Below are 57,671 nucleotides of genomic sequence, written 5' to 3' on the forward strand. Positions count from 1 at the left end.
GATCGCCGCGCTCCCCGAGGTAGCCGACCCCGGCCGGTCCGAGGTCGAGGCGGCGGACGAGACCCCCGAGGTCGCCGAACAGGCGGCCGCCCGGCCACGACGTCGTGGCCGACACGGCCAACCACGCCCGGCCGTCGGTCCACGTGCGGGTGGACACGGTGGGCCCCTCGAGGGTCTCCGTCCGCCCCGTGCGGTACGGGGTGAGGCCGTCGGGGAGCGACGACGGCTCGGGCACCTCGCGCTCGGCCACCGGGCGGTCGCGGAACCCGCCGTCCGAGACGCTCGGCGGCCACGTGGACGCCGCGCCCGGGGCGGTGACCGCCGGTTCGCTCCCGGTGTTCACCGACAGGTCGTGGACGGTGACATCGAGGACGGGTCGGCCGGCGACGTCGGTGTACCCGCGATCGGCGGCCCACGCGGCGCGCTCGGGATCGTCCCCGGCGCGCACCGTCACGCGCAGGGGGACCAGCGTGTCGCGGTCGAGTCGCAGGCGCACCGGGTCGGTCGGATGGGCCTCGCGGAGGTTCCCGGTGGGGCGGAGCGCGTCGAGGAGAGGGCCGACCTGCGCCGCGGTGGTCTCGATGCCGATGGTCGGGCGTCCGTCGACCTCGGCCGGCGGCAGGGTCTCGAGCGCGCCGGTGAGCGCAAAGCTCTGGACCGGCATGACCAGCTCGAGGGGCGCGGGCGCCGCCGCGGAGAACGGCTCCCGACCGACGAGGGTGCGGTGCTCGCCGGCGGTGGGCGTGCAGTCGGGCTGCGCCGGGCTGGGGCAGTCGACGAGGCCGGTGACCGTCCAGGTGTCCTCGTCGACGGTGAGGTTCAGGTCGTTGGGGCGCCAGGCGCCGGCGGGGTACTCCGTGTGGTCACGCAGCTCGAGGCGCAGGGTCTCGGGGGCGGCGTAGCCGAGGCGCCCGTCGAACCGGCGCTCGGGGACCGCCGGGTGCCAGCCGTGCTCGACCACGGTCAGCCGTGCGTCGAGGTCGTGGACGGCGTGCTGCGCGGCGTCGACCCGGTCGGCGAGGTCGGCCTCGGCCACCCCGGGTCCCTCGGGGGACGTGGACGTGTGCACCAGGAGCGCGGCCCCCAGGGCGGCGGCGACGAACACCGCCGCCGCCGGGAGGTGACGCCGCCGCGGGGCGGCGGGCCGCCGGCGCGCCCGGCGGCCAGCGACGGTCCCGACCTCGGCGCCCTCGCCCTCCTGGCCGTCAGCGGCGTCCTCGCGGCGGACCCGGGCCAGCACCGCCGCGGCGAGGGGGGACGGGGCGTCCGGATGACCGGAGGTGCCGAGCTCGCGGGGTGCGGGGCGCAGGAGTGCCCTGGCCGCCCCGGCGTGGCGGGCGAAGCGGGCGCACTCGGGGCACGTGTCGGCGTGGCGGCGGGCCTCGGCGACCTCGGTCCCGTCGCCGGGCGCGTCGCCCGGAGCCTCGTCGAAGGCGGCCGACAGCACCTCCTGGACGTGGTCACACGTCACGGGCGGCCTCCTCGGTGGCCATCCAGCGGTCGAGCTGGCGCCGAGCCTGGTGCACCCGGCTCTTGACGGTGCCTTCGGCCGTGCCCAGCACCTCGCCGGCCTCCCGGTAGGTCAGGCCGTAGACCTCGACCAGCAGCAGGGCCTCCCGCAGCTTGTCGCTCAGACTGGCGATGGCCGCGGCCAGCTCCGCCGAGGCCGACGGCACCGGGTCGCGGGACGTGCCCTCCTCGATACGGGCGGGCGTGACCGCGGTGACGACGCGGTCGCGGCGCTGGCGGCTGCGGAGCGCGTCGACGGCGCAGTTGCGGGCGATCTGGAAGACCCACGACGACAGCCCCGACCGGAACGCGAACGAGGGCAGCCCCCGGTAGACGCGCACGAAGGTGTCCTGGGCCACGTCCTCGGCGAGGGTGGCGTCGCCGAGGAAGTGCACGAGGAAGCGCCGCACGTGGTCCTCGTAGTGGTGCACGAGGGAGGCGAACGCGTCGTCGTCGCCCGCTGCCGCCGCCCGTACCAGCCCCTCGGAGGGCTCCTCCACGCGCCGTCCCCTCACCGGCGCACCCCACGGGAGCGCCTGGGGTCATCGTGTCGTCCCGGCCCGGGCCTGTCCACCGGCACCTGTGCGTCGCGCGTCCACGCGAGAGGAGACGCTCCGGGCGCCGCGATGGTTCGACGCGGACCTTCCGGATCCCGAAGCGAACTCCGGGGCCCCGGCCGGCGTCTCCTCCTGGGAAGGGCGGATGACGTGGACCGAGCGTCCCGACGACGAGGAGGTGGCCGTGCAGCGATCGACGGTGGTGGTGCGAACGGGGATGGTGGGCCTGGTCGCCCTCTTGGTGGCCGGCGTGATCGTCGGCCTCGGGACGGTGGCGGCGAGCGAACGTGCGAGCGTCCGACCCCGGGCCGCGGTGGTGCCGTCGCCGCTCGCCTTCGCTCGATCGGGCGACCGGGTCGTCAGTGTGGACGTGGACCGCGCCGAGGTGGCGGTCTCGGCCCGGCGGGCGGTCGGCAGCATCGACGGTCGCCTCCTCTTCCAGGCCGTCCCGGGCCCCGGTGGCGGCGCCTCGCTCGTGACCCTCGACGCCCGCACGGGTGACGAGCAGTGGCGCCAGCCCGTCGCCGCCGGACTGTCACCGATCGTGGCGTCCCAGGACGGCGGGGCCGTGGTGCTGGCCGGGACGGTGGCGGGGTCGTCTACCACCTCCGGCTACCCGGCGCCCCGCACCGAGACGACCCTCTCGATCGCCCGACGGGGCGCCGAGGTGGAGGCGCACACCTTGCGGGGCAACTACGAGCCCGAGGCCTTCTCCCGTGACGGGGACCGGCTGTACCTGATCAAGTACGTCCCCGCCGAGGCGCCCACGGGGTACCAGGTGCGCCAGCTCGACCTCGCCACAGGCGACGTGAGCGGGGTGGAGAGCGTCGACATCCGACCGGGCGCGGTCATGGGCGGCTCGGCCCGGGGTCGGGTGATGGCCCCCGACGGCAGCCGCCTCTACACGCTCTACAGCGTTCCTGCCGGGGTGCCCGACGGGCTGCACGGCACCGACACCGAGCGGGGACGGGCCTTCGTCCACATCCTCGACCTGGAGGAGGGCTGGGCCCACTGCTTGCTGCTGCCCGACCCGATCGGCGTCGAGGCCATGGCGACCGGCCCGATGGCCATCAGCCCCGACGGGGGGACGCTCGCCGTCGTGGATCCCGGCTTCGACGGCCTCAGCTCAGGCGGTCGCTCGACGGTGGTCACCGTCGCGACCGACACCTTGATGGTGGGGCCGGTCCACGAGGAGCTCGGCCCACGCTGGCCGACCGCCGCGGCCGTGGGTGCCGACGGCGCCGTGTACGTGGCCGGCTCCGGCGGGCAGGGCCGCCCACGGGTGGACGTGGTCGACGCCGACGCGGGGACGGTCCTGCGGGGTTGGACGACCCGCACCGCGGTGCAGGCCATGAGCGCCCAACCGCGCGGCAGCCTGCTGCTGGCCGAGCCCGAGCGGGCCCGGGTGGTGGTGATGCACCCGGGCCGGGAAGGTGGACGGTCCATCACCCTCCCGGGGGAGGGCCTGGTGGCCGTGGGTCCCGCCGGCATCACCCTGCCCGACCCGCGCGACGTCCTGGAGTGCGCCTGCTGATCCCGAGGGCGGCGCTTCGGGGTCCCGTCCGACGATCGCGTCGGGCGGGCCTCAGCGGCTGCGGCGGTCCCAGTTGGCCCGGCGGTAGGTGCCCTGCATCGCCGGCGACCAGTTGGTGCCGTCGATCGAGGACTCGGCCCGCAGGGTGAGTGCGTCGCCGTCGGCGAGGGGAGCGCCGAAGGCGAGGCGCACCCTGCCCCGCGTGGTGACGCGCTCGAACACGAGGTCGTCACCGTGCCAGTCGCCGAGGGCCGGGCTGCCCGGGTCCTCGCCGTGGTCGTCGAACCAGTGGAGCGTGCAGCGGTCGCTGGCGGCGTCGAAGCCGAGCACCGCGTGCACGAGGCGCGTGATGGAGCCGAACTGCTCCTGCTGGTAGTCCATGACGAGGAAGTGCCCGCCCAGGCCCATGTTGGTACGGAAGCGTCCCGTCGCCTCGCCCACGGCCCCGCCGGCCTCGTTGTACACCGTTTCCGGGCCGGCGTAGGCGCCGGCGAGGCGGGCGAGACGGGCGTGCGTCGGTCGCAGGGTCGCTGTCTCCATCCAAACCCCGTCGGCAGTACGGTCACCGCCATGAGCGAGCAGACCGCGCCCGACCTCTTCGGCCTCGCCGCCAGCGACTTCGGCGACGACTTCACGTGGGGCGTCGCCACCGCGTCGTACCAGATCGAAGGCGCGTGGGACGAGGACGGCAAGGGCGCCTCCATCTGGGACACCTTCACCCACCGCACCCGGCGGCCCATCCCCACCGTGCTGACGGGGGAGAACGGCGACGAGGCCTGCGACTTCTACCACCGCTACGAGTCCGACCTCGAGGTGATGGGCGGCCTCGGCGTGGACGCCAACCGCTTCTCGGTGTCGTGGCCCCGCATCCTGCCCGACGGCACCGGCCGGGTGAACGAGGCCGGCCTGGACTTCTACTCACGGGTGGTCGACGCCACCCTCGCCAACGGCATGGCGCCGTGGCTCACCTGCTACCACTGGGACCTGCCCCAGGCCCTGCAGGACAAGGGGGGATGGGCCAACCGGGACGTCGTCGGCTGGTTCGAGGAGTACGTCGGCGTGCTCGCCGACCGCCTCGGCGACCGGGTGAAGCACTGGATGATCTTCAACGAGCCGCTGTCCTTCGTGTACGGCGGCTACCTGATGGGCGCCCACGCCCCCGGCATCCTCAGCTTCAAGGGTGCGGCGGCGGCGGTGCACCACGTGAACCTCTGCCAGGCGGCCGGTGCGTCGGCCATCCGCGCCCGTGTGCCCGACGCGACGGTGGGCACCACCCACGTCATCAGCCCGATGCACACGTCGAGCCCGATGGGCCTGTTCCAGGAGGCGAGGCGCAAGGCCGACGCCATGGCCCACGGCGTGTTCCTCGAGCCCAACTTCGGGATGGGCTACCCGCAGGACGCCGGCCCGTTCGTCGCCCAGATCGAGCGCAACGTGCGCCCGGGCGACGAGGAGGCGATGACGGTCGACTTCGACTTCATCGGCGCCCAGTACTACTCCGCGATGCGGGCCCTCCCCGTCCCGGTCCTCGGCGGCCTGCCGCTGCGCCTGCCCCTCCCCAAGGGCACCGACCGTGACCAGATGGGCCACTGGAACAACCCCCAGGGGCTCTACGACGCCATCGAGGTGGTCGCCCGCTACGACCGATGCCCGCGGATCGTGGTCACCGAGAACGGGGCCTCGTTCCCCGACGAGGTCGAGGGCGAGGGCGAGGGCGCCCGCGTCCACGACCTGCGCCGCATCGACTACCTGCGTAAGCACCTCGGCGCGGTGGCGCGGGCCAAGGCCGACGGCATGCCCGTCGACGGCTACTTCTACTGGTCCTTCATGGACAACTTCGAGTGGGCCCTCGGCTACCGCCCCCGCTTCGGCCTCGTCCACGTCGACTTCGCCACCAAGGCCCGCGTGGTGAAGGACTCCGGCCACTGGTTCCGCGCCTTCCTCGACGCCTGACAGGCGGCGGCCTGATGGGGCGCGGTCGCCAGTGACTGGCCATCGATCGACGCGTGTGCGGTGGCGACCCTGACGTGGTCCTCCCCGCGGCCGGGCTGGTGGCCGATGCCGCGGGGCCGCTAGGTCCTCCGGTCGCGGCGGGCACCTCGGCGATGTCGACGACTTGCGGGTGTTGAGGGCAAGGCAACCTCGCTGGCCCGGCCGGCGGCAGCGTCGCCGCTGCTCGTCGCTGTACGCGGCTGTCTATTGACTTCCGCGGCGGGGGGGGGGTTCCCTCTCATGATGGGCGCGGCGGCGGGCGGGTGGGTCATCTGGTGAAGGAATCGGACGCGGCAGCAGAGGCTCGGCTGCGTTGGGGATGGCTCCTTGCGGTGATGCTGGTCGTCGGGTGCGCCGCGTGCAATAGCGACGGGGGCGGCGATCGAGGGTCGTCACCGACCTTCGGGGAGCCAGAGCCGGATGCGGTGACGGATGCAGCGTTGGTGGACTCGGCGGTCGAGGTGGTGGTCGAGACGGAGGACATGTCGGGCCCCGAGCGCCGGTGTGTGCGCCTGCGGCTGGAGCAGCAGCCCGAGTTGGCCGCGGTGCTGACCGGTTCGGGAGCTGGGGTGGCGGGTCGAGCGGCATCGTTGGTGGCGGACTGCGGGCGCGCGCTCGAGTTGGCGGACGTCTTTGCCGGCCAGCTCGGGGGCGGCGGGGGAGCGGCGGAGCAGGCGTGCTTGACGGACGTGTTCCTCGGTCTCTCGGCGACGGAACGGGTGGGGGTGACCGCGGCGGTGACAGGGACGGGAGACGACTCCGACATGGATGCGGCGGCCGAGATGGCTGACGGGGTGGCGGAATGCCGCGACGCAGAGCGGTGATGAGGATGTACTGCGGCGGCGAGCACCTCGGTCGCGGGCCTGGAGGGTGTCGGAGCAACGGGGGAGGCTTGTGATGGCGGGACGACTGCGACTGGGTGCGTTGTGCGCGCTGATGGGTCTGGGGGCGACGATGTTGTCTTGGGTTCCGACGCCTGTGTCCGCGGTCGGTCCTGTTGGTGCGGAGCCGCCGGACGTGCCGGTGGACCCGATCGCTGCGTGGAGTTGGGGCTACAACGGGAGGGGTTACCTGGGTGTGGGTACGGCGTCGTTGATCAACCCGGGTGAGCTGAACTCGACCTCGTTGGCTCTACCTGTCCACCTACCTGGTGACGTCACCGACGTCTCGGCTGGACACGATCACGTCCTGGCCGTTCGGGAGGATGGTGACGTGTGGGCGTGGGGGAAGAACGCCTATCGCGAGGTCGCTGCTGCGGGACCGGGGGTTCGCAGCACTCCTGGTCTTGCCTACGACGGCGGGGATGCGGTGAGGGTGACGGCCGGCCGTGAGTACTCGTTGGCGCTCCTCGACGACGGGACCGTCGTCGGGTGGGGCCGCAACGATTGCGGACAGCTGGGTCGTGGGAGTCAGACGACGAGCGGCCAGGATCCGGGACCGGTGCCTGATCTGGACGGTGTCGTCTCGATCGCGGCGGGCGAGGAGTCGTTGGCCGTGCTCGACGACGGGACCGTGTGGCATTGGGGCCACCCGACGGGTGACGATCCGGACACGTCGTACCCGTGCCTCGACGAGCCGGTGCAAGTAGCGGGCTTGAGTGACATCGTCGAGGTCAGCACTGGCACGAACGGTGGCAACAACCCGATGTACCAGACGCTCGCCTTGGATGCCGATGGGGCTCTGTGGGCGTGGGGGTACATGAACGGTCTCGAGGGAGTCTCGGGTTTCACAGCAACACCCACCGAGATCACGGGGTTGGCCGGTGAGGTGGTCGACTTCTCGGTCGGTGTGGATCACAGCCTGGCGCTGCTCGACGATGGGACCGTTTGGGGGTGGGGCGGGAACTTCATGGGGCAACTGGGTGGCGGCACGACCTCCGAGTTCGAGGAGGATCCGGTGCAGGCGGGGATCTCTGGCGTGGTCGATGTGAGCGCGGGTGCGGGGATCTCACTTGCGATCGACAGCGGCGGCCGGTTGTGGTCGTGGGGGCACGACTACCTCGGTGGGCTGGCGAACGGGAATCGGGATGACAACCCGGAGGAGTTCGCGCGGCCCGTCCCGACGCGGACAGTCGGCATGAACCACATGACGATGGTGAGTGCCGGGGGAGCGAGCTTCTCGGTGGCGTTGGGGACGATCAGCACCCGCTTGGCGAACATGCTGGGGGTGTCGCCCACTGGAGGCTCGGCGGCGGACCCCGTGAACACCGGGACCGGCAGCTTCTACGACCGTACCGTCGACCTTGCCGCACCCGGCGGGTCCTACGGTTTGGAGTGGTCCCGGACCTACAACGCCATGGATGAGTTGTCGGTGCCGGACCCGGTCTCGCAGCGGGTCGGGGTACTGGGGGTCGGTTGGACGACGCCGCTGGACGTTTCGCTCCGGGAGATGCCGTGGGGGCTCGAGTTGCGCACCGAGGACGGCCGGCGGGTCACGTTCACCCCTGATCCAGAGCACGCTCTCACTTGGCTCGGCCCGGTTGAGTTGTACGCGACCGTGACCGAGGACACCGGTGCATCCACCCGGACGGTGTTGTTCGACAGTGGTGAGTTGTGGACCTTCGATCTCGACGGTCGCCTGCTCGGCAAGGACGACGGGCAGGGCCATTCGGTGGACGTCACCTACCAGATGACCGCGCCCTACACCGCTGGCGGCCTGGTCGCCTACAATGGGTCGAGCGAGGCCTATTCGATCGGGTTCGCGGACTCGAACGCGGACGGGCTGATCGACACGGCCACTGGGCCTGACGGCGCCGAGGTCGACTACCTGTACGAGGACGGGCGGCTGGTGTGGGCGTCGCAGCCGCACCTGGCGACCGAGGATCCGGGCGGCGAGACCTTCACCTACTACCCGACGACGCACCAGCTCGAGACGATCACGACCGCCGTTGCCGAGAGCGTCGATGTGCAACGCATCCACAACGACTACGACGACCAGGGTCGGGTGGTCGAGCAGGTGCTGTCCAGCGGGGATGTCGCGACGTTCGACTACGAGGAGTTCAACTCGTCGACTCAGACCGCGCTGACCACGGTCACCCACGACGACGGCGACGGATCGGTCGAGACGGTGAAGTACTTCCATGACGTCGACGGGCGTCTCTTGGCGGTGGAGGACCCGTTCAACCAGTCGGCGTCGTGGACGTGGTTGCGCGATCAGCTCGACCAGACCGATGACCGCTCGGGGGCGCGCACGGACCCGACGTTCGACACAGCGGGGCGGCTGACGCGGGTCGATCTTCCCGACCCCGACATCGCTCACACGACCGAGGGGTGGATCGGCGCCACGTACTGCAACGAGTCCACCTCGAGCGACCCCCGGGTGCTCTCGGTCACCGCGGCGGACGGCACGGTCACCGAGTACACCTACGGCGCCGACACCGACGCCGGGTATCCGTGCGTGCCCGGGGAGTTCTCGCCGTCCTCGGTGACCACGGCGGCCGGTACCGACGCCGAGGCCACCACCGAGATTGGACCTGACACCGCGGGACCTGGGTTGCCGTCGTTCACCGAGGACGCGGACGGGGTGCGCACCGACTACTCGTGGGACGGCGCCACGGGGCAACTGCTCGCTTCGACGATCGATGACGACATGGGGCAGGCCGGCGTGCAGACCACGTACTTCGGCTACGACGCCGCCGGTCGGCCACAGGTCGTGCGCACCCCGCTGGGCAACGAGACCTGGACGGTCTACGACGGCGCCGGCCGGGTGAGCGAGGAGATCGGGCCGGTGCAGGTGTCGCGGACGTGCGGAGCGTCCTCGTGTGAGTTCGGGTCCACGCCCCCGGCGGGGCCGACGATCCACTACACGTACTGGCTCGACGGCTCCCTCCACACCCGCACCGACCAGGCGGACAAGGTGTGGACCTACGAGCGCGACTACTTGAGTGGCGGCGGGTGGACCGATACCGAGACCGAACCCGACCCCGACCACAGCGACGAGTCGGCTCCCGATATCCGGGTGTCGACTTACGACGCGGCGGGCAACCTCGTACAGGAACAGGTCGGGGACTCCTCTGATTCCGAGAACGACCCGCTCGCCACCACCACCCACACCTACTCGGATCTCGGCCGTCTCGAGCGCACCTCGAGCCCCGAAGGGGTTCTCACCTTCTACCGGTACGACGAGAGCGGCCGGCTCACCGAGACCACCGCCGGCACCGACAGCGAGGATCCTGACGACCCGGCGAAGACGGGGACCACGGACTACGACTTGCGGGGCCGGGTCACCGACGTGTGGGGCCCTCAGGGAGACGTCGACCAGGACGACAACGCCGTGCGGGCTCACACCCACTACGAGTACGACAGCGCCGATCGGGTGATCGAAACGGTCGAGGGCGACGGGGCCGACGCGCGCCGCACCTGGACCCATTACGATGAGGCAGGCCGCGTCCAGTACGAGATCACTGACCTGAACGGCGACGACGACGCCCCGGACGAAGCGGACCCCGCCCAGTGGGACCACACCGACCGGGTGGTCGAGTACCGCTACACGGACGCCGGCCGTCTCGCCGCCGAGGTCCACCCCCCGGTCGATGCGGCCAGCTACGAGTGGGGCGACGACACAGCCGAGGTCCAGATCGTCACGGTGATCGCCCCGGGCGGCACGTTCCGCCTCGAGTTCGAGGGACACGAGACCGACGCCGTGTCCGTAGACGCCCCTGCCTCGGCGTTGCAGGACGCGCTGTTGGACCTCCCTAACGTGTTCGACGGCGACCTCACAGTAACCGGCGATGACGGCGGCCCTTATACCGTCACGTGGGCCTCGGAGCGGGGCGACGTAGGTGAGCTCGACGGAGGTGGCGAGGCAGCCGAGGTGGAGACCACCACCGAGGGTTTCGGCCCGACCGTGACCCGGTACCGCTACGACGACGCCGGTCAACAGACCGACGTGATCGCCCCAGGCGGGCCCGCCGCGCACACCGACTACGACGCCGACGGGCGCGTGGAATCCGAGACCTCCCCCGGGGGTGCCACCCGCAGCTACGCCTACGACCCGGCCGGGCGGGTCGTGTCGACCACGACGCCGTCGCCGACCGGGACCGGCACCGCGGTGGCCACCAGCACCTACACCGACCGCGGTGAGCTCGCCACCAGCACCGAAGCGCACGACCCGGCAGACACCAGCTATCCAGCGACGGTCTACAGCTACTACTCGGACGGCACCCTGCGCACCGTCGCCGATCCTCGGGCCGAAGGTAGCTGCGCGTCAGCTTGCGTGGTCACCTACGGCTACGACGGGCGCAACAACCGCACCCACCGCACCACGTCGGCTCGCAACACCCCGGCAGGAAGCGTGCACAGCGTCGGCGAGACCTGGGAGTACAACCTCGACGACCATGTGACCGGGGCGTCCCGAACCGGTGCGGCCGGTCCCACCCTCTACTCGTATGCGGACGACAACGGTGAGACCGGACGGCTGTCGGCGATCACCCGCCCGAGCGGCCGGGTAGAGGCCCGCACCTACTGGGCGAGCGGGCTGGTCCACACAACGACGTCGACTCTCGGCGAGGATGACGTGACGGTGGAGCAGTGGTACGACGACCACGGTCAACGCACCCAGATGACCGACCCCCAGGGCGACACCACTTACACGTGGGATCGCACCGGGCAGATCACCGACTTCACGATGCCAGGCGTCCACAACGCCAGCTATAGCTACCGGTACACCTACGACCTCGAGGGCCGACCCGTCGGGCTCGTCTACAATCCCGCCCACGAGGACCACGAGCTCAGCCTGCGCGGCAGGCACGATCGACTCGGCCGCATGACGAACTCCGACGTGTACGTGCCCCAGATCGACATGTGGTGGCCTGCCGCCAACTACTCCTACGACGACGACGGCCGCGTCACCCACGCTGGTTTGAACAATGAGGTCGGTGACCGCAACTGGGGGTACCCAGCGAACCGTGGGCCGTTGGCGACCTCGTACGAGCAATGGGGCATCGCCAGCCAACAGATCCAGACGGGGCTCGCTTGGCGACACGATGGACGGCGCGCCAGCGAGGACACCAACGGCTACACGGCGGAGTACTCCTACGACGAGGCCGGCCAGTTGCTCTCCCGGGCGGTGACCGGCCCCAACAGCTACGCGTCGACCACCGGCTACACCTACGACCCTCGCGGGGTTCGCCTCACAGAGACCGTTGATTCAGCGGTGACGGGCTACACGTCGAACGACCTCGGCCAGATCACCTTGGTCGACCCGCCCGGCGCCGGGGCCGACACCACCTACTCCTACGACGACGACGGCCGCCGCACCCAGGTGACCGACGGCACCGACACCGACGCCACCACCTACGACCCACGCGGCCTGCCCACCACCATCGAGCACGAGACGGCGAGTGGGACGGCCATCACCGACCGTACCTACGACGGCGACGGCCGCCTCACCGGGGTCAGCACCGACGACCACGACTTCGACCTCACCTGGGACCCCACCCGGGCCGTTCCCCAGGTGCTCGAGAACTACCTCGGCGAAGACACCTGGAGCCGCAGCGTGTTCGGCAACGAACGCGTCGGCTACGAGTTCCTCGTGAACAACAGCACCGTCGCGTTCGGCTTCTACAGCTACAACTACGACGGCTCCACCCTGCCCGCACCCGACGCCGCCGCCCCCGTCGGCTACGGCCCCTACGGGACGCCCAGCCATCCACCCGACTCGCCGATGTGGCCCGGCTACCGGGCCGAGCTCCACCTCGACGGGCTCATCCACCTCCGCAACCGCGACTACGACCCCACCACCGGCACCTTCACCACCCCCGACCCCCTCGACAGCGTCGACGGCACCCCGACAGTCGGCAACCCCTACCCCTACGCCAACAACGACCCCACCAACCGTACGGACCCCCTCGGGCTCCGAGCGAGTGATTCGATCTTCGGTGGCCGACAGATTGGATGCGGGCTTGGCGCGCTGGGCATTGGGGGTCCTGCCAGGTGCGTGGGAATCGTGATGCCGAGAGTTGCTCCGGATGCGACCATCCTTCAGTTGATCAAGGCCGTACTGCCCGTGACAAGAGGCCTGGTGCAGTCGACCTATGTGGCACTCGCGAGTTGGGTTGCTGCAGATGATAGTCCGAACTACGACTACCACGGCGTGCCCCGATTCCAGCTCAACGCGACTGAGCAGTTCGTCTGCATCGATCTACTGCAGGTTGACTGTGGTGGGTATATTGAGGCGGCATACCGATCAGCGCTGAATGCTGCTATCGAGTTCGGAACTGGCAGTGGTCTTGGTCCAGCGAATGCCTTTCAGCACGCGCTCTGGAGCTTCCATGTGGCCGAGCGTTATGGCTTGGGTAGTGCAGCATATCTTCTTGCTGCGCATGAGAACATCCGAGACCAAGACCAATGTGGCCGCCAAATGGATGTTCACAATGATGGTGCTGGACTAGCCGTAAGTGTTGTAGTCGGAAGGTCTGCAGTAACATCAGGTCTCATGGCCTCGGTGGAAGGGCCGTATTGGGTGCGCCGAATCGTGGACACCGATTTAACTCGTAAATGCAAGGTGACCGACTCGTGAGTCAGGCGACGAGTTCGGCCACGGATCGAGACATCAGTTTGTCGCCTATGAGGACCGCAGGGTCACCATGACGCGGCGCTGGCTGGCAGCTCTTCTAGCCGTAGTAGCGCTGCTAGCCACAGCACTACTCATCAGGGCATACTTATCCGCTGAGCAAAGTGACGGCGCATCAGATGAATTCGCAGAGCTGCGCACGGATGCGGTCTTTCGTGTAATCCCACAGGATGCCCTTTTGCTGGACACTACTGAACGCACGAGGTGCACTAGTGACGGTTCTGATGAGACCGAACCATATATTGAGCGGCGGTTCGCAGTGCGAGATCTTGAGGCACAGGCCGTCTCGGAGCTAGAGGACAGCCTGCGGCGAGGCGGCTGGGATGAAATCCGCGCGGAGCCGGTACGGTCAAGCCCCGTCGATGCTCCGCCTCCCGGGGTTTACCTGATTTTCGAGAAGCGATTCGCGTCCCAAACCAATGAGGTGGAGGTCTCGGTGCAGGCTGGAGGGCTAGTCGTACTGCGGGCATCAATCGCCAGCCCGTCGTCTTGCTGACCTGGCGCAGGCGCACGCGATGCGGGCGCTGAGCGCTCGGCACGGCAACGACGGGCGATTCGGAGAGCCTTCGGACTGGGTGCCTCTCCACCCTTGGCCCGGCCAGCCGGGGTGGGAGCGCGGCACGCTGATAGCGCCGGTGCACGCGGATGCCCGCAAGGCGCTCGCTCCCCTTCTCTTGTTCTCTTGCTCCGATCGTCCTTCGACGAGCGTCGGCCTACCGCCGATCCGTCAGCCGGTTGACCGGCGCAAGCGCCAGCATGTCGCTACTGCTAGGAGCACAACTGCGACCTTGAGAGCCGACGAGTCGGGCTCACCTACGGCCCTGCCCGGGAGGACCACGACCTCAGCCTGCGCAGCAGCCAACGACCGTCGGTGGAGGGCAGGGAGCTTTCCAACAAAGATAGTGACAAGTCACTTTCTAAGTGTTACCGTCACCGCATGGAGCACCTCATCGTGTTGTTGGTGTCGGTCCCGGTGTACCTCGTGGGCATCGGGGTCGAGGCGGTGGCGCTGCCCCGCCAGAGATCAGCCGGTCGCGACGTCCTCGGCTACGAGCGCCGCGACACGGTGGCCAACCTGGCCATGGGCGCCGGCTCGCTCGTCATCGGCGTGGTGTACGCCGCCCTGTCGGGCGCGCTGGCCGTCTTCCTGTACCGGTTCCGCCTGACGGAGCTCGACGGGGCGTGGGCCTGGGTGGTGGCCATGGTGGGCTGGGACTTCCTCTACTACTGGACCCACCGGTGGGAGCACGAGATCCGCTTCTTCTGGGCCGGCCACGTCAACCACCACTCGAGTGAGCGCTACAACCTGTCGACGGCCCTGCGCCAGCCGTGGACGCCGTTCCTGACCCTCGTCACTTTCCCCCTGCTGGCGCTGGTCGGTGTCGAGCCGTGGCTCATCTTCGTGGCCGGCGGCCTGAACCTGCTGTACCAGTACTGGATCCACACCGAGGCCATCGACCGGATGCCGGCGTGGTTCGAAGCGGTCATGAACACGCCATCGCACCACCGGGTGCACCACGGCTCCAACGGCAACTACCTCGACAAGAACCACGGCGGCATCCTCATCGTCTGGGACCGCCTCTTCGGCACCTTCGAGCGGGAGGGCGCCCGGGTGCGGTACGGCCTCACGAAGGACATCCGATCGTTCAACCTCGGGGTCATCGCCTTCCACGAGTACTTCGCCATCGCCCGCGACCTGCGCAGCGCGCGGACGTGGTCCGAGCGGTTGGGCTACGTGTTCCGGGGGCCGGGCTGGGCGCCGGCGACGGGGGCCGATGCAGCGGCCGCACCGGTCACGGGCTCATCGGTCTCGGCGGAGGCCGTGCAGGCGGCATGATCGACGGGTGAGCCCGGACGCCCGCCCGCCTCGTCGCACGCAGGAGGAGCGCCGCGCCGCCACCCGCCAGGCCCTCCTCGAGGCGGCGCTGGAGACGCTGGTCGAGGTCGGCGTCGCCGGGTTCACCACCACCGAGGTCGTCAAGCGGGCGGGGACCAGCCAGGGTGCCCTGTTCAAGCACTTCGCCACCAAGGCCGACCTCTGGACCGCCACCATCGACCACCTCTTCGCCGCCCTCCGCGCGGACTGGGCCCGCGACGTCGAGGCGGTGCGGCCCGACGAGCGCAGTGCCCACCTGGCGGTCGACCTGCTGTGGCGCCAGATGCACGACGAGCGCCTGGGCGCCGCCTTCGAGCTCTACACCGCGGCCCGCACCGACGCCGTGCTGCGGGCCAGCCTCGAACCGGTGGTGCGGGCCCACGTGGCCAGCCTTCACGAGCTCTCGCGCCTCGCCCTGCCCGACGGCCTCGGTGATCCTGACGAGCTCGCCGGCCTGGTCGATCTCGTGGTGCTGGCCGTCCAGGGTCTCGTCATCGACGACATGGCCGCGCCCGACAACCGGGCCGGCGACCGCCTCCTCGCCACCATCCACGCGCTCGTCGACGGCGTCCTCGGGCCCCCGCCCGCCTCCTGACCAGGACCGAGGGAGCTGGTCAGGCTTCGTCCGGCGGGCCGAGGAAGAACTCGAACATCAACGGCGTGGCCTCGATGTCGAGCGTCGTGGGCCCGAACTGCTCCTCGAAGCCCGGCGTGGGCCGCCCGGGCCAGGTGTGGCCGCCGCCCTCGACCACGTAGAGGACGGTCTCGGCCTCGCAGCCCTCCCACGTGAAGCGCAGGACCTCGGGGGAGACCCGCTCCTCGACCCGCCCCGGCTCGCAGCCGTTGTGGGCGGCCCAGTTGTCCATGGCCACGTCGACGCCCTCGTGCTCGGGCACGTCGGCGGGGATGTCGCCCTTCCAGTAGTGCATGTTGGCGATGGTGGCGGCGTTGAGACCCCCGCCCTCGTAGGTGACGATGGGGTCGGCGTCGCCGTGGAAGGCCATGACCGGCACGGGCCGGTCGTCGCACACGCCCTCCTCGGCCGTGAACTCGACGCCGGCGATCGGGGCGACGGCGGTGATGCGGTCGGACACCTGACAGGCGAGCACCGACGACATCTGGGCGCCGTTGGACTGCCCCGTGCTGAAGACCTTGGTGGTGTCGATGCAGAGCTCGGACTCGAGCTCGTCGAGCAGCGCCTCCATGAACACGACGTCGGGGTTGTCGGGCACCGGGGCCGCCATCCAGAAGAAGGTGCCGTTGTCGACGAGGTTCGACGGGGACACCCCGATGAAGTCGTAGTCCTCGGCGATCTCGGCGAAGCCGGCGCCCGCGGGCACGAAGGTGTAGCTGACGGTGAGCGCGTGCAGCCCGAAGACCAGCGGGAGGGGCTCGGTGCCGTCGTAGCCCTCGGGGACGATGAGCTGGTAGCGCCCCTCGTTGCCGTCGACGGTGATGATCTCGTCGGTGGTGCCCGGCGCTGCCGCGGGGGTCACCTCGCAGCCGGCCGAGGGGGACGGGCCGGCCACGGTCGTGGTCGTCGAGCCGGCGCCATCCGCCGCCGTGGTCGCCGAGGCGCCCTCGCTCGACCCGCCGTCGCCGTCGGACGAGCAGGCGCCGGCCAGCAGGCCGGCGGCGGCCACGAGGGCTACGAGGGCGAAGGTCGTTCGGGTGGTGCGCATCATTGGTCTCCGGACTCCGGATGGAAGGTGAGCAGGCCGCCGTCGCCGGGGCCCTCGAACAGGTTGTAGCCGTAGCCCCAGAGCAGCTCGCCCTCGGTGATCGAGGGGCCCGAGCCGGTCTGGGCCGGGGCCTGGAAGCGCCAGAGCTCGTCCCCGCTCCCGGCGTCGAGGGCGAGCAGCAGGCCGGTGCTCGTGCCGACGAAGGCCACGCCGGGGATGGCGCTGACCGGGGCGTACACGGTGCCCTCGAGGTCGAGCTCCCACTCGACGGTGCCCGTGGCCGGGTCCAGCGCCGCCACCTTCGACTCGTTCAGGGGCGCGTTGTTCTCCGGGTTCCCGACGTTCGAGGTGACCACGAGCAGGCCGTCCACGAATGCGGCGGTGCCGATGGCGCCGCCGAGCATGCTCCCGGGCGTGAGCGACGTCTGCCAGACCTCCTCGCCGGTCTCTCGGTCGAGGGCGTGGTACACGCCGGTCTTGTCGCCGGCGCCGACCAGATCCCGGCCGTCCGAGGTCCAGAGGTTCGGTGCCGCGCCCACGTCGGCGTCCTTGCCGCCGCCGGCGCCGGCGGCGAACACGTCCGGGTCGGTGAACTGCGTCGACCAGACGACCTCGCCGGACCCGACGTCGAGGGCGAGGATGCTGTCGGCCAGCTCGCTGCTGGGCTCCTCGTAGGTGTTGCCCGTGCCGACGTAGAGCACCCCCCGCTCCGAGTCGACGGCCGGGGTGGACCAGATGCCCACCCCGGCGCCACCGGTCTCGTCCCCGGGGGTGGTCATCGTGCGCCAGACCCGCTCGCCCGTCTCGGCGTCCCAGGCGCCGATGGAGCCCCGGAAGGTGTAGTCCTCCTGGGGAACGGTGACCTCGCCGCTGGCGACGCCCTGGAAGACGAGGCCGTCGGCCACGACGGGCGACGACGAGATCATGGCGAACGGGTGTTGGTGGGTGGTGGCCTCCCACTCGATGACGCCGGTGGCGCGGTCGAGGCGGTGGAGCGTGACGCCGCTGGAGGCGAAGAGCCCATCGTCGGCGATCCCCACCGAGCCCATGACCGGCCCGCCGAGGGCCTGGGTCCACTGCTCCTCGCCCGTGGCCGGGTCGACGGCGTGCACCGTGCCCTGCCAGTCGCCGAAGTACGCCACTCCGTCGGCCACGGTGGGCGTGCCGGTGACGCCGGTGACGCCGTCGATCGACCAGCCCGGCACCAGGTCGGCGACGGAGGCGGCCGTGACCGCCGACGGTTCGGTGTCGAGGCGGCTGTTGGCGAGGTCGTGCCCGTACTGCACCCACCCCGGACCGTCGGCGTCCACGGTCGACCCCTCGGCGGCGGGCGCGGCCGTCGTCGTCGGCGGCGCCGAGGACGGACGTCCCGTCTCCTCACCGTCGGACGCGCAGGCCGTGACGAGGAGCAGGCCGATGACGAGGGCCCCGGACCATCGCCGCGCCGGCGCCCTGCGGTGCGCGTCGGTTCGGCGCGCCGCCGTCCCGCTCGTCGGTCGGCCCCCCGGCCCGCCTCCCATCCCGCCATCAGAGCACGGTGGCGATGTCCCGGTGCACGCGACGCTGAAGGTCTCTTCAGACAGGCAGTTCGACGGCGCTGCGATCCGCCGCGGGGAGCCGCACGGTGAAGCGGGCACCGCGGCCGTCACCGTCGCCCACGGTGACCGTCCCGCCGTGGCCGGCGACGATGGCGGCGACGATCGACAGGCCGAGTCCGGTCCCCCCGCGGGCGCCGGAGCGGCTGTCATCGAGCGTCGTGAAGCGCTCGAACACCCGCGAGCGATCGCTCTCGGGGATGCCCGGGCCGTCGTCGGTCACGGTGAAGACCACGGTCTCCCCTTCCTGTCGGACGGCGAAGGTGATGGTGCTGACGGCGTACCGGGCGGCGTTCGCCGCGAGGTTCTCGACCACGCGCCCGAGCTCGGTGTCGCGGCCGTGCACCTGACCACCGGACACCCCCGTGGTGTCGATGGACAGCCCGGTCGAGCGCTCGAGCGAGCGGGCCTGCGCAAGCACCAGGTCGTCGAGGTCGACGGGCCCGCCGAGGAAGGGTGCCGGTGCGCCGGCGATGCCGTCGGCCCTGGCCAGTTCCAAGAGGTCGTCGACGAGATCCGCCAGTGCGTCGACGGCGGCCAGTGCCTCCGCCCGTGAAGCGCGCACCGCGGCGAGGTCGTGGGGCTCGGACTCGAGCAGGGCGCGGACCCCGGTGATGGGGGTTCGCAGGTCGTGGCTGGCATCTGACACGAAGCGCCGCTCCCTGGTGAGCGCCGCGTCGAGTCGCTCGAGGAGGTCGTTGAGGGTGTCGGCCAGGCGGTCGAGCTCGTCCCCGGTGCCGGGGCGGTCCAGGCGACTGAGGTCCCGGTCGTCCATCGCCGCGGCGCTGCGGGCCATCGTGTCGACGGGGCGAAGGGCACGGCCGACGACCACCCACACGACCAGTCCCAGGAAGACCGTCAGCCCCGCGGTCATGGCGAGGAGGAGGCGCTCGAGCGAGCGCCGCACCTCGCCGACGTGTTCGGACGACTTGGCGAGCACGAGGGTGACCGACGGATCGACCGGTGACGGCTCGGTGAGCACGCGGACCGTGCCGAACCGAGCAGTCTCGGCCGTGGTGATCCCGCCGGGCCCCTTGCGCAACGGCGTGGTGAGGGCCGGTGCCCCCAGCGCCGCGTCGCTGGCGCCGAGCACGCGGCCGTCGGCGGCGAGGAACTGGACGTAGAGGTCGTTGGGCCCCTCCTCGGTGGGGAGCCCCTCGCCGCTCGTCAGCGCGCGGTCGACGTAGTCGGCAGTCGAGGTGAGCGAGGCGTCGACCTGCTCCAGCATCTCGTGCTCGAGGACCCCGATCACGGCGCGGCCGGCACCGGCCACGGCCAGGAGGACGACGAGCAGCGCGCCGGCGGTGATGCGCACCCGGAGGGAGAGCCGGCGCCGCCCTGTGCGACCGGCGGCACGACCGGCGGCTCGACTCACGGCTCGGCTCACGGTTCGACCGCATCGGTCCGGAGCCGGTAGCCCTCGCCTCGCACGGTCACGATCGAGCACTGCCCCACCGGGTCGGCCAGCTTTTGACGCAGATGGCCGACGTACACCTCGACGATGTTCTCGTCCCCGGCGAACGACGGGCCCCACACCCGCTCGAGGATCTCGGCCTTGGTGACGGTGTGATCGGCGTGGTCCATGAGGAGGGCGAGCACCTCCATCTCCCGGTTGGTCAGTTCGACCCCCACGTCGCCGCGGTAGCAGCGGCGACGGATCGGATCGAGGCGCAGGTCGCCCACGGCGGGCCAGTCCACCCGTCGTCGGGGACGGCGAAGCAGCGCGTGGACGCGCGCCTGGAGGACCACCGTGGAGAAGGGCTTGGTGAGGAAGTCGTCGGCACCCGTGTCGAGCCCTTCGGCCTCGTCGTACTCTCCCGACTTCGCCGTGAGCATGAGAATGGGGGTCCAGTCGTCTGCCTCGCGCAGCGCGCGACACACGCGGAACCCGTTCATGGTGGGCAGCATCAGGTCCAGCACGATGAGGTCGTAGCGGCCCGACCGTGCTCGGGACAGGCCCTCGGCGCCGTCGTCGACCGTGTCCACCGAGAAGCCTTCGGTGGTCAGGCAGCGGGCGACACCGCGCGCGACGGTCGGGTCGTCCTCGACGACGAGTACCTGCACCGCACCACCCTCGCACGCCACCCGACCCGTCGCGCCGGCGCTAGGCGTGCGGCTGAAGGTCTGTTCAGGGGGCTCGCGGGGAGGCCGTACCATCGAATCGAGCTTCCAGGAGGACCCTCCCATGTCTGAGACCAGCGTCACGCCCGTGCTCCACAGCGACCCACGCGGAGCCATCTTCATCACGCCGGACCTCTACCAGGACATGGAGCACTGGCACGAGGTGGCCGCCGAGATCCGGCGGGACACGCCCGTGCTGCGGGTCGAGGCCGAGGGGTGGCCGGCGTTCTGGGCGATCACCACCCACGCCGACGTGTTCGAGGTGTCCCGTCGCAGCGACATCTTCTGGAACACCGAGAAGTCCGCCCCTGGCCCCGACGGCATGTACGACCTGCTCCAGGCGATGGGCTTCGCCCTGCCCCGCACCCTCGTCCACATCCACGGCGACGAGCACCAGAAGTACCGCCAGGTCACCAACGACTGGTTCAAGCCCGCCGCGGTGTCGCGCCTCCAGCCCGCCATCGACAAGATCGCCGACGAGTACGCCGACCGCCTCGCCGACCTCGGCGGGAGCTGCGACCTCGCGCAGGACCTCGCCGTGCCCTTCACCCTCCACGTGATCATGACCATCTTCGGGGTGCCCGAGCAGGACGAGGCGATGATGCTGCGCCTCACGCAGGGGATCTTCGGCGCCGGCGACCCCGAGTACCTGGGCGACTTCTCCGATCCGATGGCCTTCCTCACCGACACGCTCGACACGTTCACCGAGTACTTCAGCGAGCTCACCGACGACCGCCGGGCCCACCCCGCCGAGGACCTCGCCACCGTGCTGGCCAACGGGACGGTCGACGGCGGCCCGCTCGGCGAGACCGAGCTGCTCTGGTACTACATCATCGTGGCCACGGCCGGCCACGACACCACGTCGTTCGCCTTCGCCGGGGGCATGGAGCAGCTGCTGCGCCATCCCGATCAGCTGCGGGCCGTGCAGCAGGACCCGTCGCTGGCGCAGAACGCGGCCGAGGAGATGATCCGCTGGACCAGCCCGGTGCGCAGCTTCTTCCGCTGGACCCAGGAGGACACCGTGATCGGCGACCAGCCCATCGCCAAGGGCGACGTGGTGCTCACCTCGTATCCGTCGGCCAACCGGGACGACACGGTGTTCGTCGACCCGATGCGCTTCGACGTCGCCCGGCCCGACGCCGACAAGACCCTGTCGTTCGGCCTCGGCATGCACTACTGCCTCGGCGCCCAGGTGGCCCGCCGCGAGGTGCGCACCCTTCTGGCCAAGGTGCTCGAGCGGGTCGACACCATCGAGCTGGCCGGCGAGCCCGAGTACCAGCGGGCCCACTTCGTCAGCGGCGTGAAGCACCTCCCGGTGACCTACACCCTCCGCTGACGACCCCGGAACGGACCTTGCCGCGGCAGGCTCAGGGGTGAACACTGTTCAGATGGCGACGCTGACCACGAACCTCTTCTGGGGGCAGGGAGAGCGCGACCATCGCCTCCGGGTGGTCGAGGGCCACTGGCCCGACGACGTGGAGGGGTCGGTGTTCATCGTCGGCCCGGACAAGCGTCGCCCCGGTGGCCACTGGTTCGGTGAGCACGGCCTCATCGAGAAGATCCGGCTCCGCCCGGACGCCGACGGCGCCATCGTGGTCGAGCACCGGCGGGTGGACACGCCGGTGAACCGGTTGCGCCGACGCTTCCCCCGGCTCTTCACGAAGGTCGCCTTCATGGAGCTGTCCCCGTTCGGGGTCACCAACATGGCCAACACCAACGTCCAGCCCCTCGACGACCGCCTCTTCGTCGGCTACGACGCCGGTCGTCCCGTCGAGGTCGACCCCGAGACCCTCGCGTTCCTCACCCCGGTGGGGGCCAACGACGAGTGGCTCCAGGGGGTGCCCGGGCTCGTCGAGCCACTGTGCGCCGTGGCCGCGCACCCGGCGCCGGACCACGACGAGCACGCCCTCTGGTTCGTGAACTACAGCCAGGTCTCCCCACCCGACGTGGCCGCCGACACCTATCTCGCCCGGTGGGACCTCGAGGGGCCCGTGCACCGGTGGCGCATCGAGGGGATGTCGCCCTTCGACTCCATCCACGACGTCAAGGTCTCGGCCGACCACGTCGTGTTCAGCGATCTCCCGTTCCAGGTGGGGCCCGAGACCTTCCGGGGCCTGCCGCCCTCGCAGCGCAACCAGGACCACACGAAGCTCTGGATCGTGGCCAAGGCCGATGTCGCCGCCACGGCACCGGGCGGCACCGTGCGCGCCCTCGAGGTGCGCCTGCCGATGCCCACCGGTCACCTCTACGTCGACGCGGACGAGCCCGACGGGCGCCTCCGGGTGATCCTCCAGCACGCGCCGCTCGCGGACCTCGTGCTCACGCTCACCGCCGACGAGCTCGACCACCGCAACGGCCGGCCCATCGCCAAGGACTACGAGGGCCTCATCGCGCTGGCGGTGCAGCCGTCGGTGATCGGGCGCTACGTCATCGACCCCGCCACCGGCGAGGTGGTCGAGGGTGACGTCGCCGTCGATGGCGAACGGGTGTGGGGTGGGGTCCTGCCCACCGCCGACACCTACCGGCCCGCCTCCCGGGCCCACCACCGCCAGCTCTGGTACGCCGGCGCCGGATTCGACCCCGACCTGATCCCCGAGACCTGGTGGCAGCTCTACCACGACGCCACCGACGGCGTGGTGGCCCCCGACGACCTCCCCGACGTGGCGGTCCCCGGCACCCTGTCCCGGGTCGACCTCGAGGCCATGAAGGTGGCCGAGGTGTGGAGCTACGAGGACGGCGCCTTCCCCTCGCCGCCGACGTTCGTGCCCCGGGCCGGCGCCGACGACCCCGACGACGGCTACGTCGTGGTCGTGGTGCACCGCAACGGCCCCAAGGAGATCCAGGTCTTCGACGCCGGCCATCTCGAGGCCGGCCCCCTGGCCCGAGCCACGGCGCCCGGCTTCAACCCCAACCTGATGCTGCACTCCTGCTGGATGCCCGACCGCGTCGGCCCCCGCACCAGCACCTACCGGGTGCCCCTGCGGCGGGACATCCGGGGCGCGGTGGCGGGCATGCCCGGCGTGCTCCGCAGCCTCGCCGCCATGGGCAAGGCCATGGCCGGCGCCGCCCGCACCTGAGGTTCAGGCGTCCAGGCCGTCGCGGAGGCGGTCGAGCACGGTGGTCAGGAGTGCGGTGAGGTCGCCGCGGCCGCCGTCCTCGACCCAGAGGTCGGTGGCGACGCCGAGGGCGGTGGCGCTGGTGGCCACGGCGAGGCGCAGGTCGAGCTCGCTCATGCGCTCGGCGCGCGCCGAGCCTCGGACGGCGTCGATCACGTCGGCGACCCAACTGTGGTGGCGCTCGATGGCCCGGCTCTGCAGCGCCGGCGTGGTGCGCACCACCTGGTGGCGGAGGAGCTTCAGGTCGCGCTCGTGCTCGTACTCGTCCACCACGGTCAGCACCGCCGCCCGCAGCGCCTCGAGGACCGAGGCGTCGGCGGGCTGTTCAGCGAAGCTCACGAGCAGGCGCTCCCGGGCGCCGTCGACGTCGCCGAACAGCACTTCCTCCTTCGACGTGAAGTAGCGGAAGAAGGTGCGGGGCGAGACGTCGCAGTCCTCGGCGATGTCGTCCACCGTGACCTCGTCGAAGCCGCGGTCGCGGAACTGGCGCAGCGCCGAGCGCACGAGTGCGTCCCGGGTCTGGGCCTTCTTCCGCTCACGGAGTCCGGTGGCCGCCATGCGGTCAGGGTACTCCCGGCGCCAAGAAACTGTCAGTCTGTGCCGTATTTCACAGTGTGACAGAGGTCAGGCACTGCCATCCTTGCCCCGACCACTGCGAAAGGGCCCCGATGGCGAGCGCCACCACCTCTGCACCGATCGACGACGGGCCCGCGGCCGCCACCGATCCCTACGACAAGCGCTGGTGGACCCTCGGGGTGCTCTGCCTCAGCCTGCTCATCGTCTTCGTGGGCAACTCGAGTCTCAACGTGGCCCTCCCCACGCTGTCCCGCGACCTCGGCGCCACCACCTCGCAGCTCCAGTGGGTCGTCGCCTCGTACTCGCTGGTGTTCGCCGGCCTGCTCTTCACCGCCGGCGCCATCGGTGACCGCTTCGGTCGCAAGGGCGTGCTCCAGGCCGGCCTGCTCGGCTTCCTCGTGGCCGCCGCCCTGGCCTCGGAGGCGTCGTCGATGTGGCAGCTCATCGCCTGCCGGGCGCTGATGGGTGCCGCGGCGGCGTTCATCATGCCGTCGACCCTGTCCATCCTCGTCAACATCTTCCCGCCCGACGAGCGCACCAAGGCCATCGCCATCTGGGCGGGCGTCACCGGCGCGGCCGGCGCGATCGGCCCCGTGGCCAGCGGCTGGCTGCTCGGCCACTTCTGGTTCGGGTCGGTGTTCCTCGTCAACGTCCCCATCGTCCTGCTCGCCCTCGTGCTCGGGGTCTTCCTCGTGCCCACGTCCAGGGACCCGGAGGAGGCCCGCCTCGACCTGGTGGGCGCGGGCCTGTCCATCGTCGGGCTCGGCTCGCTCGTCTACGCCCTCATCCAGGCGCCCGACGTCGGCTGGACCAGCACCGAGACCGTCGTCGCCTTCGTGGTCTCCCTCGTGGTGCTCGGCCTTTTCGTGGTCTGGGAGTCCCGCGTCGACGAGCCCATGCTCGACATGTCCTACTTCCGCAACCGCGCCTTCAGCACCGCCACCGGCGGCATGGTGCTGGTCTTCCTCTCGATGTTCGGGGTGATGTTCCTGATCACCCAGTACTTCCAGCTGATCCTCGGCTACTCCCCGCTCTCGTCGGCCGTCCGCTTCCTGCCCATGGCGCCGATCATGATCATCGTGTCGCCCCTCACGCCGCGGCTCGTCGCCCGATTCGGTGCCAACCGCACGGTGGCCGCGGGGATGGGGCTGGTCGCCCTCGGCTTCCTGATGTTCACCCGCCTCGCGGTCGACACCTCGTACCCGTACGTCCTGGCCTGTGTCCTGGCCCTCGTGAGCGGCATGGCCCTGGCGATGTCGCCCATGACCGCCGCCATCATGTCGGCCGTCCCGCCCCGGCGGGCAGGGGCGGGCTCGGCCATGAACGACGTGAGCCGCGAGCTCGGCGCCGCCCTCGGCGTGGCCGTGCTGGGCAGCCTGGCGGCCTCGAGGTACAGCGCCGCCATCGACTCGTACCTCGGGCCGCTCTCCGCGGGCGAGCGCAGCGAGGCGTCACGTTCGTTGGCCGGGGCCCTCCAGGCCGCGGCCCAGGCGGGGCCCGAGGCCGGCGGCCGGCTGGTCCAAGGCGCCCAGGAGGCGTTCGTCTCGGGTATCCACTTCGCCGCCTTCGCCGGCGCCGTCCTGGCCGGGGTCGCCGCCCTGCTCGTGTTGCGCTTCCTGCCCCGTCAGATCGCCCAGCACGGCGCCCTGCACAGCGGGGTCGAGGCCATGGAGGCCACCGCCGAGCTCGGCCTCGCCGGCGTGCCCCCTCGGGTCGCCGACGACGGCGACAACGCCGACAACGCCGACGGGCGGGATGGCAACGCCGGCGGGCGGGACGGCGACGCCGACGGGCAGGGCCGCGACGCCGCCGTCCACGAGGCCGAGGTCGGCGACGCCGGTACGACGCCCGGGCCGGTCCCGGTCCCGTCGTCCTGAGCGGGCCCGGAGGTGGCACGCTGGGGTGCGTGTCCGGCGGCGGGGCTCCTTACGACGAGAGCGTCTACCACCTCGATCTGTGCATCCTGGCCTACCAGCTGTACACCCAGACGCTGCTGTGGCCCATGGACCCCTACAGCGAGCAGATGGCCCGCCCGTGGACCAGCCGCCGTGACGCCTTCCTCGGTCGGGCCCGCAAGCGCTTCGCCGAGCGCCGGGTCCCGGCCCACCTCGACCCCATCCTCACCGACCTGCGCCGCCTCGGGCCCGTGCGCCCGTGCTTCGTCAAGCCCGAGCGGCTCGGCACGTGGGAGGCGTTCGACGCCCCGGCGGCCATCGCCGACCGCATCGGCGAGGTGTGGCTGTCGACCTACCGCTCGGCCGAGCCCGTGCTCGTGTGGCGGGCGGCGGGGGACCGGGCGGCCCGCCCCGACCAGCTGCTCTGCTTCGAGGGGCTCACCGGCCAGGTGTGGCGGCGGGGCGGTCACGGCAGCTTCCTCGGGTACGTGCTCGTGCGCGACCTCGGCGGCGCCGGTGAGCCCGTCGGCGCCGGCGACGCTTATGACGTGCACGTGGTGTTCCGGGGGAGTCGCAGCGGCTGGGTGATCCGCTCGGCGATGCGGGGCTTCTTGGCCGGCCAGGGCAACCCCGACTGGACCACGGCAATGGACCTGTGGCGCCAGGTCGAGGACCCGGCCATCTCCGGCACGGGTCGCTCGAGCCGGGGCTTCGCCCGCAGCATGGCCGAGACCCTCCCCAACATCACCCGCTGCCTCGACGCCATCGACCGGCCCGGTCCGCCGCGGGCCATCCACGTGAGCGGACACAGCCTGGGCGGCGCGCTCGCCACCCACTTCACCGCAGCGATGGTGCTGGCGGCGCCGGAGGGGTCGGCCCGGGCCCAGTCCTCGGGCGAGGCCGGCTGGCGCTCGTGGCCCTGGGACAACGTCCACCTCAGCACCTACGGGGCCCCGACGGTCGGCGACGCGTCCTTCCGGGCCGCCCTCGAGTACTCGGTGACCGCCGACCGGTACCTCATCGCCGGCGACCCGGTCGTCACCGACCGGGTCGAGCGCTTCGGCGTGCACGTGGGGGAGCAGCACCTGCTCGACCCGCCCGCCGACCTGCGCCCCAAGCGCCGCCCGTGGCAGCGCGCCGACCGCGAGCAGCGGGCCCGGGTGCGCCAGGCCTTCCACGCCCCCCAGATCATCCGACGCTCGCTCGTCGAGGCGCTGCGGGAGGCCGGCACCGACCTCTCGACCCTGCCGGCGTCGTCGGGAACGGACGGGCCCGACGCCCCGTGGAAGAGCTACGAGTCGCTCGGTGCCCTCCTCGGGGACCACCGCCGGTTCCGGGGCCGGCCGCAGAACCTCGAGGTCGTCCTGCGGGGGATCGGCGCCCAGCTCGTCACCTACCTCGAGCTCGCCGAGTGGACCCTCGGCCGGCGCCGGTCGTACCGGTTCCACCTCAAGAGCGCCCGCCAGCGCCGCCTCGTGACCGGCGCGGTTCGCCAGGTGATCGAGGCCATCCGCGAGATCGAGGAGGACCCCCGCGACCCCATCGCCAGCGAGCGGGTCTGGCTGCGCATCCGCGACGCCGTCAACGACGACGTGCTCCACCGCTTCCTCGGCCAGTGCCTGGTGCTGGCCCACCTGGCCAAGGTCCCCGACCTCCCCCTCCGCTCCTTCGGCGAGCTCCGGGTCTGCGTCGACGAGTTCTAGGGCGCCGGCGGCCAGACGGGGAGGCAGGCCGGCATCCCGAGGGCGGCGCCGGGGGCCAGGGCGGCGTGGTGCTCGTTGAGGGGGACGCCGGGGCGGGGCGCCCACGTGACGCCGTCGCCGCAGTAGCGGACGGACAGGGCGCGGCGCCGGCGGTCGGCGGAGCCGTTGGCGGGGGCACCGTGCAGCGTGCGGGCGTGGTGGACGGTCAGGTCGCCGGGCCGGAGGTCGAAGCTCAGCAGCTGGTCGGCGAGGGCCGGGTCGGCCAGCACGTCGGGCACGACCTCGCCCTCGGTGCCGGGGATGGGGTCGGTGGTGACGAAGAGGTTGGGGCGGAAGTCCCGGTCCCAGCGGTGGCTGCCGGCGACGAAGGTGAGGGTGCCGTTGGCCTGGTCGGTCGGGTCGAGGGGCACCCAGAAGGTGCACATGGCGTCGCCGGCGGCGTGGAAGTAGGCGGCGTCGGTGTGGAACTCGGTGCGGAGGGCAGAGCCGGGCTCCTTCACGAGGACGCTGTCCTCGTAGAGCCACACGTGCTCGCTGCGCAGCAGGTCGGCGGCGATGGCGGGCAGCGGGGACTCCGCGGCGAAGGCGCGGAGGTCGTCGCTCGTGCGCCAGTGGTCGGTGCCGGCCACGAAACGGCCCGAGCCGCCCGTCCCTGGCGCCGCCAGCACGCCCAGGTCGGCCGACTCGCCGGAGGTCATGGTGGCCTCGACCGGCGCCTCGATGCGCTCGAGCCATGCGTCGGGCACCGCCCCCCGCAGGCACACCACCCCGTCCCGCCAGAACGCCTCGACGTCCGCCTCGCTGATCATGGTCGCCGAGGCTAGGCCACACCCCACCCCACCCCGCTCAGGCGAGGACCTGCGCCACGGTGTGCAGGACGAGGCCGGCGAGGGCGCCGACGACCGTCCCGTTGATGCGGATGAACTGGAGGTCGGGGCCGAGGAGCAGTTCGAGGCGCTCGGCGGTCTCCTCGGCGTCCCAGCGGGCGATGGTGCCGCTGACGAGGCCGACGATCTCGCCGTGGAAGTGCTCGACGAGGTAGGCCGCGGCGGTGGCGACGGCGTCGTCGAGGCGGGCGGCGAGCTCGGGGTCGGTGTCGAGGCGCTCACCGGTGGCGATCACCACGTCGGTGAGGCGCCGGCGCAGGTCGGAGTCGGGGTCCTCGGCCTGCGTGCGCAGCTGGGTCTTGGCGTCCTGCCACAGCGCTGCCACCCACTCGCTCACCTGGGGCTGGGCCAGCAGCTCGGCCTTCAGCTCCTCGCCCCGCAGGCGGTACGCCTCGTCGTGCTGGAGGTCGTCGGCCAGCTTCGCCAGCCGCTCCTCGAAGCGCTGGCGCAGGTGGTGGCCCTCGTCCACGAGCATGGCGCCGAGCAGGGTGTGGGCACCCTCCATGAGGCGCTCGAAGAGGCGGTCCTCGGCGGCGCCGGGCAGCCACCACGGCGACTTGGTGCCGAGCTGCGCCCGCAGATCGTCCCCGTTCTCGGCGAGGTAGCGGTCGAGCTCGCGGATCCCGACCGACAGGGCCTGCTGGTGGCGGCCGTCGCGGATCATGAAGTCGAGGGCGCGCCCCGCCATCGGCGCGACGGGGACGGTCTCGAGGCGGTCCCGGACCACGCCCTGGAGCACCCGGTGCACGTCCTCGTCTCGCACGAGGTCGCTCACCTGCACGGCGCCGTCCATCGCCTCCGCGGCGACCCGGGCGGCGTTGTCCGGGTCCCGCAGCCAGCCCGCCACCCGCACGCCGACGTTGGCGGCCCGGATGCGCTCGGTCACCGCTTCGGGGGTGAGGAACGCGTCCTGGATGAACTCGCCGAGGGTCTCGGCGAACTGGTCCTTCTTGGCCACGATGATGGCCGTGTGGGGGATCGGGATCCCCAGCGGGTGGCGGAACAGGGCGGTGACCGCGAACCAGTCGGCCAGGCCACCGACCATGGCCGCCTCGGCGGTGGCCTGCACGTAGCCGGCGGCGGTGGAGTCGCCGCCCCAGACCGTGACCGCCAGGAAGATCGCGGTGGCCAGGCCGAGCAGGGCCGTGGCGCGCCGCTTCATCACCGCGAGGCGGCGCTTGCGCTCGGCCTGCGCGGTCACGGCCGGGAGGGCCGGCCCCGGAGGCCGGGGAGGCGGCGCCGGGGGCGCGGTGGTGGGCGCGGTCATCGCAGGTGTCTACCCCGGTCGGCTCGCCGGCGTCGGCCCGTCAGTCGCCGAGGGCGTCCTTGATGCGCTCGACGGTGCCCTCGTCGAGGTTCGCGTAGACGAGCTCGGCGCCGGCGAAGCGCTCGACCTCGACCACCAGGGCATCAGGGTCGAGGTCCTCGACCAGCAGGGCCACGATGGTGCGCCCCGGCTCCACGGCCTGCTTGAACCAGCCCACCCACTCGTCGGGGATGCCGAGGTCCACGAGCTTGGCCGTGACCGCCCCGGTCCCGGCCCCGAGGGCCAGGCCGGCGGCCCACCCGACCGGGCCCCCGAGGATCAGGCCGAACAGGCCCGCCCACAGCGCCGCGGAGAACGCCGTGCGCCCGGGGGAGAGGTCCATGGTCTCGGTGACGTGGGTGCGCCCCTCGGGCGTCTTGGCCACCACGACGGCGTCTTTCAGGGTGAAGCCGTGGTGGGCGGCGAGGCCCTGGGCGGCGGTGAAGAACTCCTGGGCCCGGAAGGTGTCGTCGAAGGAGATGCCCACGAGCGTGGGCGCCACACCGTCCTCCTCGTCGGTGTCCGACAGGGCGAGGCCGATCCCGGGCCCTGCGGGTGGCTCGCGGTCGGCGTCGTCGTCGGGCACGGGCGCGGTGTCGGCGTCTGACTCGGGGCGGTCCACGGGGTCCAGCCTAAGGTGCAGGGCGATGTCCCCCGCCGACGCGACCGACGCCGCCGACGAGTCCTTCGAGGCCCACTTCCGGCTGCTGCTCGAGCGGGCCGCGGCCCGTCCCGAGGGTTCGTCCACCGTCGCCGCCCTCGACGCGGGCGTCCACGAGATCGGCAAGAAGGTGCTCGAGGAGGCCGGCGAGGTGTGGCTCGCGGCCGAGCAGGGCGGGCGTGACGACCTCGCCGAGGAGATGAGCCAGCTCGTCTACTGGCTCCAGGTGCTCATGGTCCACGCCGGCATCGGCCCCGACGAGGTGATCGGCTACCTGTACCGCCCCCGCTGACCCTCCTCCGGTCGCGCCTATCCAGTTGCGCGAGGGGGAGGGGACCGGTACACACTCTTGTGCGCCTTCCGGGCGCGCACGCTGCCGTAGCTCAGTTGGCCAGAGCGCCTGGTTGTGGACCAGGAGGTCATGGGTTCAAGCCCCATCGGCAGTACTGACGGCCCACGCGACACGTACGTCGCCGGCAGACGGAGCCTCGCCCACGTGTCCACCGATCGCCCCAGCGCCCGCCTCCCGAGCGGTTTCGCCGACGCGCGGGCGGACGACGTCCTGGCCCGCCAGGCCCTCATCGAGCAGGTCGTGGGCGTCTACCGCCTCCACGGCTTCGAGGCCCTCGAGACGCCGGCCATCGAGTACCTCGACGCGCTGGGCAAGCACCTGCCCGACGAGGACGCGCCCGACGAGGGCGTGTTCGCGCTCCGGGACGACGACGAGCAGTGGATCGCCCTCCGCTACGACCTCACCGCGCCCCTCGCCCGGTTCGTGGCCCAGGCGGGCCAGCACCTCGTCCGCCCCTTCCGCCGCTACCAGGTCGGCCCGGTGTGGCGTCGGGAGAAGCCGGGCCCGGGGCGCTTCCGCCAGTTCTACCAGTGCGACTTCGACACCGTTGGCAGCGCCTCGGTGGGCGTCGACGCCGAGGTCTGCGCCGTGCTGGCCGCTGCCCTCGAGGCCATCGGCATCGACCGCGGCGACTACATCGTGCGGGTCAACGACCGGCGCGTCCTGACCGGCGTCCTGCACGAGGCCGGCATCAGCGACGCCCGGGCCCAGCTCACCGTCCTGCGGGCGGTCGACAAGCTCGACCGCCTCGGCCTCGACGCCGTCGCCGAGCTGCTCGGCGAGGGCCGGACCGACGCCTCGGGCGACCGCACCCAGGGCGCCGGCCTCGACCCCGCCCAGGTCGACGCCGTCCTCGGGTTCGTCCGCGCCGGCGGCGGCACCCGCGCCGACGTGATCGGCCGACTCGGCGAGCTGGTGGGCGGCGACGAGGTGGGCCGGGCCGGCGTCGACGAGCTCGCCCGCATGGCCGAGCTGCTCGACGCCAGCGGCCTCGGCGACGACCGGGTGGTGTTCGACCCCACCGTCGTGCGCGGCCTCGCCTACTACACCGGTCCGGTGTTCGAGGCCGAGCTCACCGCCGAGATCGTCGACGAGAAGGGCCGCAAGCGCAGCTTCGGCTCGGTCGCCGGCGGCGGGCGCTACGACGACCTCGTCGAACGCTTCACGGGCGAGCGGGTACCGGCGTGCGGGGCCAGTATCGGCGTCGACCGCCTCCTGGCCGCCCTCCGGGCGCTGCACGGCGAGCAGGCCGCCCCCCGGGGCCCCGTCGTCGTCACCGTGATGGACCGCGACCGCCTCGGCGCCTACCAGGCCATGGTCGCCGAGCTGAGGGCGGCCGGCATCGCCGCCGAGCTCTACCCGGATGAGCGCTCGTTCAAGGCGCAGATGAAGTACGCCGACCGTCGCCGGTCGCCCGTCGCCGTCATCGCCGGCGGCCAGGAGTTCGAGGCCGGCGAGGTGCAGGTGAAGGACCTCGTCCTCGGCGAGGAGCTGGCCAAGGGCATCGCCGACCGCGACGAGTGGCGCACCGGGCAGCCCGCCCAGCGCTCGGTGCCCCGTGCCGACCTCGTGGCCACCGTGGCCGAGATCCTCGGCCGCCCCGCTCCCGGCGGGCAGGGGAGCTGACCATGGCCGACACGCAGCCCGTCTCGGGCGCCTTCGACCTCGCCGAGGAGCAGGCCGTCCGGGCCGAGGCGCTCGCCGAGGCCTCCCGGGCCTGGTTCCGCTCGCAGGGCTACGGCCCGGTGAAGCCGCCCATCCTCGAGCGCGCCGCGCCCTTCCTCGACCGCCTCGGCGAGGAGATCCGCAGCCGCATGTACATCTTCGCCGACCCGGGCGGCCACGAGGTCTGCCTTCGGCCCGAGATGACCATCCCCACGGCGCGTCTCTACGCCGACAGCATCCACGAGCGCGGTGGCCCGTTCCGCTGCTACTACGTCGGCAGCGTCTTCCGCTTCGACTGGCCCCGCGAAGGGCGGTACCGCCAGTTCACCCAGACCGGCGCCGAGTTCTTCGGAGGCGTCGATGCCGCCGACGCCGATGCCGAGGTGCTGGCCCTGGCCCACGGGCTGCTGGGGTCCTACGGCCTGTCCGACCTGCAGGTGCAAGTGGGTGACGTGTCCTTCTTCGCCGCCCTGCTCGGCGACGAGCGTCTGGCCCCGGCGTGGCGCGTGCGCCTGGCGCGGGCGGCGCCGGACTTCGCCACCCTCGAGCGCGAGCTGGCCCAGGACGCCGAGCGTCGGGCCGCCACCCCGGTTGCCGCGGACACGTCCACCGCACCGAGCCCCGCCGCCGGCAGTGAGATCGGCGACCTGCTCGACCAGACGCCGGCCGCCCAGCGTGACGCGCTGCTCGGCCACGTCCTCACCACGGTCGGCCCCGAGCACTTCGGGGTGCGCACGCCCGAGCAGATCGCCCGACGCCTGCTCAACCGGGCCGAGGCCCGCGGTCCCATCGAGCCCGCCATCGCCGGCGCCCTCACGGCGCTCCTCGCCATCGACCTGCCTCTGCACGAGGGCCTCGCCGAGGTGCGCCGCATCGCCGACGAGGCCGGGTCGGCCGCGCTGGCGGCCGCCGCCGACGGGTGGGATCGCCGGGTCGCGCTGCTGGCCGAGCGTGGTGTCGACCCCGCCGGCGTCCGCCTCCGCCCCCGCATGGGCCGCGGCATCCACTACTACACCGGCTTCGTGTTCGAGATCCACGACGGCACCGGTTCCGCCGAGAGCCAGCTGTGCGGCGGCGGGCGCTACGACGACCTCGTCGAGTCCGTGGGCGGCACCGAGCCCGTCCCCGCGGTCGGCTTCTCCCTCGGCCTCGAGCGGGTCCAGCTCCGGTTGGGCCAGGAGGCACCGTGACCGCGTCCGACACGCTCGTCCTGACCGTCGTGGCGAAGGGCTCGCTGCACGACGGCACCCTCGACCTGCTCGACCGGTGCTTCCTCCCCATCAAGCGTGGCGGCCGGTCGTACGCGGCACGCATGCCGGGGCTGCCCGCGGTCGAGGTGCTGCTGTCGCGGGCCGACGAGATCCCCGAGCTGATCGCGTCCGGGCAGGCCCACGCCGGCATCACGGGCCTGGACCTGGTGAGCGAGGCCAACGGCGAGCCCGGCACGCGACCCCGTGTCAGCGTCGTCATCGAGGACCTGCGCTTCGGCCGGGCCGACCTCGTGCTCGGCGTGCCCGCGGTGTGGCTGGACGTCGCCACCCTCGACGACCTCATCGAGGTGGCCTCCGACATCCGCCACGACCACGGTCGGGTGCTGCGGGTGGCCACCAAGTTCCCCAACCTCACGCGGGCCTACTTCGCCCGGGCAGGCTTCACCGACTTCCGCATCGTCCCGTCCCTCGGCGCCACCGAGGGGGCGCCCAAGGCGGGCACCGCCGACGTGATCGTGGACCTCACCTCCACGGGGACCACCCTCGACGCCAACGGTCTGAAGCAGATCGACGGCGGGCGCGCCCTGCGGTCACAAGCGTGCCTGGTGGGTGCCGGCGATCCGACGGTGTGGACCCCGGGACGGCGCCAGGCCTTCACCCAGGTGATCGACCTGATCGAGTCCGCCCTCGCCGCCGACGAGACCCGGGTCGTGCGGGCCCACTTCGCCGACGCCCCCGAGGGCGCGCCGGTGCGAGCGGCCCTCGACTCGGTCCTCCTCGACCACGCCTGGATCGAGGCCGATCACGGCACCGAGCTCGACGGGCACCTCGCGGTCACCGACGTGCACGAGGTGCTGCGCCTCCTCCGGGCCCACGGCGCCGAGAACGCGGTCATCGAGGCCGTCGACCTGATGGTGCGTCCCACGCACCACTACGCCGAGGCCTTCTTCAACTCCCTCGAAGGCTGAGCGCCCCGCCGGTTCAGCCGGCGGTCTCCACCGGCACGACCGGCCTCAGCTCGTGGCGCGGACCACGACCACGGGCACGGGGCTGTGGTGGACGACGTGCTGGCTCACCGAGCCCAACAGGAGCTCCTTGACGCCGCCCAGGCCCCGGGCGCCGACGACGACGAGGTCGGCGGCCTTCGCGGCCTCGAGGATGGCGTGGGTGGGGAGCTCGCAGGCAGCGTCGAGGCGGACCTCGACGCCGGCGAGCTCGGGGTCCTCCCCCTGCACGCCCTCGACGATGGCGGCCAGTGCGGCGTCGGCGGCGGCCTGGTCGAACGCCGGGTCGAACTCGCGCCCGGTCAGCGCCGCCTGGTCGAGGAAGCTCCACGCCCCGACCACCGTGACCGGGTCCTCGCGCAGCGCGCCTTCACGGAGCGCCCACAGCAACGCCTGGCGGGCAGGCTCGGAGGCGTCGACCCCGACCACGATCAGTCCCATGCGCTCACCTTACGAGTCGAGCAGGGCGGCGAAGCGCTCGGCGAAGAGGTAGGCGTCGCCGGGCCAGCGGGCAGAGACGTACCGGCCGTCCTCGACGACGAAGGCGGCCCGGTGGTCCTCACGGGTGCCGCGACGCGAGAGCGTGCGTGGACCCCGCTCGAACTGGCCGTCGGGGTCGTCGAGGGCGGCGCGCACCTCGTCCTCCACGTAGGCCGGGTACGTGCGGTAGTAGCGACCCCGGCGCCAGGCGGTGGCGAGGAACGCGGTCCGCTCGAGGTACTTCGGGAGGCAGGTGGTGCGCCGGTCCGCCAAGAGGCTCCGGCCGTTCTCGTCGGTGGCGCGGGCGAGGACCAGCACGCCGTGGCAGATGGCGGCCACCGGACGCTCGAGCGCCCAGAACTCCGCCACGCGGAGCTGGAGCACCGGCGAGCCCAGGTACTGGCGCATCCGGGGGGCGTGGCCACCCGGGAGGAGCAGCGCGTCGTAGTCGGCGACGTCGAGGTCGATCCAGGCCTCGGTGGCCCGAAACGCAGGGGAGGCGGCCAGCTCCCGGTAGAAGGCCTTCGGTTCGGGGTCAGCGCCGAGCTGCCCGAAGACGACGCCGTCGAGCAGCAGCGGGTCGGCCTCGGGGACGACGCCGGCCCGCTCGGTGGCGAACACCACCTCGTGCCCGGCCTCGGTCAGGAGCTTCCACGGCACGGCCACCTCGGTCACGTCGACGTCGTGGTCGGGGACGGGCACCAGCACGCGCACGTCGCCGACCGTACCGGCCGGCCGCCCGGCTGAGGGTCGGTCAGAAGCGCCAGAGGCGGTCGCGGCGCTCCGGGTCGCCGTGGAAGATGATGTCGTCGCGGCCGTTGCCGTCGAAGTCGCCGCTGCGGGCGATGCCGAACGATCCGCCCATGTTCACTCCGGAGCCGAGGAACCCGCCGTTGGCGGTGCCCAGCCAGAAGGCGTCGCGGGCGTCGCCGCGGCCGTACCAGAAGATGTCCGTGCGCTGGTCGCCGTTGTAGTCCCCCGGCACGGCGACGGCGTCGTGATCGATGTCCACGGAGCGGGCGGAGAACCGGTTGCCGCTCTCGCCCCGCCACAGGGTGTCTCGGGCGCCGCCCGGGCCGTACCAGAAGATGTCGTCCCGGCCATCGCCGTTGAAGTCGCCGGCGAACGGCTGGTACGTGCCGTTGGCACGCTCGGTGCGGCCCACGAAGCGCCCGTAGATCGTGCCGTACCAGACGGGGTCCGAAGGGGCGCCGGCCCGGTACCAGAAGATGTCGTCGGACCGATCGCCGTTGAAGTCGCCCACGATCGGCCAGTAGTCGCCGTTGACGGTCACGTCGAGGTTGCGGAACGACCGGTTCGGCGTGCCCAGCCAGATGTGGTCCCGGGCGGTACCGGGCCCGTACCAGAAGATGTCGTCACGGCAGTCGCCGTTGAAGTCGCCGGTGAACACCCGGTAGTCGCCGCCGACGTTGCGGAGGTTGTCCGAGAAGCGGCCACCGCCGGCGGAGAACCAGATGTGGTCCGTCTCCCCGCCCGGGCGGTACCAGAGGATGTCGTCACGCCCGTCGCCGTCGAAGTCACCCGTGTTGGTTCGGTCCCACGCCGGGTTCACGTCGATGCCCTGCACGTAGCGGCTCGAGGGCGAGAAGCGCGGCGCGTGGAAGACCCGCGACCAGTAGCTCACCCTGCCGGCGCCGCCGTCGCGGGTGAGGCTGAAGTGCACGTGATCGGTGTGGGGCGACGCCCCGGAGTACGGCGACCACCCCCGGTCGGTGTCGTACATGCGGAACATCTGGCGGTTCCAGATGATGTACATGACCCCGAGGCGACGGGCGTTGGCGAACGTGTTGCAGTTGTTGTCGGTGGCGAAGAGGAAGTCGAACAGCGACTGCACCCGAGCCCGGTCGGAGGCGCGGCCGGCGTTCATCGCCCAGTCCCACGCCCGGCCCTCCTTGTGCTCGCTCGTCCCGCCGATGTTGCACGCCCGCCCCACGCCGAGGCTGCCGCCGCCGTAGTTGGCCTGTACGAGGCGCCGGAACGCAGCCATCCCGGGCTTCTCGCTCGTGCTGCACGTGGACTGGCCGTCGTAGTCGGGGAAGGGCTCGATGCCGCCGTTGAACGGGGGAGCGGTGGCGCCCTCGGTCGTGGCGTTCGGGCCTTCGCCGGTGACCGTGAACGTCCGCTTCGTGTACGTGACCGGGTCGGGCTCGTCCTCCTCGCTCGGGTAGGCGCACACCGCCTTGATCCGGTACGGGTCGACCGGCGTGCCGGCCGGCACGGTGAGCGTGCCCTCCCAACGGCCGTCGTCGCCGACCTCGATCGTGGCGTCGGCGAACACGGCGCCGTCGTGGACGAGGGTCACCACCACGCCGTCGCCGGGCTCGTCGGTGCCGGGCAAGAGGCAGTCGGCGCCTGAGACCTCGATGGCGGTGCCGGTGACGCCCTCGGCCGGGCTGCTGGAGAACCCCGGCCCGGCCTCGGGTGCGGCCTGCGCCTCGGGGACGGCCTGGGCCTCCGGGTCCTGAGTCTCCGGGTCCTGGGTCTCCGGGTCCGCTTGGCCCGTCACGGCGCCGGCGGGGATCAGCGGGACGGAGGCGGCCAGCAGCAACACCAGCAGGGGCAGGGCGACGGTGCTCGCTGAGGGGCCGAACCGCCCCCGGCGGGTCCGCCCCTCGATCGTGCGCACGGTGTGGGTCCTCCTCGGAGGTCGGCCGGTGCCCGCGGTCCGCCCCGTGTCCGGACGCAGGTCGACTGCGCCCGCGGGTGGCCCGTCACTACCCCGTCCGCGGAGGAGGAAGAATGGGAGTCCGCAATTCCTTCCCTCGAAGCGAGGCCCCCGTGGATCCCAGCACCGCTCCCGACCCGTTCGGCCCCGCGTCCCTCGGCCCCCTGCGGCTGCGCAACCGCATCGTCAAGGCCGCCACCTTCGAGGGCATGACCTTCGACCACGTGGTGTCCGACCGCCTCGTCGAGTTCCACCGCGCGATGGCCGCCGGTGGCGTGGCCATGACCACGGTCGCCTACTGCGCGGTGTCGCCGGAGGGCTGCGGCACCCCGAACGAGATCATCTTGAGCCCGGAGGCGGTCCCCGGGCTCCAGCGCCTCGCCGACGCCGTGCACGACGAGGGCGCCGCCGTGTCGGCGCAGCTCGGCCACGCCGGTGCGGTCGCCGCCGGCGCCGGCTACCAGGGCCTCTCGCCCTCGGCGATGTTCAGCCCGCTGGCCATGCGCCGGACGCGGGCGGTGTCGGCCGAGGACATCGACCGCATCACCGGGGACTTCGCCGCTGCCGCTCGCATCGTGGTCGACGGGGGCTTCGACGCCATCGAGATCCACCTCGGCCACGGCTACCTGCCGAGCGAGTTCCTCAGCCCCAAGCTCAACAAGCGCACCGACCAGTGGGGTGGGTCACTCGAGAACCGGGCCCGGTTCCCGCGCTCGATCGTGGCTGCGGTACGCGAGGCGGTCGGCGACCAGGTGGCGGTGCTGGCCAAGGTGAACATGGCCGACGGCGTCCCCGGCGGGTTCTGGCTCGACGAGAGCGTGCCCTTCGCCCGCCTGCTCGAGGCCGACGGCCACCTCGACGCCATCGAGCTCACCGGTGGGAGCTCGCTCCAGAACCCCATGTACCTGTTCCGGGGTGAGGCGCCCGTGCGGGAGATGGCGCGGTCGATGCCGAAGTTCGTGCGGCCCGCGTTCAAGGTGCTCGGGGGGCGCTTTCTGCCCTCGTACCCGTACGAGGAGGCCTACTTCCTGCCCTACGCCCGCCAGTTCCGCGACGCCCTCGACCTGCCCCTCGTCCTGCTCGGCGGCATCAGTCGCCGCGACACGCTGGACACCGCGATGGCCGAGGGCTTCGAGTTCGTGGCCATGGGTCGGGCCCTGCTGCGCGAGCCCGACCTCGTCAACAAGATGGCGGCCGGCGAGTCCGCGGAGTCGCTGTGCGTGCACTGCAACAAGTGCATGCCCACGATCTACCGCGGCACCCACTGCGTGCTCGTCCCCGAGGGCGAGCGCGCCTGAGCCCGCAGCCTCCGACGATCAGTCGGCGATGGGGGTCTCCTGGGCGGTCTGCTTGGCCCAGCGGTAGTCGGCCTTGCCGCTGGGGGACCGGGTGATGGTCTCGACGAGGTGCAGCTCGCGGGGGACCTTGTAGCCGGCCACCTTCGTGCGGCAGTGGTCGGCCAGATCGGCCAGCTTCGGCGTCGTCCCCGGGCGGGGGGCGACGACCGCGGTGACCCGCTCGCCGAAGCGCTCGTCGGGGACGCCCACCACCACGGCGTCGAAGACCTCGGGGTGGCTCTTCAGGGCGGCCTCGACCTCCTCGGGGAAGATCTTCTCGCCGCCGGAGTTGATGGACACCGAGCCGCGGCCGAACAGCGTGATGGTGCCGTTCTCCTCGACGGTGGCCCAGTCGCCGGGCAGCACCCAGCGCACGCCGTGCCGGTCCAGCTTGAAGGTCTCGGCGGTCTTGGCCTCGGCCTTGTAGTAGCCGAGTGGGATGTGGCCGGTGCGGGCCAGGAGGCCCTTCACGCCGGACCCGGGCACGACAGGGTCGAGGTGCTCGTCGAGCACGTTGGTGTTCTCGGTGACCGCGAACTGGGGGTGGCCCTCTTCCGAGGCGCCGACGGCGGAGCCCTGGGCGCCCGTCTCGGACGCCCCGAAGGCGTCGCTGATGACCAGGCTGGGCAGCACCTCGAGGAGCTGCTGCTTGACGCCGGCGGACAGGATGGCGCCGCCCGAGCCGAGGGCGAAGAAGTTGGACAGGTCGTAGTCGTCGCGGTTGGCGACCAGCTCCTCGACGAGGGGGCGGGCCATGGCGTCGCCCACGACGGTCATGGTCATGACCTTCTCGTCGCACACGGCCCGCCAGATGGCGGCCGGGTCGAACTTGCGGGTGGACGGGAGCACCATCGCACTGCCCGAGTGCAGGCAGATGAAGGTGACCCACTGGGCGGCGCCGTGCATGAGGGGCGCGGCCGTGGCCATCGTGAGGGTGCCGCCGGCGTTCTTCACGCGCTCGGCGAGGTCCTCGGGGGTCTCGGGCCGGTCCACGATGCCCATGGCCGAGCCGTCCATGGCCGCGAAGAAGATGTCCTCCTGGCGCCACATCACGCCCTTGGGCATGCCGGTGGTGCCGCCGGTGTAGAGCACGTAGAGGTCGTCGCCCGAGCGCTCGGCGAAGTCGCGCTCGGTGCTCTGCTCGGCGAGGGCGGCCTCGTACTCGGCCACCGGGTGCTCGGGGGTGTCCAGGCCGCTGACGTCGACGTCGGTGCCGTCCTCGACGTAGAGGAAGCTCTTGACCCCGGGGACCCGGTGGGTGACCGCGTCGATGGTGGGGGCGAACTCGCGGTGGTGGACGACCGACACCAGGTCGGCGTCGTCGAACAGGTAGACGAGCTCGTCCTCGACGTAGCGGTAGTTGACGTTGACGGGGACGGCCCGGATCTTCCAGGCGGCGAGCATGGCCTCGACGTACTCGGTGCCGTTGTGGAGGTAGAGGCCGATGTGGTCGCCCACCCCCACGCCGCGGGCCTGGAGCGCGTGGGCCAGCTGCGTGGCTCGGTCGTCGAGCTCCCGGTAGGTGATGCGGCGGCCGTCGGTGATGAGCGCCATGTTGTCGGGGACGGTGTCGGCGACGACTTCGATGGTGTCGGCGAAGGTGAAGGGGCGGGCCATGGGTCCGTGCAGCTCCTGGAGGTCTCGTCGGCTGCGACACTTTGCCACGGGGCGCCCCGCCCGACCCATTGGGACGCGGCGGCCGTGCGCCACGCGTCCCGAGGCCTCGGTAGAGTCCACTGGAACCTGTTCTACGGAGGAGCACCCATGGATACCCGCGACGTTCTCTACATCGGTGGCGAGTGGGTCGCCCCCGCCAGCACCAAGACCTTCACGGTGGTCAACCCGGCGACCCAGGAGGTCGTGGCGACGGTCCCCGAGGGCACCGAGGCCGACATGGACCGCGCCGTCGCGGCCGCCCGTGAGGCCTTCGACAACGGGCCGTGGCCCAAGACCTCCGCCAAGGAGCGGGCCGAGATGCTGCGGGCGCTGTCCCAGGGCATCCAGGGCCGCATGGGCGAGTTCGCCGAGACCATCACCAAGGAGAACGGCGCCCCCGCCACCTTCTCGCTGATGGGCCAGGTGCTCGCCGCCACCATGGTGCTCGACGGCTTCGCCAACGCCACCGAGTCGTTCCCCTTCGTCGAGGAGCGCCAGGGCATGATGGGCCAGGTCCTCGTGAACAAGGCGCCCGTCGGGGTCGCCGCCGGGATCATCCCGTGGAACGTCCCGCTGTTCATCGCCACCATGAAGCTGGGCGCGGCGCTGGCGTCGGGCTCCACCATGGTCCTCAAGCCCGCCCCCGAGACCCCCTGGGACAGCTACCTGCTGGCCGAGGTCCTCGAGTCGATCGACCTCCCGCCGGGTGTGGTGAACATCGTCGCCGCCGGCCGTGAGGCGGGCGAGCACCTCGTGCGCCACCCGGGCGTCGACAAGGTGAGCTTCACCGGCAGCACCGCCGCCGGTCGCAAGGTCGGCGCCATCTGCGGCGAGCAGCTCAAGCGCTGCACCCTCGAGCTGGGCGGCAAGTCCGCGGCGGTCATCCTCGACGACGCCGACCTCGATGCCGCCATCCCCGAGCTGATGCCGGCTGCGATGATGAACAACGGGCAGGCCTGCGTGGCCCAGACCCGCGTCCTCGCCCCCCGCAGCCGCTACGACGAGGTGGTCGACGCGCTGGCCGCCGCCGTGGGCGCCCAGAAGATCGGCGACCCCGCCGACCCCGAGGTCGAGATCGGCCCGCTCGTGGCCGAGCGCCAGCGCGAGCGCGTCGAGGGCTACCTCGAGGCCGGTCGCAAGGAAGGCGCCCGCGTGGTCGTGGGTGGCGGTCGTCCCGACGGCCTCGAGGGCGGCTGGTTCGTCGAGCCCACCGTGTTCGCCGACGTCACCAACACCATGACCATCGCCCGGGAGGAGATCTTCGGCCCGGTCGTCTCGGTCATCGCCTACGACGACGAGGCCGACGCCGTGCGTATCGCCAACGAGTCCGAGTACGGCCTGTCCGGCTCGGTGTGGACCGCCGACCGCGAGCGCGGCATCAACGTGGCCAAGGGTGTGCGCACTGGCACCTACGGCGTGAACACCGGCGTGGTCATCGACCTCCACAGCCCCTTCGGCGGCTTCAAGGCCTCCGGCGTCGGCCGCGAGCTCGGCCCCGAGGGCATCGAGGAGTTCACCGAGATCCAGACCATCGTGCTGGGCGGCTGAGCCCACCACCCATGAGCGACGCGACCGGCCCTGGGGGGCCACAAGGACCCCAGGGCTGGTTCGCCCGCTCGATGTCGAAGCTGTCGTCGACGCGGGCCTTCGCCAAGGTGGCGCCGCCCATCGTCACCAACCTCGACCGGGCCGCGTACAAGGTCAGCGGTGGCCGGTGGGTGCTGACGGGCAACAAGAAGGTGCTGCCCATCCTCATGCTCATCACCACGGGCGCCGTCTCGGGCGAGGAGCGGCGGGTGCCGCTCGCCACCATCCCCGACGGCGACGTCCTCTACCTGGTGGGCAGCAACTTCGGCCGCGAGAAGCACCCGGCCTGGACGGGCAACCTCATCAAGACGCCCCGGGCCACGGTCACCTACGAGAAGGAGACCTTCCCGGTCACCGCCACCCTGCTCGACGCCGACGAGAAGGCCGAGGTCTGGCCCAAGCTGCTCGCCCTCTGGCCGAACTACGACGGCTACCAGGAGCGCAGCGGCCGCGACATCCGCGTCTTCCGCCTCGAGCGCGACGAGGGCGACGAAAGCGCCGGAACGGTGTGAGCGCGGTGCTGCGGTAGGTTCGCCCGGGACCAGAGGGAGGGGCGCCGACGTGGCGAACGAGCGAGTGCACCTGGAGATCGACGGCTCGGTGGCCGTCATCACCAACGACAACCCGGACAAGCACAACGCGTTCGACGACGAGATGGACCTCGCGCTGTTCGAGATCCTGGCCGAGCTGCGGGGGCGGGGCCCCGAGGTGCGCGCCGTCGTCTGGCGGGGCGAGGGCAAGTCGTTCTCGTCGGGCCGCGACGTCGGCTCGATCGGCAACCTCAAGGTGGACATGCCCCACACCGAGCTGATGCGTCGCGGTCACCGCGGCATCCAGCAGCTGTGGGAGCTCGACGCGCCGGTCATCGTCGCCTGCAAGGGCTGGGTCATGGGCGGCTCATTCCAGCGGGCGCTGCTCTGCGACCTGCGCTTCGCCGCCGAGGGCACCCGCTTCCGGCTCCCCGAGCTGACCCACGGCGTCATCCCCGACACCGGAGGCATGGCGGTGCTGCACCAGATGTGCGGGCCCGGCGTGGTGAGCGACCTCGTCCTCACGGGTCGGGTGATGGACGCCGAGGAGGCGCTCTCGCACGGCGTCGTCAGCCGGGTGGTGCCCGCTGAGGGCCTCGACGAGGTGTGCCTCGAGGCCGCCCACCAGGTGGCCAAGGCGCCGCTGCTCACCGTGCGCCTCGCCCGCGACGTGCTGCGCCACCTGACCGTGCCCGAGGTGAAGTCGTCGATGGCCGACGAGGCCGTCTACCAGACCATGATCAACCGCAGCGACGACTTCGCCGAGTTCCGTGCCGCCCACGCCGAGGGCCGCGAGCCCCGCTACCAGGGAAGCTGAGGAGGCTCGAAGATGGGTGACGTTGCGGAGCGGAGCGGAGCAGCGGGGGAGTCGGGCGCCGGATCCCGAAGGGGCGCCGACGAAGGAGGCGCGAGGCAAGCGGGATTGCCGGCGCCGCCGGCGGTGGGCGCCACCGCGCTGGTGCCGGGCACCTTCGACGGGGTGTGCGTCTTCGTCACCGGCGGCGGCACCGGCCTGGGCAAGGCCATCGCCGGCGAGTTCGCCCGACTGGGCGCCTCGATCGTGGTGGCGAGTCGCAAGCCCGAGCACCTCGACGCCGCGGTCGAGGCCATCGAGGCCATCGGCGCCCCGGTCGTCACCACCGCCTGCGACATCCGCGACGCCGACGCGGTGGCGGCGGCCTTCGACGCCGCCACCGAGGCCTTCGGCATGCCCCAGGTGCTCATCAACAACGCCGCCGCCAACTTCCCGGTCCCGGCCGAGGACATGTCGCCCAACGCCTGGCGCACCGTGGTGGACATCACCCTCAACGGCACCTTCCTGTGTGCCCGCGAGTTCGGCCGGCGCCACCTCGCCGCCGGCACGCCGGGGTCGATCGTCAACATCGCCGCGTCCTACGCATGGACGGGCGGGCCCGGCTTCGCCCACTCCGCCGCGGCCAAGGCGGGCGTGGTCAACCTCACCGAGACGCTGGCGGTCGAGTGGGGCCCCTACGGCATCCAGGTGAACGCGCTCGTGCCCGGTCTGTTCCCCCACGAGGACATGACCGCCGACATCACCGGCAGCCTCGACCGTACCCACGACAAGGACGTGTGCCAGCCGGCGCTGCGGGTGGGCCAGCGCCAGGAGCTCGGGTGGGCGGCCACGTTCCTGGCCTCGCCCTACGCCCGCTTCATCAGCGGCCACACCCTGGTGGTCGACGGCGCCAACTGGCAGCGCCGCACGCTGACCAACCCGCCCGTGGTCACCGTCCGCGACCAGATGGGCCTCGACCCCTTCACCGGCTGACCAGCGGCGCCTCAGATGGGCGCCGGCGGGAGGTGGATGGTGATGTCGGTGTCGGGGTGGCGGAACGCGGACTGCGGCCGCTGGCCGGCGGTCACGAGGCCGAGCGCCTCGAAGGTCGCCACGCCGGCGCACCCGGCCCGCCCCGGGACCACGGCGTCGTCGGCGAACGCCACCGAGAAGCGCCGGACCCCTCGCCGCCCCAGGAACCATCCGACGGTGGCCGAGGCCACTTCGGGCGCCGGCGGCGGGGCGCCCTCGGGGCAGGCGACCACGGCGAGGTCGATGCCCTCCGCGGCGACCCGCACCTGGCCGGCGGCGTCCTCGTCGATGGCCACCGTGCCGCGCTCCCAGGGCATCCCCCAGACCCGGCGGGGGAGCGTGGCGAAGGCGCTGTCCTGGACCGTGCGCAGGAACCAGACGCCCCGCGTCTCGCCGACGCGGACGTAGGCCCGGAGGTGCACTTGGTCGCCGGACAGGCGGGGGTGCGGGATCCCGTCGAGGCCCAAGCCCACGTAGCGGTAGGCCACGGCGCTCACGAGGGGCAGGTCGACGACCACCCCCGGGGGCAGGAGGGCGGCGAGGACGGTCGGGTCGGCGTCGAAGGTCACCACCGCGAAGTGCTCGAGGCGCGCGGTGGCGAGCACGGGCTCAGCCCGGCCCGGCTCCGGCGGCCGCCCCGGCCGGTGCGTCGACGGTCGATCGGCCTGCGGCGGCCAGCCCGGCCGCTTCGGCCAGCAGGGTGACGGAGCGCTCGCGATCCTCGGGGGAGGCGAGCATGGTGGAGATCATCAGCTCCTGGACCCCGGTGCGGCGGACGAGCTCGGCCAGTCCCTCGACGACCACCTCGGGGGTGCCCACGACGTGCGACGAGGTCCAGGCCTTGATGGCCTCGCTCTCGTTCGGCGTGTACTGGTACGCGGCGGCATCCTCGGGTCGGGGGTAGCGGCCCGGTCGCCCCTGGCGGAGGCGGAGGAACGCCAGCCCGCCGGGCGCCGCCAGCCAACGGGCCTGCTCGGTGGTCTCGGCACACACCGTCGAGACCCCCAGCACGACGTAGGGCTCGGGGCAGTCGTCGGAAGGGTCGAAGGCCGAGCGGTAGGCGTGGAGCGCGCTCTCGAGGCCTGCGGGGGCGAAGTGGTAGGCGAAGGAGAAGGGCAGGCCGAGGCGCCCCGCCAGCGTCGCGCTGAAGTCGCTCGAGCCCAGGAGCCAGATGGCGGGCCGGTAGCCACGTGCGGGCGTCGCTTCGATCTTCGAGAACGGGTGGTCGGCCGGGATGGTGCCGTCGAAGTAGCCGACCAGCTCGGCCAGCTGGGAGGGGAACTCGTCGGGCCCGTCGAGGCGCTGGCGGCGGATGGCGTGGGCGGTCACCTGGTCCGTGCCCGGGGCGCGCCCGAGGCCGAGGTCGATGCGACCCGGGTGCAGCGCCTCGAGCATGCCGAACTGCTCGGCCACCACGAGCGGGGCGTGGTTGGGCAGCATCACCCCGCCGGAGCCCAGGCGGATGGTGGAGGTGGCGCTGGCCACGTGGGCCAACAGCACCGCCGGCGCCGAACTGGCGATGCCCGGCATGCCGTGGTGCTCGGCCACCCAGTAGCGCTGGTAGCCGAGGGCCTCGACGGCCCGAGCGAAGCCGGCGGCGGCGTTGAGGGCGTCCGCCGGCGTCGTGCCCTCCCCGACGGGGGCGAGGTCGAGCACGGACAGAGGCACACCGAGTCGGTTCATCAGCGGTACAAACGCCTCGACCGCTCGTTGTCTTCCGACGAAGCTCGTTCTGGCCGCGACCATCTGTTGTCACGGAAGAGATCTCGCGGCCAGAAGCGGGGCTCGGGGGTCAGGGGGCGGGGCTCGGGGGTCAGGGGGCGATGTCCGAGGCGTGGCGGGCGGTGTCGACGGGGTGGGCGGCGTCGACGGTGGCGAAGTCGGCTGGGCGCCGCTCGGCCATGGCCGTGAAGGCCTCGATGTTGGCGGGCTGGCCGAGCAGGCGGATGAAGGCCTGGTCCTCGCGGGCGCGGGCGGCGACGAGGCCGTCGCTCAGGCCCGCGGTGATGGTGCGCTTGGTCTCGATGAGCGAGGCGATGGGCTTCGCGGCGAGCACCTTGGCCCGGGCGAGGGTCTCGTCCATCAGGTCGTCGGGCGCGCAGACCTTCCAGGCCAGGCCCATGGCGAGGCACTCCTCGGCGCTGAACCACTCCGAGCTCATCAGCATCCAGGAGGCGTCCTGGCGGCCCAGCAGGAGCGGGAAGGTGAAGCTGCTGGCCGCCTCCGGCGCCACCGCGAGATCGGTGAACGGGCAGCGCACCCGGGCCTCGGTGGACATGAACACGAGGTCGGCGTAGCCGAGGATGGTGGCGCCGATGCCCAGCGCCAGGCCGTTGACCGCGCACACCAGGGGCTTGGGGAACGCCACGAGCTGGTCGACGAGGCCCGGGAAGCCGTGGCCCTCGCCCGAGTCCTCGCCCGACGCGAGCGAGGACATCTCGGTGATGTCGGTCCCGGTGGAGAAGGCCCGCCCGGTCCCGGTGATGACCACGACGGCCACCGCGGGGTCGGCCGCGGCGTCGGCGAGTGCTGTTGCGGTGGCGTTGTAGAGCGCGTCGTTGAAGGCGTTCAGCTTGTCGGGGCGGTCGAGGGTGAGGGTCCGCACCCGTGCGTCATCGTCGATCCGGATCATGCCCCCAGCATGACCCGCCGGGCCCGGCTCAGCCGGCGACGGTGGTGGGAGCGCTGATCTGGCAGTCCGAGAGCTCGCTGCTGGCGCTGCTCACGAGGCCATCGACGGCCTGCACCAGGTCGGTGATGTCCGCGCCCAGCGCCGAGACGGTGTCGCTCACGCCGGCACCGCTGCCGAGGTCGCTGACCGAGGACTCGAGGGCGTCGAGTGCCTGCGTCACGGCGTCGACGTCGCTGCTCAATGCCTCACCGGCCACGTCGCCGAGCTCCTGCGCCGCCGACTCGACGTCGGAGAGGGCGGCGTCGATGGCGTCCTCGCCGCCGCTCAGGGTGTCGGTGCTGATGAGGGTGGCGACCGAGTCGGCGAGGCCCTGCACCGCGTCGCAGGTGCTGGGCGCCGTCGTGGTGGTGGCGTCGGCGGACTCGCCGGACGACGAGCAACCGGCGAGGGCGAGTGCGCCCACCAGGGCGATGGCGGCGACGGGCTTCCAGCTGGGGGTGCGCACGGGAGGGTCCTCCGACGGGGTGTGGGCGGCGGGTTGCACCCTACCCACGGGCTCCGGCCGCCCCTTCACGCCCCGGGCCGCTGGTCGAGGGCCCGGCTGCCCGGCCGGTCGGGCCGACTGGAAGCCCCCCATGCGCCCTCCTAGGCTCGCCCGGTTGTCTTCCACCACTGAAACCCCCGAACCCGCGCCGGTCCACATCGACGCCGACCCCGACGACTACGCCGTCCGGGACGCGGGGGACAAGCGCACGTACTACTTCGAGATCTTCGTGATCTCGATGGCCGGGCTGCTCATCGAGATCTCGTACACCCGGATCATCTCGTACAAGCTCTTCTACTACTGGGTGTACCTGGTCATCGGCCTGGCCCTGCTCGGCATCGGCTCGGGCAGCGTCTTCGTCACCATCTCGAAGCGCCTGCGCCACTCGGCCACGCGGCCCATCATCATGTGGGGCTCGCTGGCCGCTGCGCTCAGCGTCGGTGCCGGCTACGTGGTGCTGGCCCGCACCCCCATCGACACGCTGAAGATCTGGGACTACGGCACCCGGGCGTCGATCCAGAACCTGGGCGCTCTCGTGCTCATCTCGTTCTGCCTCTTCGCCTCCTTCGTGGCCATCGGCATCATGATCGCCACCCTGTTCGGCCGGCGCAGCGAGCGGATCGGCCGCCTCTACTTCGCCGACCTCGTCGGCGCCGGCCTCGCCTGCCTGGTCGTGGTGTTCCTCATCAGCACCATCGGCCCGCCCTCGGTGGTGTGCCTCGCCGGCGTGCTGCTGGCGGTCGTGGGGCTTCGCCTGGCGTGGAGGTCCTCGAAGGCTGCGCTCGGGGGCGGCGCCGTGCTCGCCCTCGTGCTCGGCGCCGGCGTGGTGGCGCCCAGCCTGCTGCCCACCCTGGCCCTCGACGGCGTGAAGGAGGACGTCTCCGGCAAGGAGAACGTCTACTCGGCCTGGAGCCCGGTGTTCCGGGTCGACGCCGTCCAGGTGACCGACGAGACCAAGCTGCTCTACCACGACGGCCTGCCGGGCTCGGCCATCTACCGCTACGACGGTGACCCGACCGGGCTCACCCGGTTCGACTCCGATCCGCGGTCGCTGCCGTTCGCCGTGGCCGGCGAGTCCCCCGACGACGTGATGATCATCGGCGCCGCCGGCGGCAACGAGATCCTGGCCTCGCTGTACTACGACACCGGCCACATCGACGCCATCGAGCTGAACCCGGTCACCTACGACCTCGTGGCCAACCGCTTCGCCGACTACGCCGGCAACATCGCCGACGATCCCCGGGTCAACTACGTCAACGGCGACGGCCGCTCGTTCCTGGCCCGTAGCGACGACACCTTCGACATCGTGTGGTTCCCGGCGCCCGACAGCTACGCCGCCACCAACGCCGCGAGCTCGGGGGCCTTCGTGCTCTCCGAGAGCTACCTGTACACGCAGGAGGCCATCGAGGACAGCCTCGACCACCTGGGCGGCGACGGCATCCTCGCCGCGCAGTTCGGCGAGTTCGACTACGAGAACAAGCCCAACCGCACCACCCGCTACGTGGCGACGGCCCGCCAGGCCCTGGCCGACCGCGGCATCGAGGACCCCTCCGAGCACATCCTGGTGGCCACCACCCCGGCGGTCGGCTTCGGCACCCAGCTCTCCACCATCCTCGTGAAGGAGGAGCCCTTCACCGAGGAGCAGATCGAGGCCTTCACCACCGGCCTCGAGCCCATCGAGGGCTCGACCCTGCGCTACGCCCCGGGCCAGCCCGTCGAGGGCGAGCCCGTCAGCGACCTCGTCACGGCCTCGGACGAAGAGCTCGACGCGTTCTTCGAGGAGTACCCCTTCGAGGTGCACGCCATCACCGACGACGGCCCCTTCTTCTGGCACTTCACCACCTTCGGCGAGGTGGCGGGCGACTTCGGCCGGTCCGTCGTGGCCGACGACCTCGAGGTGGCCATCGGCGAGCGGGTGCTCATCCTGTTGCTCCTCGTGGCCACCGGCTTCGCCGCCGTGTTCCTCCTGCTGCCGTTCGTGGCCATCCGAGACATCTTCGTGGCGCTGCCCCAGAAGGGCCGCTCGGCGGTCTACTTCGCCTGTCTCGGCTTCGGCTTCCTGTTCTTCGAGATCACGCTCATCCAGAAGCTGACCCTCTTCCTCGGGTACCCCACCTACTCGCTGACGGTGACGCTGGCCTCGATCCTGCTCTTCACCGGCGTCGGGGCCCTCCTCAGTGGGCGGTTCAAGGACCGGCCCCACCGGGCCATCCCCGTGCTCCTCGGCGCCATCATCGCCCTGACGCTCTTCTACGCCTTCGGCCTCCAGCCGCTCACCGACGCCCTGCTGACCGCGCCGCTGTTCGTGCGCATCGCCGTTGCCTTCCTCGTGCTGGCCCCGCTGGGCATCTGTCTCGGCGCCTTCATGCCCCTCGGCCTCGGCGCCGTGGCCGCCAAGACGGACCACCCCTCCGAGTACGTGGCCTGGGGCTGGGCCGTCAACGGCTTCGCCTCGGTGGTCGGCTCGGTGCTCACCACCATGTTGGCCATGACCTTCGGCTTCCAGACCGTGCTCTTCGTGGCCCTGGGCGTCTACTGCGTGGCGCTGCTGGCCCTGCGTGGCCTCGTCGGCCCCGACCGGTCGACCGCTAGCGTGTCGTCGTGACCGACGCCGCCCCGAACCCCGATGTGATCTCCGTCGAGCGGGAGATCGCCGCCCCCGCCGAGGCCATCTTCGCCCTCCTCGCCGATGCCACCCGCCACAAGGACATCGACGGGTCGGGCACCGTGGTCGAGGCCAAGGGCGAGCCCGAGCCCCTCACCCTGGGCTCCACTTTCGGCATGTCCATGAAGATGGGGGTGCCGTACTCGATGGTCTCCACGGTCATCGAGTTCGAACCGAACCGCCGCATCGCCTGGCAGACCCGGGGTCCGGGCAAGATCGGCGGCCACGTCGGCGGTCGCATCTGGCGCTACGAGCTCGAGCCCACCGACGGGGGCACCCTCGTGCGCGAGAGCTGGGACATCAGCCAGGAGTCGGCCTTCACCAAGCCGGTCGTGAAGCTGTTCGCCTCCAAGGAGACGGGCAAGAACATCGCCAAGACCCTCGAGCGCATCGAGCAGGCCGTCACCGCCTGAGGCTCGCCTCTCAGTCGTTGTAGACCGGGTCGCGGCCTTCCTTGCGGCTGCGGATGTACTCGTCGAGGTTCTGGGTGGTGAGGCGCACGAGGAGTTGGTTGCGGTTCTCCATGTCGATGGCCGCCTCCAGGCTGCCGACCTCGAGCGCCGACCACAGAACCTTCTTGGTCATGGCCACGCCGTGGGTCGAGAAGCCGCAGATGCGCTCGGCCAGCTCGTAGGTCACGTCGAGCAGCTCGTCGTCGGGCACCGTGCGCGCGACCAGCCCGATGCGCTCGGCCTCCTCGGCGTGGACGTCGCGACCCGACAGGCAGATCTCGAAGGCCCTGGCGGACCCGATGGCGCGGGTGAGGGTGTAGCTCAGGCCGAGCTCGACCGCTCCGAGGCCGTTGTTGATGCCCGCCGCGCGCCAGTAGGCGGATTCGGCGGCGAGGCGGATGTCGGCGCCCAGCGACAGGCACATGCCGCCGCCGATGGCCGGGCCGTTGACCGCGGCGATGACCGGCTGGGGCAGGGCCCGCATGATCGGGATCAGGTCGCTGAAGTGCTCCATGGCCCGGATGGCCAGACGAGACAGCGGGAGGCCGTCGGTCCCCGGCGGGATGCCGGCGTCCTCGAGGTCGAGGCCCGAGCAGAAGCCGGCGCCGGCGCCCGTGAGGATCACGACCCAGGTGTCGTGGTCCTCGCCCGCCTCACGGAGGGCGTCGCGCAGCGGCGTGACGGTGTCGAACGACATGGCGTTCATCCGATCGGGCCGGTTCAGGGTGAGCTGGCGCACGTGCGGGCGCGGCTCGGACACCTCGAGGAAGCTCGTCATGGAGCCGGACGCTATCCGCCCATCCCGACCGGGTCGGTCAGTCGATCAACGCCTGCTTCACGAGCTGCTTGAACTGGGCGCGGAGGTTGTAGGTGCTTGACGGGAGGAGCTGGGTCATGAACACCGCGGTGATGTCCTCGACCGGGTCGACCCAGAAGCCGGTGCTGGCGGCGCCACCCCACGAGAACTCGCCGACCGAGGAGGGGGTCTTGGCCGCGGCCGGGTCGATGACCACGGCGAAGCCGAGGCCGAAGCCGACGCCGTCGTAGGCCGTCTCCGCGAAGGTCGACTGGCCGAAGTGCTCGAGGTCGACGCCCCCGGGCAGGTGGTTGGTGGTCATGTAGGCGAGGGTACGGGGCCCGAGCAGGCGGGCGCCGTCGAGCTCGCCGCCGCGGCGCAGCATCTCGCAGAAGCGCAGGTAGTCGTGGGTCGTCGAGACGAGGCCACCGCCGCCCGAGAGGTACGACGGGGCGCGCTTGGCGGCCTCGCCGATCGGGTCGTACCGGAAGATGGTGCCGTCCTTCGGGTTGGGCACGTAGAGGGCGCCGAGCCGGTCGGTCAGGTCGCCGTCGGCCCAGAACGCGGTGTCGTGCATGCCGAGGGGCTCGAAGACGCGCTCCCGCAGGAACTGGTCCAAGGGCACGCCCGCCAGCACCTCGACCAGGCGGCCCAGCACGTCCGTGGCGTGCGAGTAGTTGAAGCGGGCGCCTGGCTCGTTGACGAGGGGCAGGCCCGCCCAGAGGTCGACGCAGCCCTCGAGGTCGTACCCGCGCGGGGGCCCGAAGTCGAAGCCGGCGTTGCGGTAGATCTCGTCGGTGGCGTGGACGTGGTGGAACCCGTAGGTGAGCCCGGCGGTGTGGGTGAGCAGGTGCCAGATGCGCACCGGCTCGGCGGCGGGGGCGGTGGCGGGGTTCTCGGCGGTGCCGCCGGTGAAGACGCGGACGTCGGCGAACGACGGGATCCAGCGGCTGACCGGGTCCTTCAGCTCGAAGAGGCCCTCCTCGTAGAGGAGCATCGTGGCCACGGAGGTGACCGGCTTGGTCATCGAGTAGATGCGGAACACCGTGTCGTCCTCGACGGGGAGGCCGGCCTCGACGTCGCGGTGCCCGTGGCGGGCCAGGTGGACGACCTTGCCGCCCCGGGTGAGCGCGAGCTGCCAGCCCGGCAGCCTCCCCTCGTCGACGTAGCGGCGGAAGTGGGCGTCGATGCGGCCGAGACGGGCGGCGTCCATGCCCACCTCGCCGGGATCGACCTCGACGGTCAGCGCGGTCACGCCGAGACCGTAGCGGTGGGCTCAGCGCCCGTTGGCGCTGAAGTGCTGGAAGTCCTTCAGGCTCGACCAGTCGCCGCCCCACTCCCATCCGATGGCGGCGAAGGCCTCGACCACGGCGTCGCCGTCGTGCAGGACGCCGGGCTCGGTGCGGGACCGGTCGGTGTAGGCCGAGGCCAGCTCGGGGAGGAGGAGATCGCCCTTCACATAGGGGTTGAGGAAGGGGTTGACGTCCACGGCGAGGCCGTATGCGTGCTCGGACCAGCTGGTCGAGCCGCGCACGGGGCGACACACGAAGGCGGTGGTGTTGTTGCCGTCACCGGTGGGCGGGAGGTCGAGCTCGGGGGCGGCGACCACCCGCATCTCCTCGATCGGATAGCGGGCGGCGTCGACGGCCCGGAAGACCTCGACGATGGCGTCGGCGGCGTCGGCGTGCACCAGCAGCTCACCGCGGTGGTGCTCGCCGTCGAAGCCCCAGTAGGTGACGGTGACGTAGCGCAGCTGGTCGAGGCCAACCGGGCAGGCCGCCGACCAGGTCGAGCGCTCCACCACGTCGGCGGGGACGGGCTCGACGGTGGATTCGAAGCCGTCGCCGGCCGGGGGCGGCAACACGTCGGGCATCTGGATGGCGCGGGGGTCGAGCTCGGCGGGCGTGGGCTGGACCTGCCCGAACCCGTCGGCGTCCGTGGGCAGCACCCGGGTCCCCAGCCACGCCGGCGGGGCGAACGGGTCGACCGTCGTCGAGGTCGTGGCCGGCGCGATCGTCGTCGTGGGCGCCGCCGTCGAGGGAGTCGGCGCCTCGGTGGGCTCGGCCTCGGCCCGCTCACCCGCGTCCTCACCCGAGGCGCAGGCGCCCAGCATCAGCGCCGCGCCGAGGAGCGCGACGCCGAAGGCCGTGACGCGGGGGACGGTGCGGGGGCTCAGGGGAAGCCGGTGCGGGACTCGCACGTCTGGTGCGTGTCCGTGCCGCCGTTGCCCCGGCAGGTGTCGTTGCCCGCCCCGCCCACGGTGCGGTCGTTCCCGGGTCCTCCGTTCAGCGTGTCGGAGCCTTTGAACCCGAACATGCGGTCGTTGCCCTCGCCACCGTTGATGGTGTCGCCGCGGTCCCCGCCGCAGATCCGGTCGTTGCCGCCCAGCGCGTTGATGGTGTCGGGCCCGGGCGTGCCGAGGATCACGTCGTCGCCGTTGGTGGGCGAGTCCCCCTGGTTGAGATCCACCGTGATGGGGAGGCCGTCGCACGACGGCGGGTTGACCTCGACCCGGGCGATCCGCCGGGTCGACCCCCCGCCGCCGGCCCACAGCGTGTTGCCGGGGCCCGGCGCGATCTCCTGGGGGCTGGGGCCGAACGACAGGTTCGGCGCCGTGAACGTGGCGTAGCCGGTGCCGGCGGGGCTGATCCTGGCGATGGTGTTCGTGTTGCCGCGGATGAACCAGAGGTTGCCGTCGTCGCCGGCGGTGATGCCCTTGGGATTGCTGCCGGCGGGGATGGGGAAATTCGTGAAGGTGTTGGTGCCGATCACGTAGCGCATGACGCCGGGCTGCGCGAGCCCCGTGTGGGTGAACCACAGGTTGTTGTCGGGGCCGATGGTCAGCTGGCGTGGGCCGAGATCCTGGGGGAGTCCGAAGGCGGTGGTGCTTCCGGTGGTCGGGTTCACGCGGAGCAGCGAGTGCGCGGTCACGCCGCCGACGTTCGCGTTCTGCGACTTGGTGATCCAGATGTTGCCGTCGGGGCCACGAGCGATGTCGCCCGTCGTTCCGCCCGTGTTGGTCTGCACGCTCAGCACCCCGGCCGTGCCGGTCCCGCCGGTGTGCATCCGTTGGGCCACGCTGCCGCCGCCGGTGAACCAGACGCTTCCGTCGGGAGCCGTGGCGATCTTGAACGGGAAGATCACGCTGCCGGAGGAGAAGAAGGTGAACACATTGGTGGTCGGGTTGAACCGCCCGATCTGACCGGTGCCGGCGCCGGGGCTCGGGCCGGTGGGGTCGGTGAACCAGATGTTGCCATCACCCCCCACGGTGAGGTCGGCCGGTCCGTCGATGCCGGCTGCGGTGTGGAACGTGATGGCGCCTCCCGGCGTCACCTCGCCGATCCCGTTCGTGGCGCCCGACCCCCACGGATTCGCGAAGTAGACGTTCCCGTCCGGCCCCTCGACGATGCCGCCCGTCGGGAAGAGGCTCGACGCCGTGAACAGCGAGATCGAGCCCGTCGCCGCCTGCGCGCTCGGCGAGTGGGCGGTGATCAGTCCAACCACCAGGGCGGTGACGGCAAGCGCCGCCGTACGAATCATGGACTTGCGGGGCACGGACCCACCTCCCTCGTCGCCCCGCGAGGCTAGCGAAGGAGGTGGCCCGTGTCCCGGCGCCTACGCGGACTTCGAGAAGCTGAGGGCGAACTCCATCTCACCGCTGTCCTCGACCTGCGCGGGGCCGCCGCTCGGGTCGCTGATGTCGTAGTCGGCCCAGGTGATGGGGATCGAGCCGGTGACCTCGATGGCGTCACCGTTGCGGCGCGCGGTGAGGTCGAAGGTGACCGACTGGGTGACCCCGTGGACGGTCAGGTCGCCGGTGGCCTCGGCGGTGATCTCCTCGAGGTCGCCCGGCTCCTCGCCGAAGTCGATGGGCGCCGTGAGCTCGAAGGTGGCGGTGGGGAACTGCGCGGTCTCGAGGATGCGGTTCTGCACCTGGCCGTCGCGCTGGGACTCGTCGCTCTCGAGGGTGGTGAGGTCGACCTCGAAGCTGGCCTCGGTGGCGCTCGTGCCCTCGATCACGAGCGTGCCGGTGACGTCCTCGGTGCGGCCGGCGCCCTCGGTGGACTGCCCGAAGAGCACCTCGGTGGCCCGGTAGCCGGCGGTCGAGCCCGCGGCGACCTCCCAGGTCCCCTCGATGCCTTCGCTGGTGGCGCCGCCGCCCGCCGCCGTGGTGTCGGTGGTGCCGGCGACGGTCGAGGTGGTGGTGCCGATGTCGTCGAAGGTGAGCGGGTCCGGCGCGTCCTCCTTGATGAAGTTGATGTAGACGAACGGTCCGACGGTGACGGCCAGCAGGATCACCACGGGCACGGCGATCAGCCAGAACTTGGGCTTGCGGAGGGTCTCGGAGAACGACATGGCCGACAGCTTGCCCGGCGGACCTTGGATTTCGCTGGGAATCCCGGGTTTTCTCGCCGGCGGCGCGGGTCCGCGATGGCGAAGTGGCGGGGGTTCACGGCGCGATCACCCGCTCCGCCCAGAACCTGGTGAACGTCGTCCCATCGCCGATGTTGCCGTCGTTCTGGCCCCAGCATCTCGCCTCGCCCGAGTCGAGGGAGGCGCAGGCGGTGTTCCAGCCGACGGAGATCCCCGACACACCGTCGAGGGGTGCAGCCGTCGACCGTTGGACGACCGGCTGCGCAAGCGGCTCGAAGTTGTTCTGTGTCCCGTGGCCCAACTCGCCGAGGTCGTTGTGTCCCCAGCACCAGGCGGTGCCCGCAGATCGGACGACGCAGACGCTGTTCACCCCGGCTGCGATCGATGCGATATCGGTGGCCGGGGCCACGCCGGTCTCGTCCAACACGGGATGGGGCACCGACTGGTTCCACGGTGCACCCGGTTCGAGCACCGGTGCCGGGCCCGGCCCCCAACACATCGCTCGTCCGGTAGCCAGAAGCGCGCACGTCCCCGAACCGCTCGACAGCGCGACGACCCCCGTCAGTGGCTCGACGCCGCCCTGATCTCTCACGGTGACCGGGTGGAGCGCGGGTGGGGCGTTCGCCTCGACGGGTTCGCCGTCGCCGAGGGCACCATAAGCACGCTGGCCCCAGCACCGAACCTCGGTGGACACCAGCAGCGCACAGGTCTGACCGAGGCCGACCTCGATCTGGGTGATGCCCTCGAGCGGCGCCTCACCCGTTTCGTCCAGCACCACGACGGGGAGGGTGGTCTCGGCCGTCGTGCCATCGCCGAGCGTGCCGTACTCATTTCGACCCCAGCAACGAGCCTGCCCGCTGTCGAGCAGCGCACAGGCTCGTAGCGGCCCGGCGCTGACCTGCCGCACTCCGGTGAGGGGCCCCGACCCGTCGGGCGTCAGTACCCGCACAGGTCGGAGCACGGACTCCTCATGGAAGATCCCGTCTCCGAGCCCGCTTTCCGAAGCGCCCCAGCACGCGGCGGTTCCATCCGCGAGCGCTGCGCAATTGTGTGAGTAGCTGCCGGTTATGTCAGTGACACCCGACAGTGGGTCGGCGCCCTCGACCGCCGGGACGGTGACGGGCCGCGTGGTCGGCCTGCTAGAGGAACCTGGGGCCGTGAACCTTCCCCAGCATCGGGCCTCGCCGTTGAAGAGTCGGGCACACGTCGCGAACGCACCGCTCGCGATCTCGGCGACACCGTTCAAAGAGTTGGGGACGGGGCGGTTCGTGAAGGTGCAGATGCGGTGCTCGC

General features: G+C 71.8%; 46 protein-coding genes and 1 tRNA gene (2 of these 47 cut by a window edge). 22 read left to right on the forward strand and 25 right to left on the reverse strand.

Annotated features, from left to right (window positions below; all coding sequences use genetic code 11):
• Positions 1-1,471, reverse strand: the 5' portion of a protein-coding gene (locus JNK12_00250) for a hypothetical protein (protein MBL8774320.1). Its footprint begins 482 nt before the window's first position; only the first 1,471 of its 1,953 coding nucleotides appear in the window; it begins with the start codon at positions 1,469-1,471; the stop codon falls past the left edge of the window.
• Entirely contained in the window at positions 1,461-2,009 is a 549-nt protein-coding gene (locus tag JNK12_00255) for an RNA polymerase sigma factor (GenBank protein ID MBL8774321.1), read from the reverse strand. Before JNK12_00255 ends, JNK12_00250 begins: the two co-directional genes overlap by 11 nt.
• A 202-nt stretch (positions 2,010-2,211) precedes the next feature.
• Between JNK12_00255 and JNK12_00260 the strand changes: the two genes are divergently transcribed.
• Complete coding sequence (locus tag JNK12_00260; GenBank protein MBL8774322.1) at positions 2,212-3,600, forward strand: hypothetical protein; 1,389 nt, start codon at positions 2,212-2,214, stop codon at positions 3,598-3,600.
• 51 nt (positions 3,601-3,651) lie between these two features.
• On the opposite strand, the gene JNK12_00265 is transcribed toward JNK12_00260, so the two are convergent.
• Positions 3,652-4,140, reverse strand: a complete 489-nt coding sequence (locus JNK12_00265) for a DUF1579 family protein (GenBank protein MBL8774323.1) — start codon at positions 4,138-4,140, stop codon at positions 3,652-3,654.
• 30 nt (positions 4,141-4,170) lie between these two features.
• On the opposite strand from JNK12_00265, the gene JNK12_00270 reads away from it, so the two are divergent.
• From JNK12_00270 to JNK12_00290, 5 genes are all read left to right on the forward strand, one after another.
• Positions 4,171-5,553, forward strand: a complete 1,383-nt coding sequence (locus JNK12_00270) for a beta-glucosidase (protein MBL8774324.1) — start codon at positions 4,171-4,173, stop codon at positions 5,551-5,553.
• 314 nt (positions 5,554-5,867) lie between these two features.
• Entirely contained in the window at positions 5,868-6,416 is a 549-nt protein-coding gene (locus JNK12_00275) for a hypothetical protein (protein MBL8774325.1), read from the forward strand.
• A 193-nt stretch (positions 6,417-6,609) separates the two neighbouring features.
• The gene (locus JNK12_00280; GenBank protein ID MBL8774326.1) at positions 6,610-13,110 is read left to right on the forward strand and encodes a hypothetical protein; all 6,501 of its coding nucleotides are present in this window, start codon (positions 6,610-6,612) and stop codon (positions 13,108-13,110) included.
• A 991-nt stretch (positions 13,111-14,101) separates the two neighbouring features.
• Positions 14,102-15,001: a sterol desaturase family protein gene (locus tag JNK12_00285; protein MBL8774327.1), complete on the forward strand. Its 900-nt coding sequence runs from the start codon at positions 14,102-14,104 to the stop codon at positions 14,999-15,001.
• A 7-nt stretch (positions 15,002-15,008) separates the two neighbouring features.
• Positions 15,009-15,635, forward strand: coding sequence for a TetR/AcrR family transcriptional regulator (locus JNK12_00290; GenBank protein ID MBL8774328.1), 627 nt, complete (start codon positions 15,009-15,011; stop codon positions 15,633-15,635).
• A 19-nt stretch (positions 15,636-15,654) separates the two neighbouring features.
• Here the strand turns inward: JNK12_00290 and JNK12_00295 are convergent, their stop codons facing one another.
• Genes JNK12_00295 through JNK12_00310 form a run of 4 tightly spaced genes read right to left on the reverse strand, consistent with a single transcriptional unit; the run spans position 15,655 to position 20,381 of the window.
• Positions 15,655-16,722 (reverse strand): hypothetical protein, encoded by a 1,068-nt coding sequence (locus tag JNK12_00295; GenBank protein ID MBL8774329.1) that lies wholly within the window; start codon positions 16,720-16,722, stop codon positions 15,655-15,657.
• Complete coding sequence (locus JNK12_00300; GenBank protein MBL8774330.1) at positions 16,722-18,242, reverse strand: PQQ-binding-like beta-propeller repeat protein; 1,521 nt, start codon at positions 18,240-18,242, stop codon at positions 16,722-16,724. The genes JNK12_00295 and JNK12_00300 overlap by 1 nt, the downstream gene beginning before the upstream one ends.
• 55 nt (positions 18,243-18,297) lie before the next feature.
• Entirely contained in the window at positions 18,298-19,704 is a 1,407-nt protein-coding gene (locus JNK12_00305; protein ID MBL8774331.1) for a HAMP domain-containing histidine kinase, read from the reverse strand.
• Positions 19,701-20,381, reverse strand: a complete 681-nt coding sequence (locus JNK12_00310; protein MBL8774332.1) for a response regulator transcription factor — start codon at positions 20,379-20,381, stop codon at positions 19,701-19,703. The genes JNK12_00305 and JNK12_00310 overlap by 4 nt, the downstream gene beginning before the upstream one ends.
• 121 nt (positions 20,382-20,502) lie before the next feature.
• Between JNK12_00310 and JNK12_00315 the strand changes: the two genes are divergently transcribed.
• Together JNK12_00315 and JNK12_00320 are read left to right on the forward strand one after the other, a co-directional pair.
• A complete protein-coding gene (locus tag JNK12_00315; protein MBL8774333.1) occupies positions 20,503-21,774 on the forward strand; it encodes a cytochrome P450 in 1,272 nt (423 codons plus the stop codon).
• A gap of 52 nt (positions 21,775-21,826) precedes the next feature.
• Positions 21,827-23,515: a carotenoid oxygenase family protein gene (locus JNK12_00320; protein MBL8774334.1), complete on the forward strand. Its 1,689-nt coding sequence runs from the start codon at positions 21,827-21,829 to the stop codon at positions 23,513-23,515.
• A gap of 3 nt (positions 23,516-23,518) precedes the next feature.
• Here JNK12_00320 and JNK12_00325 read toward each other — a convergent pair whose 3' ends face one another.
• The gene (locus JNK12_00325) at positions 23,519-24,112 is read right to left on the reverse strand and encodes a TetR family transcriptional regulator (protein ID MBL8774335.1); all 594 of its coding nucleotides are present in this window, start codon (positions 24,110-24,112) and stop codon (positions 23,519-23,521) included.
• Between the two features lie 110 nt (positions 24,113-24,222).
• On the opposite strand from JNK12_00325, the gene JNK12_00330 reads away from it, so the two are divergent.
• Together JNK12_00330 and JNK12_00335 are read left to right on the forward strand one after the other, a co-directional pair.
• Positions 24,223-26,007 (forward strand): MFS transporter, encoded by a 1,785-nt coding sequence (locus JNK12_00330; protein ID MBL8774336.1) that lies wholly within the window; start codon positions 24,223-24,225, stop codon positions 26,005-26,007.
• Positions 26,008-26,036: 29 nt separating this feature from the next.
• Positions 26,037-27,728 carry a hypothetical protein gene (locus JNK12_00335; protein MBL8774337.1) on the forward strand — a complete coding sequence of 564 codons (1,692 nt, stop codon included), beginning with the start codon at positions 26,037-26,039 and terminating at the stop codon, positions 27,726-27,728.
• Here the strand turns inward: JNK12_00335 and JNK12_00340 are convergent.
• Genes JNK12_00340 through JNK12_00350 form a run of 3 tightly spaced genes read right to left on the reverse strand, consistent with a single transcriptional unit; the run spans position 27,725 to position 30,543 of the window.
• A complete protein-coding gene (locus JNK12_00340; GenBank protein ID MBL8774338.1) occupies positions 27,725-28,537 on the reverse strand; it encodes a phytanoyl-CoA dioxygenase family protein in 813 nt (270 codons plus the stop codon). The genes JNK12_00335 and JNK12_00340 overlap by 4 nt on opposite strands.
• Positions 28,538-28,574: 37 nt before the next feature.
• Positions 28,575-29,882 (reverse strand): DUF445 domain-containing protein, encoded by a 1,308-nt coding sequence (locus JNK12_00345; GenBank protein MBL8774339.1) that lies wholly within the window; start codon positions 29,880-29,882, stop codon positions 28,575-28,577.
• Between the two features lie 40 nt (positions 29,883-29,922).
• Positions 29,923-30,543 carry a DUF1269 domain-containing protein gene (locus tag JNK12_00350; GenBank protein ID MBL8774340.1) on the reverse strand — a complete coding sequence of 207 codons (621 nt, stop codon included), beginning with the start codon at positions 30,541-30,543 and terminating at the stop codon, positions 29,923-29,925.
• 25 nt (positions 30,544-30,568) lie between these two features.
• Here JNK12_00350 and JNK12_00355 point away from each other — a divergent pair, with 25 nt between their 5' ends.
• The 5 genes from JNK12_00355 (at position 30,569) to hisG (ending at position 34,778) form a co-directional block, all read left to right on the forward strand.
• Entirely contained in the window at positions 30,569-30,874 is a 306-nt protein-coding gene (locus JNK12_00355; GenBank protein MBL8774341.1) for a phosphoribosyl-ATP diphosphatase, read from the forward strand.
• Positions 30,875-30,954: 80 nt separating this feature from the next.
• Positions 30,955-31,028: transfer RNA gene (locus JNK12_00360), tRNA-His, on the forward strand.
• 50 nt (positions 31,029-31,078) lie between these two features.
• On the forward strand, positions 31,079-32,560 hold the full coding sequence (locus JNK12_00365) for a histidine--tRNA ligase (GenBank protein MBL8774342.1): 1,482 nt from the start codon (positions 31,079-31,081) through the stop codon (positions 32,558-32,560).
• Positions 32,561-32,562: 2 nt separating this feature from the next.
• On the forward strand, positions 32,563-33,789 hold the full coding sequence (locus tag JNK12_00370) for an ATP phosphoribosyltransferase regulatory subunit (protein MBL8774343.1): 1,227 nt from the start codon (positions 32,563-32,565) through the stop codon (positions 33,787-33,789).
• Entirely contained in the window at positions 33,786-34,778 is a 993-nt protein-coding gene (hisG, locus tag JNK12_00375) for an ATP phosphoribosyltransferase (protein ID MBL8774344.1), read from the forward strand. Before JNK12_00370 ends, hisG begins: the two co-directional genes overlap by 4 nt.
• A 45-nt stretch (positions 34,779-34,823) precedes the next feature.
• Here the strand turns inward: hisG and JNK12_00380 are convergent, their stop codons facing one another.
• From JNK12_00380 to JNK12_00390, 3 genes are read right to left on the reverse strand one after another with little or no spacing between them, the layout of a single operon-like run.
• On the reverse strand, positions 34,824-35,255 hold the full coding sequence (locus JNK12_00380; GenBank protein MBL8774345.1) for a universal stress protein: 432 nt from the start codon (positions 35,253-35,255) through the stop codon (positions 34,824-34,826).
• 9 nt (positions 35,256-35,264) lie between these two features.
• Positions 35,265-36,008, reverse strand: a complete 744-nt coding sequence (locus JNK12_00385; GenBank protein MBL8774346.1) for a DJ-1/PfpI family protein — start codon at positions 36,006-36,008, stop codon at positions 35,265-35,267.
• A gap of 40 nt (positions 36,009-36,048) precedes the next feature.
• Entirely contained in the window at positions 36,049-37,941 is a 1,893-nt protein-coding gene (locus tag JNK12_00390; protein MBL8774347.1) for a VCBS repeat-containing protein, read from the reverse strand.
• 113 nt (positions 37,942-38,054) lie between these two features.
• On the opposite strand from JNK12_00390, the gene JNK12_00395 reads away from it, so the two are divergent.
• Positions 38,055-39,278, forward strand: coding sequence for an NADH:flavin oxidoreductase (locus tag JNK12_00395; GenBank protein ID MBL8774348.1), 1,224 nt, complete (start codon positions 38,055-38,057; stop codon positions 39,276-39,278).
• Positions 39,279-39,296: 18 nt separating this feature from the next.
• Here JNK12_00395 and JNK12_00400 read toward each other — a convergent pair whose 3' ends face one another.
• Complete coding sequence (locus JNK12_00400) at positions 39,297-40,982, reverse strand: acyl-CoA synthetase (protein MBL8774349.1); 1,686 nt, start codon at positions 40,980-40,982, stop codon at positions 39,297-39,299.
• A 99-nt stretch (positions 40,983-41,081) separates the two neighbouring features.
• Between JNK12_00400 and JNK12_00405 the strand changes: the two genes are divergently transcribed.
• Genes JNK12_00405 through JNK12_00420 form a run of 4 tightly spaced genes read left to right on the forward strand, consistent with a single transcriptional unit; the run spans position 41,082 to position 44,876 of the window.
• A complete protein-coding gene (locus tag JNK12_00405; GenBank protein ID MBL8774350.1) occupies positions 41,082-42,521 on the forward strand; it encodes an aldehyde dehydrogenase in 1,440 nt (479 codons plus the stop codon).
• Positions 42,522-42,532: 11 nt separating this feature from the next.
• Positions 42,533-43,072: a nitroreductase family deazaflavin-dependent oxidoreductase gene (locus JNK12_00410; protein ID MBL8774351.1), complete on the forward strand. Its 540-nt coding sequence runs from the start codon at positions 42,533-42,535 to the stop codon at positions 43,070-43,072.
• Positions 43,073-43,121: 49 nt separating this feature from the next.
• A complete protein-coding gene (locus JNK12_00415) occupies positions 43,122-43,907 on the forward strand; it encodes an enoyl-CoA hydratase/isomerase family protein (GenBank protein ID MBL8774352.1) in 786 nt (261 codons plus the stop codon).
• A gap of 12 nt (positions 43,908-43,919) precedes the next feature.
• Positions 43,920-44,876, forward strand: coding sequence for an SDR family oxidoreductase (locus JNK12_00420; protein ID MBL8774353.1), 957 nt, complete (start codon positions 43,920-43,922; stop codon positions 44,874-44,876).
• An 11-nt stretch (positions 44,877-44,887) separates the two neighbouring features.
• Here the strand turns inward: JNK12_00420 and JNK12_00425 are convergent, their stop codons facing one another.
• From JNK12_00425 to JNK12_00440, 4 genes are all read right to left on the reverse strand, one after another.
• Positions 44,888-45,520, reverse strand: a complete 633-nt coding sequence (locus JNK12_00425; GenBank protein MBL8774354.1) for a DUF2071 domain-containing protein — start codon at positions 45,518-45,520, stop codon at positions 44,888-44,890.
• Between the two features lie 4 nt (positions 45,521-45,524).
• Positions 45,525-46,601, reverse strand: a complete 1,077-nt coding sequence (locus JNK12_00430; protein MBL8774355.1) for an LLM class flavin-dependent oxidoreductase — start codon at positions 46,599-46,601, stop codon at positions 45,525-45,527.
• Positions 46,602-46,728: 127 nt separating this feature from the next.
• Positions 46,729-47,547: an enoyl-CoA hydratase/isomerase family protein gene (locus JNK12_00435; GenBank protein MBL8774356.1), complete on the reverse strand. Its 819-nt coding sequence runs from the start codon at positions 47,545-47,547 to the stop codon at positions 46,729-46,731.
• Positions 47,548-47,575: 28 nt separating this feature from the next.
• The gene (locus JNK12_00440; protein MBL8774357.1) at positions 47,576-48,052 is read right to left on the reverse strand and encodes a hypothetical protein; all 477 of its coding nucleotides are present in this window, start codon (positions 48,050-48,052) and stop codon (positions 47,576-47,578) included.
• Positions 48,053-48,206: 154 nt separating this feature from the next.
• Here JNK12_00440 and JNK12_00445 point away from each other — a divergent pair, with 154 nt between their 5' ends.
• Positions 48,207-50,696 (forward strand): hypothetical protein, encoded by a 2,490-nt coding sequence (locus tag JNK12_00445; protein MBL8774358.1) that lies wholly within the window; start codon positions 48,207-48,209, stop codon positions 50,694-50,696.
• Complete coding sequence (locus tag JNK12_00450; GenBank protein MBL8774359.1) at positions 50,693-51,169, forward strand: SRPBCC family protein; 477 nt, start codon at positions 50,693-50,695, stop codon at positions 51,167-51,169. The genes JNK12_00445 and JNK12_00450 overlap by 4 nt, the downstream gene beginning before the upstream one ends.
• A 10-nt stretch (positions 51,170-51,179) precedes the next feature.
• Here the strand turns inward: JNK12_00450 and JNK12_00455 are convergent, their stop codons facing one another.
• The 6 genes from JNK12_00455 to JNK12_00480 all read right to left on the reverse strand — a co-directional run.
• Positions 51,180-51,986, reverse strand: a complete 807-nt coding sequence (locus tag JNK12_00455) for an enoyl-CoA hydratase (protein ID MBL8774360.1) — start codon at positions 51,984-51,986, stop codon at positions 51,180-51,182.
• Between the two features lie 37 nt (positions 51,987-52,023).
• A complete protein-coding gene (locus tag JNK12_00460) occupies positions 52,024-53,217 on the reverse strand; it encodes a beta-lactamase family protein (GenBank protein MBL8774361.1) in 1,194 nt (397 codons plus the stop codon).
• Positions 53,218-53,280: 63 nt separating this feature from the next.
• Complete coding sequence (locus tag JNK12_00465) at positions 53,281-54,204, reverse strand: M15 family metallopeptidase (GenBank protein ID MBL8774362.1); 924 nt, start codon at positions 54,202-54,204, stop codon at positions 53,281-53,283.
• The gene (locus tag JNK12_00470) at positions 54,177-55,559 is read right to left on the reverse strand and encodes a hypothetical protein (protein ID MBL8774363.1); all 1,383 of its coding nucleotides are present in this window, start codon (positions 55,557-55,559) and stop codon (positions 54,177-54,179) included. The genes JNK12_00465 and JNK12_00470 overlap by 28 nt, the downstream gene beginning before the upstream one ends.
• A 60-nt stretch (positions 55,560-55,619) precedes the next feature.
• Complete coding sequence (locus JNK12_00475; GenBank protein ID MBL8774364.1) at positions 55,620-56,360, reverse strand: YceI family protein; 741 nt, start codon at positions 56,358-56,360, stop codon at positions 55,620-55,622.
• Between the two features lie 94 nt (positions 56,361-56,454).
• Positions 56,455-57,671, reverse strand: the 3' portion of a protein-coding gene (locus tag JNK12_00480; GenBank protein MBL8774365.1) for a hypothetical protein. 991 nt of this gene lie beyond the right edge of the window; the window shows 1,217 of its 2,208 coding nt (coding positions 992-2,208); the start codon falls outside the window, past its right edge — the gene reads right to left on this strand; its stop codon occupies positions 56,455-56,457.

The organism is Acidimicrobiales bacterium, assembly GCA_016794585.1.
In the GTDB taxonomy this organism is placed as follows: Bacteria; Actinomycetota; Acidimicrobiia; order Acidimicrobiales; family DATDAH01; genus JAEUJM01.

What these genes read in the sequence shown, in the direction of transcription:
- JNK12_00410 (MBL8774351.1), top strand. Translation starts at nt 42,533, where the DNA reads ATGAGCGACGCGACCGGCCCTGGGGGGCCACAAGGACCCCAGGGCTGG.
- JNK12_00300 (MBL8774330.1), bottom strand. Translation starts at nt 18,242, where the DNA reads ATGGGAGGCGGGCCGGGGGGCCGACCGACGAGCGGGACGGCGGCGCGC.
- JNK12_00370 (MBL8774343.1), top strand. Translation starts at nt 32,563, where the DNA reads ATGGCCGACACGCAGCCCGTCTCGGGCGCCTTCGACCTCGCCGAGGAG.
- JNK12_00265 (MBL8774323.1), bottom strand. Translation starts at nt 4,140, where the DNA reads ATGGAGACAGCGACCCTGCGACCGACGCACGCCCGTCTCGCCCGCCTC.
- JNK12_00315 (MBL8774333.1), top strand. Translation starts at nt 20,503, where the DNA reads ATGTCTGAGACCAGCGTCACGCCCGTGCTCCACAGCGACCCACGCGGA.
- JNK12_00260 (MBL8774322.1), top strand. Translation starts at nt 2,212, where the DNA reads ATGACGTGGACCGAGCGTCCCGACGACGAGGAGGTGGCCGTGCAGCGA.
- JNK12_00380 (MBL8774345.1), bottom strand. Translation starts at nt 35,255, where the DNA reads ATGGGACTGATCGTGGTCGGGGTCGACGCCTCCGAGCCTGCCCGCCAG.
- JNK12_00345 (MBL8774339.1), bottom strand. Translation starts at nt 29,882, where the DNA reads ATGACCGCGCCCACCACCGCGCCCCCGGCGCCGCCTCCCCGGCCTCCG.
- JNK12_00395 (MBL8774348.1), top strand. Translation starts at nt 38,055, where the DNA reads ATGGGAGTCCGCAATTCCTTCCCTCGAAGCGAGGCCCCCGTGGATCCC.
- JNK12_00460 (MBL8774361.1), bottom strand. Translation starts at nt 53,217, where the DNA reads ATGGACGCCGCCCGTCTCGGCCGCATCGACGCCCACTTCCGCCGCTAC.
- JNK12_00330 (MBL8774336.1), top strand. Translation starts at nt 24,223, where the DNA reads ATGGCGAGCGCCACCACCTCTGCACCGATCGACGACGGGCCCGCGGCC.
- JNK12_00455 (MBL8774360.1), bottom strand. Translation starts at nt 51,986, where the DNA reads ATGACGAGCTTCCTCGAGGTGTCCGAGCCGCGCCCGCACGTGCGCCAG.
- JNK12_00420 (MBL8774353.1), top strand. Translation starts at nt 43,920, where the DNA reads ATGGGTGACGTTGCGGAGCGGAGCGGAGCAGCGGGGGAGTCGGGCGCC.
- JNK12_00405 (MBL8774350.1), top strand. Translation starts at nt 41,082, where the DNA reads ATGGATACCCGCGACGTTCTCTACATCGGTGGCGAGTGGGTCGCCCCC.
- JNK12_00285 (MBL8774327.1), top strand. Translation starts at nt 14,102, where the DNA reads ATGGAGCACCTCATCGTGTTGTTGGTGTCGGTCCCGGTGTACCTCGTG.
- JNK12_00355 (MBL8774341.1), top strand. Translation starts at nt 30,569, where the DNA reads ATGTCCCCCGCCGACGCGACCGACGCCGCCGACGAGTCCTTCGAGGCC.
- JNK12_00475 (MBL8774364.1), bottom strand. Translation starts at nt 56,360, where the DNA reads ATGTCGTTCTCCGAGACCCTCCGCAAGCCCAAGTTCTGGCTGATCGCC.
- JNK12_00340 (MBL8774338.1), bottom strand. Translation starts at nt 28,537, where the DNA reads ATGATCAGCGAGGCGGACGTCGAGGCGTTCTGGCGGGACGGGGTGGTG.
- JNK12_00270 (MBL8774324.1), top strand. Translation starts at nt 4,171, where the DNA reads ATGAGCGAGCAGACCGCGCCCGACCTCTTCGGCCTCGCCGCCAGCGAC.
- JNK12_00295 (MBL8774329.1), bottom strand. Translation starts at nt 16,722, where the DNA reads ATGCGCACCACCCGAACGACCTTCGCCCTCGTAGCCCTCGTGGCCGCC.
- JNK12_00325 (MBL8774335.1), bottom strand. Translation starts at nt 24,112, where the DNA reads ATGGCGGCCACCGGACTCCGTGAGCGGAAGAAGGCCCAGACCCGGGAC.
- JNK12_00320 (MBL8774334.1), top strand. Translation starts at nt 21,827, where the DNA reads ATGGCGACGCTGACCACGAACCTCTTCTGGGGGCAGGGAGAGCGCGAC.
- JNK12_00435 (MBL8774356.1), bottom strand. Translation starts at nt 47,547, where the DNA reads ATGATCCGGATCGACGATGACGCACGGGTGCGGACCCTCACCCTCGAC.